Origin of the sequence: Streptomyces sp. NPDC085900 (genome assembly GCF_044540925.1) — a bacterium.
GTDB lineage: Bacteria > Actinomycetota > Actinomycetes > Streptomycetales > Streptomycetaceae > Streptomyces > Streptomyces gilvifuscus.
The window spans coordinates 56,932-113,336 of sequence record NZ_JBITSP010000003.1 but is presented as its reverse complement, the minus strand read 5'-3'; the positions used below and the strand labels follow the sequence as shown (position 1 = coordinate 113,336).

Annotated in this window: 57 protein-coding genes, 1 tRNA gene and 2 pseudogenes (2 of these 60 only partly in view); 48 read left to right on the top strand and 12 right to left on the bottom strand. The window is 70.3% G+C overall.

What is annotated here, in order from left to right; genetic code table 11:
• From ACIGDI_RS09890 to ACIGDI_RS09840, 11 genes are all read left to right on the top strand, one after another.
• Positions 1-453, top strand: the 3' portion of a protein-coding gene (locus ACIGDI_RS09890; RefSeq protein WP_399893259.1) for a sigma factor-like helix-turn-helix DNA-binding protein. Its footprint begins 399 nt before the window's first position; 453 of the gene's 852 nt are visible here — the last part of the coding sequence; its start codon lies beyond the left edge, outside the window; it ends in the stop codon at positions 451-453.
• Entirely contained in the window at positions 450-1,271 is an 822-nt protein-coding gene (locus tag ACIGDI_RS09885; RefSeq protein WP_399893256.1) for an integrase, read from the top strand. Before ACIGDI_RS09890 ends, ACIGDI_RS09885 begins: the two co-directional genes overlap by 4 nt.
• A 179-nt stretch (positions 1,272-1,450) precedes the next feature.
• Entirely contained in the window at positions 1,451-1,798 is a 348-nt protein-coding gene (locus ACIGDI_RS09880) for a hypothetical protein (RefSeq protein WP_351803626.1), read from the top strand.
• A 5-nt stretch (positions 1,799-1,803) separates the two neighbouring features.
• On the top strand, positions 1,804-3,168 hold the full coding sequence (locus ACIGDI_RS09875; protein ID WP_399893252.1) for an FtsK/SpoIIIE domain-containing protein: 1,365 nt from the start codon (positions 1,804-1,806) through the stop codon (positions 3,166-3,168).
• A gap of 87 nt (positions 3,169-3,255) precedes the next feature.
• Positions 3,256-3,957 (top strand): DUF2637 domain-containing protein, encoded by a 702-nt coding sequence (locus ACIGDI_RS09870; RefSeq protein WP_399893249.1) that lies wholly within the window; start codon positions 3,256-3,258, stop codon positions 3,955-3,957.
• A gap of 13 nt (positions 3,958-3,970) precedes the next feature.
• A complete protein-coding gene (locus tag ACIGDI_RS09865) occupies positions 3,971-4,150 on the top strand; it encodes a mobile element transfer protein (protein ID WP_086866375.1) in 180 nt (59 codons plus the stop codon).
• Between the two features lie 16 nt (positions 4,151-4,166).
• The gene (locus ACIGDI_RS09860; protein ID WP_399893245.1) at positions 4,167-4,322 is read left to right on the top strand and encodes a hypothetical protein; all 156 of its coding nucleotides are present in this window, start codon (positions 4,167-4,169) and stop codon (positions 4,320-4,322) included.
• Positions 4,323-4,342: 20 nt separating this feature from the next.
• Positions 4,343-4,639: a SpdD-like protein gene (locus ACIGDI_RS09855; RefSeq protein ID WP_399893242.1), complete on the top strand. Its 297-nt coding sequence runs from the start codon at positions 4,343-4,345 to the stop codon at positions 4,637-4,639.
• Positions 4,640-4,740: 101 nt separating this feature from the next.
• Complete coding sequence (locus tag ACIGDI_RS09850; RefSeq protein WP_399893239.1) at positions 4,741-6,120, top strand: replication initiator; 1,380 nt, start codon at positions 4,741-4,743, stop codon at positions 6,118-6,120.
• Positions 6,117-6,287, top strand: coding sequence for an AlpA family transcriptional regulator (locus ACIGDI_RS09845; RefSeq protein WP_145827468.1), 171 nt, complete (start codon positions 6,117-6,119; stop codon positions 6,285-6,287). Before ACIGDI_RS09850 ends, ACIGDI_RS09845 begins: the two co-directional genes overlap by 4 nt.
• Complete coding sequence (locus ACIGDI_RS09840) at positions 6,284-7,657, top strand: tyrosine-type recombinase/integrase (protein WP_399893236.1); 1,374 nt, start codon at positions 6,284-6,286, stop codon at positions 7,655-7,657. Before ACIGDI_RS09845 ends, ACIGDI_RS09840 begins: the two co-directional genes overlap by 4 nt.
• A gap of 62 nt (positions 7,658-7,719) precedes the next feature.
• On the opposite strand, the gene ACIGDI_RS09835 is transcribed toward ACIGDI_RS09840, so the two are convergent.
• On the bottom strand, positions 7,720-8,352 hold the full coding sequence (locus ACIGDI_RS09835; RefSeq protein WP_399893233.1) for a hypothetical protein: 633 nt from the start codon (positions 8,350-8,352) through the stop codon (positions 7,720-7,722).
• Positions 8,353-8,629: 277 nt separating this feature from the next.
• A tRNA-Arg gene (locus ACIGDI_RS09830) sits at positions 8,630-8,701 on the bottom strand.
• Positions 8,702-8,982: 281 nt separating this feature from the next.
• On the opposite strand from ACIGDI_RS09830, the gene ACIGDI_RS09825 reads away from it, so the two are divergent.
• The 26 genes from ACIGDI_RS09825 to ACIGDI_RS09700 all read left to right on the top strand — a co-directional run bounded on the left by ACIGDI_RS09825 (position 8,983) and on the right by ACIGDI_RS09700 (position 37,287).
• Positions 8,983-9,513: a response regulator gene (locus ACIGDI_RS09825; protein ID WP_399895197.1), complete on the top strand. Its 531-nt coding sequence runs from the start codon at positions 8,983-8,985 to the stop codon at positions 9,511-9,513.
• Between the two features lie 240 nt (positions 9,514-9,753).
• Positions 9,754-10,773, top strand: a complete 1,020-nt coding sequence (gene nrtL, locus ACIGDI_RS09820; protein WP_399893230.1) for an ArgS-related anticodon-binding protein NrtL — start codon at positions 9,754-9,756, stop codon at positions 10,771-10,773.
• A gap of 203 nt (positions 10,774-10,976) precedes the next feature.
• Positions 10,977-12,368, top strand: a complete 1,392-nt coding sequence (gene lysA, locus ACIGDI_RS09815) for a diaminopimelate decarboxylase (RefSeq protein WP_399893227.1) — start codon at positions 10,977-10,979, stop codon at positions 12,366-12,368.
• A 152-nt stretch (positions 12,369-12,520) separates the two neighbouring features.
• Positions 12,521-13,813: a homoserine dehydrogenase gene (locus ACIGDI_RS09810; protein ID WP_399893224.1), complete on the top strand. Its 1,293-nt coding sequence runs from the start codon at positions 12,521-12,523 to the stop codon at positions 13,811-13,813.
• A 6-nt stretch (positions 13,814-13,819) separates the two neighbouring features.
• Positions 13,820-14,878, top strand: coding sequence for a threonine synthase (gene thrC / locus ACIGDI_RS09805; RefSeq protein WP_142142505.1), 1,059 nt, complete (start codon positions 13,820-13,822; stop codon positions 14,876-14,878).
• A 269-nt stretch (positions 14,879-15,147) separates the two neighbouring features.
• Entirely contained in the window at positions 15,148-16,065 is a 918-nt protein-coding gene (gene thrB / locus ACIGDI_RS09800) for a homoserine kinase (protein ID WP_272179256.1), read from the top strand.
• A 413-nt stretch (positions 16,066-16,478) separates the two neighbouring features.
• Positions 16,479-18,521: a transcription termination factor Rho gene (rho, locus tag ACIGDI_RS09795; protein ID WP_399893219.1), complete on the top strand. Its 2,043-nt coding sequence runs from the start codon at positions 16,479-16,481 to the stop codon at positions 18,519-18,521.
• 163 nt (positions 18,522-18,684) lie between these two features.
• Positions 18,685-20,484: a trypsin-like serine protease gene (locus ACIGDI_RS09790; protein ID WP_399893216.1), complete on the top strand. Its 1,800-nt coding sequence runs from the start codon at positions 18,685-18,687 to the stop codon at positions 20,482-20,484.
• Positions 20,485-20,690: 206 nt separating this feature from the next.
• The gene (locus ACIGDI_RS09785; RefSeq protein ID WP_399893213.1) at positions 20,691-21,824 is read left to right on the top strand and encodes an LCP family protein; all 1,134 of its coding nucleotides are present in this window, start codon (positions 20,691-20,693) and stop codon (positions 21,822-21,824) included.
• A gap of 122 nt (positions 21,825-21,946) precedes the next feature.
• Complete coding sequence (gene rpmE, locus ACIGDI_RS09780) at positions 21,947-22,171, top strand: 50S ribosomal protein L31 (protein WP_019753312.1); 225 nt, start codon at positions 21,947-21,949, stop codon at positions 22,169-22,171.
• Positions 22,172-22,276: 105 nt separating this feature from the next.
• The gene (prfA, locus tag ACIGDI_RS09775) at positions 22,277-23,353 is read left to right on the top strand and encodes a peptide chain release factor 1 (RefSeq protein ID WP_399893210.1); all 1,077 of its coding nucleotides are present in this window, start codon (positions 22,277-22,279) and stop codon (positions 23,351-23,353) included.
• Positions 23,354-23,393: 40 nt separating this feature from the next.
• Entirely contained in the window at positions 23,394-24,239 is an 846-nt protein-coding gene (prmC, locus tag ACIGDI_RS09770; RefSeq protein WP_200699334.1) for a peptide chain release factor N(5)-glutamine methyltransferase, read from the top strand.
• Positions 24,240-24,291: 52 nt separating this feature from the next.
• Entirely contained in the window at positions 24,292-24,939 is a 648-nt protein-coding gene (locus ACIGDI_RS09765; RefSeq protein WP_351561392.1) for an L-threonylcarbamoyladenylate synthase, read from the top strand.
• A 188-nt stretch (positions 24,940-25,127) separates the two neighbouring features.
• Positions 25,128-25,781: a protein-tyrosine-phosphatase gene (locus ACIGDI_RS09760; RefSeq protein ID WP_399893205.1), complete on the top strand. Its 654-nt coding sequence runs from the start codon at positions 25,128-25,130 to the stop codon at positions 25,779-25,781.
• A gap of 123 nt (positions 25,782-25,904) precedes the next feature.
• Positions 25,905-27,146, top strand: a complete 1,242-nt coding sequence (gene glyA, locus ACIGDI_RS09755) for a serine hydroxymethyltransferase (protein WP_399893202.1) — start codon at positions 25,905-25,907, stop codon at positions 27,144-27,146.
• Between the two features lie 149 nt (positions 27,147-27,295).
• On the top strand, positions 27,296-28,630 hold the full coding sequence (locus tag ACIGDI_RS09750; RefSeq protein ID WP_399893198.1) for an MraY family glycosyltransferase: 1,335 nt from the start codon (positions 27,296-27,298) through the stop codon (positions 28,628-28,630).
• 300 nt (positions 28,631-28,930) lie between these two features.
• The gene (locus tag ACIGDI_RS09745) at positions 28,931-29,368 is read left to right on the top strand and encodes a hypothetical protein (RefSeq protein WP_399893195.1); all 438 of its coding nucleotides are present in this window, start codon (positions 28,931-28,933) and stop codon (positions 29,366-29,368) included.
• Positions 29,369-29,641: 273 nt separating this feature from the next.
• On the top strand, positions 29,642-30,412 hold the full coding sequence (atpB, locus tag ACIGDI_RS09740; protein ID WP_234490468.1) for a F0F1 ATP synthase subunit A: 771 nt from the start codon (positions 29,642-29,644) through the stop codon (positions 30,410-30,412).
• Positions 30,413-30,488: 76 nt separating this feature from the next.
• Entirely contained in the window at positions 30,489-30,728 is a 240-nt protein-coding gene (gene atpE, locus ACIGDI_RS09735) for an ATP synthase F0 subunit C (RefSeq protein WP_046591560.1), read from the top strand.
• 38 nt (positions 30,729-30,766) lie between these two features.
• A complete protein-coding gene (locus ACIGDI_RS09730) occupies positions 30,767-31,315 on the top strand; it encodes a F0F1 ATP synthase subunit B (RefSeq protein WP_058923150.1) in 549 nt (182 codons plus the stop codon).
• Positions 31,312-32,127, top strand: coding sequence for a F0F1 ATP synthase subunit delta (locus ACIGDI_RS09725; protein WP_399893190.1), 816 nt, complete (start codon positions 31,312-31,314; stop codon positions 32,125-32,127). Before ACIGDI_RS09730 ends, ACIGDI_RS09725 begins: the two co-directional genes overlap by 4 nt.
• 120 nt (positions 32,128-32,247) lie before the next feature.
• Entirely contained in the window at positions 32,248-33,837 is a 1,590-nt protein-coding gene (gene atpA / locus ACIGDI_RS09720) for a F0F1 ATP synthase subunit alpha (protein WP_390626663.1), read from the top strand.
• 21 nt (positions 33,838-33,858) lie between these two features.
• Entirely contained in the window at positions 33,859-34,776 is a 918-nt protein-coding gene (locus ACIGDI_RS09715) for a F0F1 ATP synthase subunit gamma (protein WP_399893185.1), read from the top strand.
• Complete coding sequence (gene atpD, locus ACIGDI_RS09710) at positions 34,776-36,212, top strand: F0F1 ATP synthase subunit beta (protein WP_390626665.1); 1,437 nt, start codon at positions 34,776-34,778, stop codon at positions 36,210-36,212. The genes ACIGDI_RS09715 and atpD overlap by 1 nt, the downstream gene beginning before the upstream one ends.
• Before the next feature lie 111 nt (positions 36,213-36,323).
• Entirely contained in the window at positions 36,324-36,698 is a 375-nt protein-coding gene (locus tag ACIGDI_RS09705) for a F0F1 ATP synthase subunit epsilon (RefSeq protein ID WP_079659511.1), read from the top strand.
• Between the two features lie 142 nt (positions 36,699-36,840).
• On the top strand, positions 36,841-37,287 hold the full coding sequence (locus tag ACIGDI_RS09700; RefSeq protein ID WP_200699345.1) for a DUF2550 domain-containing protein: 447 nt from the start codon (positions 36,841-36,843) through the stop codon (positions 37,285-37,287).
• 367 nt (positions 37,288-37,654) lie between these two features.
• Here ACIGDI_RS09700 and ACIGDI_RS09695 read toward each other — a convergent pair whose 3' ends face one another.
• The 3 genes from ACIGDI_RS09695 to ACIGDI_RS09685 form a co-directional block, all read right to left on the bottom strand.
• Positions 37,655-39,481, bottom strand: coding sequence for a glycosyl hydrolase family 18 protein (locus tag ACIGDI_RS09695; protein ID WP_399893180.1), 1,827 nt, complete (start codon positions 39,479-39,481; stop codon positions 37,655-37,657).
• A 125-nt stretch (positions 39,482-39,606) separates the two neighbouring features.
• Entirely contained in the window at positions 39,607-40,245 is a 639-nt protein-coding gene (locus ACIGDI_RS09690; protein ID WP_399893177.1) for a response regulator, read from the bottom strand.
• Positions 40,242-41,510, bottom strand: coding sequence for a sensor histidine kinase (locus ACIGDI_RS09685; RefSeq protein ID WP_399893174.1), 1,269 nt, complete (start codon positions 41,508-41,510; stop codon positions 40,242-40,244). The genes ACIGDI_RS09690 and ACIGDI_RS09685 overlap by 4 nt, the downstream gene beginning before the upstream one ends.
• Positions 41,511-41,662: 152 nt before the next feature.
• Here ACIGDI_RS09685 and ACIGDI_RS09680 point away from each other — a divergent pair, with 152 nt between their 5' ends.
• From ACIGDI_RS09680 to ACIGDI_RS09660, 5 genes are read left to right on the top strand one after another with little or no spacing between them, the layout of a single operon-like run.
• Complete coding sequence (locus ACIGDI_RS09680) at positions 41,663-42,241, top strand: hypothetical protein (RefSeq protein WP_399893171.1); 579 nt, start codon at positions 41,663-41,665, stop codon at positions 42,239-42,241.
• A gap of 14 nt (positions 42,242-42,255) precedes the next feature.
• A complete protein-coding gene (locus ACIGDI_RS09675; RefSeq protein WP_399893168.1) occupies positions 42,256-42,948 on the top strand; it encodes a response regulator transcription factor in 693 nt (230 codons plus the stop codon).
• Positions 42,945-44,408 carry a sensor histidine kinase gene (locus tag ACIGDI_RS09670; protein WP_399893165.1) on the top strand — a complete coding sequence of 488 codons (1,464 nt, stop codon included), beginning with the start codon at positions 42,945-42,947 and terminating at the stop codon, positions 44,406-44,408. Before ACIGDI_RS09675 ends, ACIGDI_RS09670 begins: the two co-directional genes overlap by 4 nt.
• Before the next feature lie 56 nt (positions 44,409-44,464).
• On the top strand, positions 44,465-44,866 hold the full coding sequence (locus tag ACIGDI_RS09665) for a hypothetical protein (RefSeq protein WP_399893162.1): 402 nt from the start codon (positions 44,465-44,467) through the stop codon (positions 44,864-44,866).
• The gene (locus tag ACIGDI_RS09660) at positions 44,866-45,072 is read left to right on the top strand and encodes a hypothetical protein (RefSeq protein WP_399893159.1); all 207 of its coding nucleotides are present in this window, start codon (positions 44,866-44,868) and stop codon (positions 45,070-45,072) included. Before ACIGDI_RS09665 ends, ACIGDI_RS09660 begins: the two co-directional genes overlap by 1 nt.
• Before the next feature lie 28 nt (positions 45,073-45,100).
• On the opposite strand, the gene ACIGDI_RS09655 is transcribed toward ACIGDI_RS09660, so the two are convergent.
• Both ACIGDI_RS09655 and ACIGDI_RS09650 read right to left on the bottom strand, forming a co-directional pair.
• The gene (locus ACIGDI_RS09655; RefSeq protein ID WP_399893156.1) at positions 45,101-45,673 is read right to left on the bottom strand and encodes a cob(I)yrinic acid a,c-diamide adenosyltransferase; all 573 of its coding nucleotides are present in this window, start codon (positions 45,671-45,673) and stop codon (positions 45,101-45,103) included.
• Between the two features lie 13 nt (positions 45,674-45,686).
• A pseudogene (locus ACIGDI_RS09650) lies at positions 45,687-45,923 on the bottom strand (ABC transporter permease); the annotation flags it as partial.
• On the opposite strand from ACIGDI_RS09650, the pseudogene ACIGDI_RS09645 reads away from it, so the two are divergent.
• The 4 genes and pseudogenes from ACIGDI_RS09645 to ACIGDI_RS09630 all read left to right on the top strand — a co-directional run.
• Positions 45,921-46,194 (top strand): annotated as a pseudogene (locus tag ACIGDI_RS09645) (TetR/AcrR family transcriptional regulator); the annotation flags it as partial. The pseudogenes ACIGDI_RS09650 and ACIGDI_RS09645 overlap by 3 nt on opposite strands.
• 138 nt (positions 46,195-46,332) lie before the next feature.
• A complete protein-coding gene (locus tag ACIGDI_RS09640; protein ID WP_399893153.1) occupies positions 46,333-47,181 on the top strand; it encodes a 3-hydroxyacyl-CoA dehydrogenase family protein in 849 nt (282 codons plus the stop codon).
• A 169-nt stretch (positions 47,182-47,350) separates the two neighbouring features.
• On the top strand, positions 47,351-47,674 hold the full coding sequence (locus ACIGDI_RS09635) for an STAS domain-containing protein (protein ID WP_351479815.1): 324 nt from the start codon (positions 47,351-47,353) through the stop codon (positions 47,672-47,674).
• Between the two features lie 257 nt (positions 47,675-47,931).
• Positions 47,932-50,481 (top strand): ATP-binding protein, encoded by a 2,550-nt coding sequence (locus ACIGDI_RS09630; RefSeq protein ID WP_399893150.1) that lies wholly within the window; start codon positions 47,932-47,934, stop codon positions 50,479-50,481.
• A 64-nt stretch (positions 50,482-50,545) separates the two neighbouring features.
• Here ACIGDI_RS09630 and nucS read toward each other — a convergent pair whose 3' ends face one another.
• A complete protein-coding gene (nucS, locus tag ACIGDI_RS09625; RefSeq protein ID WP_200699359.1) occupies positions 50,546-51,217 on the bottom strand; it encodes an endonuclease NucS in 672 nt (223 codons plus the stop codon).
• A gap of 255 nt (positions 51,218-51,472) precedes the next feature.
• On the opposite strand from nucS, the gene ACIGDI_RS09620 reads away from it, so the two are divergent.
• Positions 51,473-51,865 carry an SCO5389 family protein gene (locus ACIGDI_RS09620; RefSeq protein ID WP_200699360.1) on the top strand — a complete coding sequence of 131 codons (393 nt, stop codon included), beginning with the start codon at positions 51,473-51,475 and terminating at the stop codon, positions 51,863-51,865.
• Between the two features lie 82 nt (positions 51,866-51,947).
• On the opposite strand, the gene ACIGDI_RS09615 is transcribed toward ACIGDI_RS09620, so the two are convergent.
• Positions 51,948-52,976: an LLM class flavin-dependent oxidoreductase gene (locus ACIGDI_RS09615; protein ID WP_399893145.1), complete on the bottom strand. Its 1,029-nt coding sequence runs from the start codon at positions 52,974-52,976 to the stop codon at positions 51,948-51,950.
• A gap of 222 nt (positions 52,977-53,198) precedes the next feature.
• On the opposite strand from ACIGDI_RS09615, the gene ACIGDI_RS09610 reads away from it, so the two are divergent.
• Positions 53,199-53,540 carry an ATP/GTP-binding protein gene (locus ACIGDI_RS09610; protein WP_399893142.1) on the top strand — a complete coding sequence of 114 codons (342 nt, stop codon included), beginning with the start codon at positions 53,199-53,201 and terminating at the stop codon, positions 53,538-53,540.
• Between the two features lie 16 nt (positions 53,541-53,556).
• Here the strand turns inward: ACIGDI_RS09610 and ACIGDI_RS09605 are convergent, their stop codons facing one another.
• The 3 genes from ACIGDI_RS09605 to ACIGDI_RS09595 form a co-directional block, all read right to left on the bottom strand.
• Positions 53,557-54,435, bottom strand: coding sequence for an ABC transporter permease (locus ACIGDI_RS09605; protein WP_399893139.1), 879 nt, complete (start codon positions 54,433-54,435; stop codon positions 53,557-53,559).
• Complete coding sequence (locus tag ACIGDI_RS09600) at positions 54,432-55,910, bottom strand: ATP-binding cassette domain-containing protein (RefSeq protein WP_399893135.1); 1,479 nt, start codon at positions 55,908-55,910, stop codon at positions 54,432-54,434. The genes ACIGDI_RS09605 and ACIGDI_RS09600 overlap by 4 nt, the downstream gene beginning before the upstream one ends.
• Positions 55,911-56,024: 114 nt before the next feature.
• Positions 56,025-56,405, bottom strand: partial view of an ABC transporter permease gene (locus tag ACIGDI_RS09595; protein ID WP_399893132.1) — the final stretch only. Its footprint extends 390 nt past the window's final position; only the last 381 of its 771 coding nucleotides appear in the window; its start codon lies off the right edge, out of view; its stop codon occupies positions 56,025-56,027.

The following is a 56,405-nucleotide window of genomic DNA, read 5'->3' as shown; positions in this document are numbered from 1 at the left end:
AGCGGTGAGATCGACCTGAACCGTGACGGTCTGATCGTCGTCTGCGGACCGGGTATGTCCGAGGCCATGAAGGATCTGTACGCCCAGGACCCGGTACTCGGCTGGGAACATCCGGAAGGCGAACCTTGGGCGCTGATGGACCGACGTACCGGCGCGAAGCACAATGCCGGCGCGGACATTGAGCCCCGCCGCCCGCACGACGTCGGATACCTCGGCAGGCTGCCCCGACCGGACGGCAACGGCTCGGTACTCGCCATCGCCGGAATCCACACGGCAGGCTCCCTCGGCGTGGTCCATCTGCTCACGTCCGACCTCAACTCGCTCTGGGGGCAGGTGGGCGAACGTCACTTCTCCACGCTGGTGAGCGTCGACTACGACCCCGAGACCGACGAGCCGCAATCCGTCGAACTTCTCTGCCCCCTCTACCTGCACGACGAGGAGGCGACGGCGTGAACGTCGCCCTCGGCTCGCAGCCGGCCGACGCAGGACGGGAGAACGAGGACTTCGCCGCAGCCGGCCTCGGGGCAGCCGTCCTGCTCGACGGTGCCGGCGTCGCCGGGGCCGAAACCGGATGCGTACACGGCATCGCCTGGTTCTCCTCGACGTTGGGCGGGCTGCTGCTGGCCGATATCGCGGCGCGCCCTGCCCGGTCGCTCGCCGACTGTCTCGCCGACTCGATCCGGACGGTCCGCTCCCTGCACGAGGACACCTGCGACCTTGCCTATCGGGCCAGCCCGACCAGTACGGTGGTAGCCGTCCGGGTCCAGGCAGGAGCTCTGGAGTACCTCGTCCTCGGTGACTCGACCCTCCTCCTCGCCGAGGAGGACGGGAGCACGGCTGCCGTCACCGACCAGCGCCTGGACGCCGTCGGGGATCGGCTGCGCGGGCCGCTCGACGCACTGCCCACCGGTTCGCCCGAACACGCCGCCGCCCTCGCTGAATACAGGGACGCCTTGACGGGCCTCCGCAACCGACCGGGTGGCTTCTGGATCGCCGGCCCAGACCCGCGGGCGGCCGAGCATGCGCTGACGGGAACCGTCCCTCTGGATTCTCTGACCTCTGTGACGCTGCTCAGTGATGGGGCAACTCGACTCGTCGACAGCTTCCAACTCGCGGACTGGAAAGAAGTGTTGGGCCTCCTCAATTCGTCGGGCCCGGATGAGCTGATCCGCCGCGTACGCGCAGCCGAAGCGGGCGACCCTGACGGTCGGCGCTGGCCGCGAGGGAAGACCCGCGACGATGCCACCGCGCTGCATTGGGTCATGCCGTAGCGGACTCCGCGGTCTTCAAGCCATCTCGTATACCCCCCTAGACAGTTGACGGTGCGTCCGGTTACGGTAGGCGTCAACCCCCCTAGACAGTTAAGGCGGCCACCCTCTTGCTGTCTAGGGGGGTATCCAGCCCGATCCGGCGTCCGCGATGGGCGCCCCATTCAAGTGAGGTTCACAGAATGCGATTCATCCCCGTGGACACCTCGTCCGCCACCCTGCTGGTCACGAAGCTGCCCGAGGTCAAGGTGAGGGACCGGCAGACCGGTGAGGTGGCCGTCGATCCGGTGACCAACGACCGGCTCATGGTCCTGGAGCTGGTGTTCATTGCCGAGGGCGGCTCCGACATGATCAAGGTCACCGTCCCTGAGAAGGGTGTCGGTGAGGGCCTGGTCATGGGGGCTCCGGTCTTCCTGTCCGGGCTGGTTGCCCGGCCCTGGGAGAGCGAGTTCGGCGGCCGCGCCCGGCACGGCATCGCATACAGGGCCGACGCTGTGATGGTCGGTACCCCGGCGGCGGCACAGGGCTGAGCGCGATGACCGATGCCCTGTGGATTCTGTTGCTGGGCTTGCTGGCGGTGGCCGCGCTGGTCGCGGTGCGCCGTCGGCTGCCGGTCCTGTTCTGGTGGCTGGTCGGGTATCCGACCGTCACGCTTCGGGTGCTCACCACGTACCGGGCCACCATGGATGCCTGCGGCCTCACAGTGCCCGCGTCGGCCATGCGCCGGGCCACCGCCCGCATGATGGGGCGGCAGGCTGCCCCCGTACCGCCTCGCCGGTCACTGGCGCTGCCGACGGGGTCCGGACTCGTGATGCGCCTGCGCATGGCAGCAGGACAGGCACCCGAGGATTTCAACGCTGCGGCCGATCGACTGCGGCATGCCTGGGGCGCACACGCTGTGCACGTACGGCCTACCAAACCAGGACGGTTGGAGCTGCGGTTGGTGGGCTGGGATGTCCTCGCTGACGTCCGGCCCCCTAGGCGAAGGCTGCGCACCGAACCGCTGTCCCTGCCGCTGGCGCTGCGTGAAGACGGGCACTGGCACATCCGGGACTTCCACACCGTGCCGCACGAACTGATCCTCGGCGCCACCCAGTCGGGCAAGTCCGTGTACCTGCGCAATCTGCTGTGCGGGCTGGCCCCGCAACCGGTCGCGCTCGCCGGTATCGACTGCAAGTGGGGTGTCGAACTGGCGCCCTTCGCGCCCCGGTTGTCAGCTCTGGCGGATACGCCGGACCGTGCGAACGAACTACTGGACGCTTTGGTGGAGGAGATGGAGGCCCGGTTCCGCCTCATCGGCCTGAGGAGCGGGGCCGCTCCGGACACGGGGCTGACTTCGGACGTCTGGGGTTTGCCGGAGAAGCTGCGGCCGGTGCCGGTCGTGGTCGTCGTCGATGAGGTCGCCGAACTCTTCCTGGCCGCCGGCAAGGATGACGAGAAGCGGCGCGACGCCATGGTCACCAAGCTCATCCGCCTTGCCCAACTTGGCCGCGCGGCCGGCATCTACCTTGAGGTCTGCGGGCAGCGCTTCGGCGCCGAACTCGGCAAGGGAGCCACCATGCTCCGTGCGCAGCTCACCGGCCGTGTGTGCCACCGCGTCAACGACGAGACGTCCGCGAACATGGCGCTCGGCGACATCGCGCAGGAAGCGGCACTGGCCGCAACGTCCATCCCGGCCGAACGTCCCGGCGTCGCGGTCGTCGGCGACTCCTCGGGTGGCTGGTCCCGCGTCCGCTCCCCTCACCTCACCCTGGACGACGCGGCAGAGGTCTGCCGCGAAACCTCGGGCCTGGTCCCCGAACTGCCTCGACTCGACGCCTTCCGGCCCATCGCCGTGCAGCCCGCCGGGCCTTCCTCCACCACTTCTGCCGTGCCCACGGCCCGCCCGGTGACCGAGTAACCGCACTTCCTCTCCCTCGGCCGGCGTGACCGCCTCGCGCCATGTCCCTACCCCTCCCATGCCCAAGACCGGAAGGAGACCGAGCCGATGCGTGCCCATTCGGCCCGCGTAGACGCCGTGGTCGTCCAGGCCGTCATCGCCGGTGCCCTGTCCTTCTCCCACCTGCACGACCTCGCTGCGGCTGCCGGACAGGACGGCTGGAAGGCGTGGGCCTATCCCGTGAGCGTCGACCTGCTCCTGGTCGCGGCTTGGCGCCGGATGCGTCAGCAGCAGCTAGGGGGAGTGGCGGCCGGTGGCCCGCGGCTGTGGTTCCTGGTGGCCCTCGCCGCATCACTCGGCGCCAACGTCGCCACGGCCGGGCTCCTCGACCTGGACGACGTACCGGCTTGGCTCCGCGTGACGGTCGCGGGCTGGCCAGCCGTCGCCTTCTTCGGGGGCACCTTGCTGGCTCACGCCCCGGAAACGCCGAGGGTCTCTGCCTCCCCAGCGACGGACGCCGACCCAACTCGACGACAGGCTGCGGCTGTCATCGACCGGCCCGACCGTGACGCGCAGCCGGCGCCCTCCAACAACCCCGAACCGGACCCAAAACCCACCACCGAACCGGCCGCAACTCCGGCCCCGCTGACCGCTTCCACGGTCAACCTGCCGCCCGCCCTCGTCGATCGGGCCCGGGCGCTGGCAGAGGAGCACCGCACCGCCACTGGCCGCCCCGCCGACCCCGACGCCGTTCGAGTCCGGCTCGGCCTGCCTCCGTCCATGACCCCATCCGTCGCCGCACACCTCTGAGAGGAGCAACGCCATGAACCGGCGCTTCCGCGACGTCCGCCGCATCGGCCCCGTCAATGTCGCCTCGTTCGTCGACCGCGGCCGTAACCGACACCTCGCCGCCTGCACCGCGCCCCGCTGCGACTTCTCCACCGAGTACGACAGCCGCGCCGCTGCCGAACTCGCCGCCCGCACCCACCGTTGCCCGGCCTGAACAGGAGACCACCGAAGTGGAAGTACCGCTCTGGCTCGCCCTGCTCGTCGTCGGAGTCCTCGGCGTCAAGCTCGTCCGCCCGCCCCTGTGGCTCATCGCCGTTCTGCTCGTGGGCGGCTACCTGCTCGCCGACAGCCTGCTTGCTCCCGTCATCGACAGCTTCCTCAAGTGACCCACGAAAGGGGATCGTTCGTGTTCCGACCGAAAGTCCCGACCATGCCGCAGCCCACCGGCCCGGCCACCGTCGTCGAACCGACCGCCATCACGCCGGGCGTTCCAGCTCGGTCATCGGCCCCCGTCGCTCCGATTCCGCCTCGCACGGCCGGCCGTTTCACACCGGGAAGCGTGCTCGCCCTCGCTGGCGGCGGCACCGCTGTGGTCCTGGTCGTCGGCGCCGTCCTGGTCTCCATGCTCCTCGCTGTCGCCATCACCGCCGCGTCCGTGGCCGTCTGCGCCGTCGTCATTCGCTCGATCCTGACCCGCCGCTGATCCCGCTTCTCTGCTCGCCCAGCCTGCTCACACTGTCTAGCCCCCTCGACAGGCCGGGCGCTCACACCCCACGTCCATCTCTTCCGAGGAGGAACCCGCACATGCGCCCTGCGGCTCCGACCGCAGCCATCCGCCAGCTGGCCGCACTCGCCCGGCACGGCGACGTCAGCGCCTACGCACACCAGATCCAGCGTCTTGGCGGCTGTGAGCGGCCCGTACGAATGGAGGGCCACCGGCTCGACGTCCACGCCGCCACCGGGGAGATCGTCCGCGAGATCGCCGATCGAGACCTTCCGGCCGGGCAGCTTCTGATCCGCTGCAACAACCGGCGCGCCACCCGGTGCGCCGCCTGCGCCGAGATCTACCGCAAAGACACCTTCCACCTGGTCACCGCGGGGCTGAGCGGCGGCAAGGGCGTCGGCCCGTCGGTTGCCCAACACCCGCGCGTCTTCGCCACGTTCACCGCCCCATCCTTTGGCCCCGTCCACAACCGCCCCGGCAGCGCTCGGTGCCGCTGCGGACACCTGCACCCCGACGACGACCCCGCACTCGGCACACCCCTCGACCCCGACCGCTACGACTACCGAGCGGCCGTCCTGTGGAACGCCCACGCCGGGGCCCTGTGGGGCCGCTTCACCACCTACCTGCGCCAGCACCTCGCCTCCCGCGCGGGCCTCACCCGCTCGGCGCTGCGCCACTGCCTCAAGGTCTCCTACGCCAAGGTCGCCGAGTACCAGCGGCGCGGCGCCGTCCACTTCCATGCCGTCATCCGCCTCGACGGCCCGGACGGCGCCGAGGACACCCCGCCGGCCTGGGCCACGACCGAACTTCTCATTGACGCGATCCGCTCGGCGGCTCGGATGGCCGAGGCCCCCGGTCCTGTCCTCGACGGCCACGTGTACGCCTTCCGCTTCGGCGAACAGCTCGACATCCGTCCCATCCGCTCCGCCGACTTCGCGGGCACCTCGGAACTGTCCAGCCGCGCCGTGGCGGCCTACATCGCCAAGTACGCAACCAAGGGCGCCGAAACCGCCGGCACCTTGGACCGACCCATCCGCAACCCGATCACCGACCTGATCGGCTCCGGCGTCACCGACCACGCCCGGCGCATGATCCTCACCTGCTGGAAGCTCGGAGCGCTGCCCGAACTCGAAGACCTGCGCCTGCGCAAGTGGGCCCACATGCTCGGCTTCCGCGGCCACTTCTCCACCAAGTCCCGCGCCTACTCCGTCACCCTCGGCGCCCTCCGCCAGGAACGCGCCGACCACAACGAAGCCCTGGCCCGCGAACGTGCGGCTGAAGCGGGCCACCCGCTGCCCGACCCGGACTCGGTTCTCGTCCTCTCTCATTGGGTCTTTGCCGGCACTGGGCTGACGGCCGCGGAACGCCTGCTTACTCACGGCACCCCGTCACCTGCGAACTCGACGAACGACGATACGGAAGGAGCTCCGGCGTGGACCGCCGACGCGATGAACTCATGACCGTTCCGCAGATCCTCGCTGAGCTGGGTGGTGTGTCCCGACGCACTTTCTACCGGTGGCGCGAACTGGGCCAGGGACCTGCTGCCTTCAAGCTGCCCAACGGCGAACTTCGGGTGTGGCGAAGTGACTTCGCCACGTGGCTGCGACAGTTGGAGGCGGCGGCGTGAAGTCTCTCGACGTCAGAGTCTGGGGCGTGCGCAAGCGGGACACCAAGACGCCCTCCTATGGCGTTCGCTGGTCCGTCGCCGGCAACGTCTTCTCGGACTCATTCCGAACCAAGGCGCTCGCGGATCACTACCGAGCGAAGCTCATGGGCGCAATGCGCGGTGGCGAGGAGTTTGACACCGAGACTGGTCTCCCGGCCTCGATGGAGGAGAAGAAGTCACCATTGAGCTGGTACGGCTTCGCGCTCAAGTACCTCGCCATGAAGTGGCCCCACGCTGCACCCAACACGCGAGACGGCATCAACGAGTCCTTGACCAGCGTGACCATGGAACTCCTGGAAGAGCGAGCAGGACGCCCGTCTGACGAGGAGATCCGCAAGGCATTGCGTAGCTGGGCTTTCGTGCTGCCAGGGCCGAACAACCGCGAAGTCCCGGACAACATCCAAAACGTTCTGCACTGGGTGTCGAAAGCGTCCCGACCGCTTGCGGATCTCGCGGAACCGGCGACGGCCCGAGCAGTGCTCGACGGCCTGAAGCTCAAGCTTGACGGGACCGCGGCAGCTGCTGAGACCGTGCGACGTAAGCGGCGAACCCTGGTGAACGCTGCGAATTATGCGGTCGACCTGGGGGAGCTGCGTGAGAACCCGATCACGGCGGTTCGCTGGCAGAAACCCAAGGTTTCGAACCAGGTGGACCCGCGCGTTGTCGCCAACCCCGAGCAGGCCCGCAACCTTCTGGCGGCGGTGTCCTACGTCGGCGGCTACCGGCGTGCTCGCGGCCGGCGCCTCGTCGGGCTGTTCGCGGCGATGTACTTCGGCGGTCTGCGTCCTGCTGAAGCGGTCGGCCTGGTCGAGACTGATCTGCTCCTCCCCGAGCAGGGCTGGGGCTCGGCGCTGCTCCACCGGACTCGCCCGTCGGTCGGTAAGCGGTGGACCGACTCGGGGGAGACCCACGACGACCGCGGGCTCAAGAATCGGCCGACCGAGGACGTGAGGCGGGTGCCGATTCCCCCTCACCTCGTTGCAGTGCTCCGTGAGCACCTGGCCACTTTCGGCACGGCGGACGATGGGCGGCTCTTCTTCAGCGAGAAGGGTTCGGTCGTCCCGTCTTCGACGTACTACCGCGTATGGCAGGAGGCACGGCTTTTCGCGCTCCCGCCGGCCGTCGCGGCCTCGCCACTCGCAAGTCGGCCCTACGACCTGAGGCACTCGGCGCTCTCCACGTGGCTCAACGCGGGGGTCGACCCCACTGAGGTTGCTGAGCGTGCTGGCAACAGCGTTGAGGTCCTGCTGAGTCGCTATGCGAAGTGCCTCGACGGCCGTCAGGACGTCGCCAACCGGCGTATTGAGGATCTGCTCCGCGAGTACGAATGACGGCATGCGGCATGTCGGAGGCCCCTGGCGTGATGCCAGGGGCTTCTCGTGTGCCTGGCCGGTCAGATGGGCCGAGTGGCCTGCGCTTGCTCAGACGACAGTAGGCGCTCAAGGGCCCTCCGCTCACTGTCGAGCGCAGCAAGCATTCGCGAGCGAGCTTGCTCGAAGCCGGGCTCAACCTCGACGCCGAGGTCATGGCGCAGGGCCACCCGCAGGAGGTACACGCCGTCGGACATTGGACCGCTGAACCAAGCTCCGGCGCGGGCGTAGGCCCCGGCTGGATCGGGACTGATCGACAGCTGCTTCACGATGGTGTACCCGACTCCGAGTGCTCGGTTGAGGGTCGAGGCGATCTCATGGACGTCTCTCGGTAGAGCCATCTGTGCCACGGAGTAGTTCTCCGCCCAAGCGTCCTTGGCGGCGTCGAGGACTGCCGGCTCGACGGTCTCACCGCGCTCCGCGGCCCGGACCGCGTCCCGGGCCGCGACGCGATAGGCACGGGCCGTGGTGTTCAGGCGGGCGTAGAGATCTCGCCTGGCTTCCTGCGCCCGGTCCTGGCGGTCCTCGGCCCGTTCACGATCGGCCCGCTGGTTCTGCTCGCGGGTGACGCGCTGGCTGAGCACCGCCCCGCCGAGAGTCCCGCTCAACGTCCCTCCCACACCGATAAGCGCGACGGCTAGCGTGGTCACGTCCACGAGATCCCCCAACTCGTCCGTACGAAGCCTGCGGACGGCGCAAGGCACGGCTCCCCACCTGAGCGCCGTCCAACATCGGCAAGACGATAACGGGGGACTGCGGCTGTTGGGCCACGATGGGGCAGTTCACCTGCGGGAATGGTCCAAGATCCCGTCCACGCCTCGTCCACAGACCCCGGCATACGGCCGCTTCGGCCCGCATACGCCTGCGCATACGCGAAGACCCCGGCCTCAGCGTTTCCGCTGGTGACGGGGTCTTTGGGCACCGTATGAAGGGTGCCCCCGGCAGGATTCGAACCTGCGCACACGGCTCCGGAGGCCGTTGCTCTATCCCCTGAGCTACGGGGGCGTGTCGGGCGCCTTGTGGGGCGGCGACGGGTAGAACCCTACCAGCTCCCTCGGGGTGTTCATGAACAGGTTTGTTGAGGTCCGGCCGGGCGTCGCCCCTGTCCGTGTTCACGGTGTGCGCCGGCGGTCCCAGGAGGCCTGTGTCGGTGCCCGGGAGGGCTTCCCTCGCAGTGGTTCGGCGATCCGCCGCCCCGTCCCCCGCGCGGGGCGGAAGTATGGAAAACCCGGACGCGGTGGCCTGTCTCGACCTACTCTCGAGTTGTGCCAGGCACTTCGGGCCGGGTGCTTGTTGTGGACGACAACAAGGTCATCCGGCAGTTGATCAGGGTCAATCTCGAGCTGGAGGGGCTCGAGGTCGTGACCGCGGCCGATGGTGCCGAGTGTCTGGATGTCGTTCATCAGGTGCGGCCGGATGTCGTGACCCTCGATGTGGTCATGCCTCGGCTGGACGGGCTGCGCACCGCCGCCCGGCTGCGTTCCGACCCCCGTACCCGTGATCTGCCCCTCGCCATCGTCAGCGCCTGCACCTCCTACGAGGTCGAGACCGGGCTCGACGTCGGTGTCGACGCCTTTCTCGCCAAGCCCTTCGAGCCCGCCGAACTCGTGCGTCTCGTACAGCAGTTGATCGAGCAGAGGCGAAGCGGGGGTGGCGCGGGAGGGGACGACTCCTCCCTCGGGCCCCGAGCGACCCTGGGGGAGTTCGGAACCGTCCTCGGCCTCGGCGAGGCCGAGCGTCTCGAGCGTGTCGAGTGTGCGGACCGTGCCGAGTGTGCGGAGCACGCCGAGCGTGCCGGGCGGGTCTCAGGCGCCTGAAGAGGACCCGCTGGTGCCATGCGCCTCAAGATGGCCCGCCGGTGCCATGCGCCTGAACCTGAAGAAGGCCCGCCGGTGCCATGCGCATGAAGAGGGTCCATCGGAGCCTGAGGGCCTCCGCCGACGCCCGTCCGCGTCCGCCTCGTCGCCCAAACCGACAAACCTCCGCTCCGTCCCACATCCCGGGACCCCTCGAAACCGGCTCGCCTACCCACCCCCCTCCTCCCCTACGCTTGTCCCGTGACCCCCGTCGAGCTCTCCCGCACCGTGCTGCGCGCGGTGCGTCGTGCTGTCGACGAGGGCGAGCTCAGCGTTCCCGTGCCGGCGTGGGCCGTCGTCACGCCCCCCGGCCCCGGCGGCTGCGGTGACTACGCCACCAACATCGCCCTCCAGCTCGCCCGCCCCGCCGGCCAACCGCCCCTCCGCGTGGCCGAGATCCTGCGGCAGTACCTGGCCGGGACCGCCGGCGTCGCCGACGTCACCGTCACCCGGCCCGGCTTTCTCAACATCAGCCTGAGCGACACCGCGCCGGCCACCTTCGCCCTCGCCCGCCAGATCCTCGCGGAGGGCATGGAGTACGGCCATGGCGACGCCCTCGCCGGCCGGATCGTCGAGCTGCGCATCCCGTACGACGTCCGTGCCGAGGTCGTCGCCGACGCGCTCACCCGTCTCGTCGCCGCCCAGGGCGGCCGCGCCGAGGTCGACCACCGCGAGCCCGTCAACCTCCGGCCCGTCCCGGCGCCCGAGGACCCCGCCCCGCTCGGCCCCGACGCCGCACGCTGGGCACTGCTGTACCCCGCCGCCCACGACCGGCCGCGCATCACCGCCGATCATCTGGTCCAACGCGAGAGCAACCCTCTCTTCCGCGTCCGTTACGCCCACGCCCGCACCCGGGCCCTCGGCCGTAACGCCGCCGCCCTCGGCTTCGCCGCCGAGCCCGGAGATCCTGCCTTCGAGGGCAACCTCCACACCCACCCCCGCAACGCCCCCGCACAAAACCTCGCCCCCCTCCTCACCGCCCTCGCCGACCACCCCCGTGTTCTCGCCCGGGCGGCGGCTCACCGTGCCCCCGACCGTCTCGCCCGGCACCTCGTCACCGTCGCCGATGCCGTGCTCCCCTTTCTTCCCGCCGTGCTCCCGCTCGGCGAGGAGAAACCCTCGGCCGCCCACCGCGCCCGGCTGGCCCTTGCCGAAGCCGCCGGGACGGTGCTGGCCGGCGGCCTGTCCCTGCTCGGCATCGACGCACCCGACCACCTCTAGAGGCAGCCGGAGGAGTCGCCTGGAGCTGCAACCGCCACACCGTCGGAGACTTGGTCCGATGGACAGTCGTCGGACCTGACGGACAGACCTGCACCGTCCACGATCACGATCCACAGTCCACGGTCCACGGCTCACGGGTTCACGGTCCGCAGCTCCCCCCGACCCCCCCACCGCCCCCAGAGAAAGCCAAGAAAGCCACTGAGATGAGCCGTTCCGCACACCCCGCCGGGCCCCGTCACGCCGATGTCCTTCCCGAGGGGCACTACTCCGCGCCGCCCACCGACCTCAACGCCCTCGACCCGAAGGTGTGGGCCCAGACGGTCGGTCGGGGCGAGGACGGTGTCGTCACCGTCGGTGGTATCGACGTGAAGCGGATCGCCGAGGAGTTCGGCACTCCCGCCTACGTCCTCGACGAGACCGACTTCCGGGCGCGGGCGCGCGCCTGGCGTACCGCCTTCGGGCAGGACGCCGACGTCTTCTACGCGGGCAAGGCGTTCCTGTCCCGGGCAGTGGTGCGCTGGCTGCACGAGGAGGGGCTCAACCTCGACGTCTGTTCCGGCGGCGAGCTCGCCACCGCGCTCTCGGCCGGTATGCCCGCGGACCGCATCGCCTTCCACGGCAACAACAAGTCGGCCGAGGAGATCCGCAGGGCGGTCACCGCCGGTGTCGGGCGGATCGTTCTCGACTCCTTCCAGGAGATCGTGCGGGTCGCGCACATCGCGCAGGAGCTCGGCAAGCGGCAGCGGGTGCAGATCCGTATCACCGTGGGCGTGGAAGCGCATACGCACGAGTTCATCGCCACCGCCCACGAGGACCAGAAGTTCGGCATTCCGCTGGCCGGCGGGCAGGCCGCGGAGGCCGTGCGGCGGGCGTTGCAGCTCGACGGGCTGGAGCTCATCGGGATCCACAGCCACATCGGGTCGCAGATCTTCGACATGTCCGGGTTCGAGGTCGCCGCCCACCGAGTGGTCGGGCTGCTCAAGGACATCCGGGACGAGCACGGGATCGAGTTGCCGGAGATCGACCTCGGCGGCGGGCTCGGGATCGCGTACACCAGTGACGACGACCCCCGTGAGCCGCACGAGATCGCCAAGGCCCTCACCGAGATCGTGACGCGCGAGTGCGAGGGCGCCCGGCTGCGCACGCCCCGCATCTCCGTCGAGCCCGGACGCGCCATCGTCGGGCCGACCGCCTTCACGCTGTACGAGGTCGGCACGATCAAGCCGCTCGACGGGCTGCGCACCTACGTCTCCGTCGACGGCGGCATGTCCGACAACATCCGCACCGCGCTCTACGACGCCGAGTACAGCGTCTCCCTGGTCTCCCGCACCTCCGACGCGGCGCCCATGCTCGCCCGCGTCGTCGGCAAGCACTGCGAGAGCGGGGACATCGTGGTCAAGGACGCGTTCCTGCCGGGCGACCTGGCGCCGGGCGACCTGATCGCCGTACCGGCGACGGGCGCGTACTGCAGGTCCATGGCCAGCAACTACAACCACGTTCTGCGTCCGCCCGTCGTCGCCGTGAGCGACGGTGAGGCGCGGGTCATCGTGCGGCGCGAGACGGAGGAGGACCTCCTGCGGCTCGACGTCGGGTGAGCCCCGTACGCCGTGCGGCGGGGTGGAAGATCTGCGGTTCTCCACCCCCCGACAAATGAAATAGATGTCTCACGATCCGGACAATCGACAGAAAGTCCCGTCCGGTGAGTGAGACTGGATCCACCGTAGACGGTATGAGGAAACGAGGTCGGATGATGCGTACGCGTCCGCTGAAGGTGGCGCTGCTGGGCTGTGGGGTTGTCGGCTCAGAGGTGGCGCGCATCATGACGACGCACGCCGACGACCTCGCCGCGAGGATCGGCGCCCCCGTCGAGCTCGCGGGCGTCGCCGTACGGCGTCCGAGCAAGGTGCGTGAGGGCATCGACCCGAGCCTTGTCACCACCGACGCGACCGCCCTGGTCAAACGCGGCGACATCGACGTCGTGGTCGAGGTGATCGGCGGGATCGAGCCCGCCCGCTCGCTCATCACCACCGCCTTCGAGCACGGCGCGTCCGTCGTCTCCGCGAACAAGGCCCTGCTCGCCCAGGACGGCGCCGCGCTGCACGCGGCCGCCGAGGAGCGCGGCCGGGACCTCTACTACGAGGCCGCCGTGGCCGGTGCCATCCCCCTGATCCGGCCGCTTCGCGAGTCCCTCGCCGGCGACAAGGTCAACCGGGTCCTCGGGATCGTCAACGGGACGACCAACTTCATCCTCGACAAGATGGACTCCACGGGCGCCGGCTATCAGGAGGCCCTCGACGAGGCCACCGCCCTGGGGTACGCGGAGGCCGACCCCACCGCCGACGTCGAGGGCTTCGACGCGGCCGCCAAGGCCGCCATCCTCGCCGGCATCGCCTTCCACTCCCGCGTGCGCCTCGACGACGTCTACCGCGAGGGCATGACCGAGGTCACCGCCTCCGACTTCCGTTCGGCGAAGGAGATGGGCTGCACCATCAAGCTGCTCGCCATCTGCGAGCGGGCCGAGGACGGCGGCTCGATCACCGCGCGTGTGCACCCCGCGATGATCCCGCTGACCCATCCGCTCGCCTCCGTGCGCGGCGCCTACAACGCCGTGTTCGTCGAGTCCGACGCGAGCGGACAGCTGATGTTCTACGGCCCCGGAGCGGGCGGTTCGCCGACCGCCTCCGCCGTTCTCGGCGACCTCGTCGCCGTCTGCCGCAACCGGCTCAGCGGGGCGACGGGGCCCGGCGAGTCGGCGTACGCCGCGCTGCCGGTGTCGGGGATGGGTGAGGTCGTCACCCGCTATCACATCAGCCTCGACGTCGCGGACAAACCGGGTGTTCTCGCCCAGGTGGCCACCGTGTTCGCCGAGCACGGCGTGTCCATCGATACCGTTCGGCAGCAGGGCAAGGACGGCGAGGCCTCTCTCGTCGTCGTCACCCACCGCGCGTCCGACGCCTCCCTGTCCGGGACCGTCGAGTCGCTGCGCAAGCTCGACACCGTGCGGGGTGTCGCCAGCATCATGCGGGTTGAAGGAGAGTAACCAGCAATGACCCACCAGTGGCGCGGAATCATCGAGGAGTACCGGGACCGGCTGCCCGTCTCCGACAGCACGCCGGTCGTGACGCTCCGCGAGGGCGGCACGCCCCTCGTGCCCGCGCAGGTGCTCTCCGAGCGCACGGGCTGCGAGGTCCACCTGAAGGTGGAGGGCGCGAACCCCACCGGGTCCTTCAAGGACCGCGGCATGACCATGGCCATCAGCAGGGCCAAGGAGGAGGGCGCGAAGGCCGTCATCTGCGCCTCCACCGGCAACACCTCCGCCTCCGCCGCCGCGTACGCCGTCCGCGCGGGCATGGTTTCGGCCGTTCTCGTGCCGCAGGGCAAGATCGCGCTCGGCAAGATGGGGCAGGCGCTGGTGCACGGCGCCAAGATCCTCCAGGTCGACGGCAACTTCGACGACTGCCTCACCCTGGCCCGCGCGCTGAGCGACAACTACCCCGTCGCGCTGGTCAATTCGGTCAATCCGGTGCGTATCGAGGGGCAGAAGACCGCCTCCTTCGAGATCGTGGACATGCTGGGCGACGCCCCCGACATCCATGTGCTGCCGGTGGGCAACGCGGGCAACATCACGGCCTACTGGAAGGGTTACAAGGAGTACGCCGCCGACGGCGTCTCCTCCAGGACTCCCCGCATGTGGGGTTTCCAGGCCTCCGGTTCCGCCCCCATCGTGCGCGGCGAGATCGTCAAGGACCCGTCGACCATCGCCACCGCCATCCGTATCGGCAACCCGGCCTCCTGGCAGTACGCGCTGGCGGCACGGGACGAATCCGGCGGCCTCATCGACGAGGTGACGGACCGTGAGATCCTGCGCGCCTACCGGCTGTTGGCCTCCCAGGAGGGCGTCTTCGTGGAGCCCGCCTCGGCCGCTTCCGTCGCCGGTCTGCTGAAGGCCGCCGAGCAGGGCAAGGTCGACCCGGGCCAGACCATCGTCTGCACGGTCACCGGAAACGGTCTGAAGGACCCGGACTGGGCCGTCGCCGGCGCCCCGCAGCCCGTCACCGTCCCGGTCGACGCGGCGACGGCGGCCGAGCGCCTCGGGCTGGCGTAACACCGCACGCCGAGGGACATCCCCGACGGGGGTGCACAGGGGGCTTACGACACGCATCGTGCGCCTCCTGTGCGCCCTATGTCGCCACAGAACCTTCCTTCGATAGGCTGTACCGAACCCGCCCGCTGCATATGCCTCCGCATACAGCCGGGTGCCGCGCCGTCTCCGCGGCCCGGAAGCGGTTCCAGGACCTCCAGGGTCCTCACGCACGTAGCGAAAGTCATCGAAGGTTTTCGACAATCACGCAGCTCAAGGAGAGTCGTCGAGCGATGGCCGGTCCAGCCTTCCGCGCCGCCGCCGTAAGGGTGCGCGTTCCCGCCACCAGCGCCAACCTCGGCCCGGGCTTCGACGCCCTCGGCCTGTCGCTGGGGCTCTACGACGACGTGGTCGTCCGGGTCGCCGACTCCGGGCTGCACATCGACATCGCCGGCGAGGGCAGCGAGACGCTCCCGCGCGACGAGAGCCACCTTCTCGTACGGTCCCTGCGCACCGCCTTCGACCTGCTCGGCGGGCAGCCGCGGGGCCTGGAGATCGTGTGCGCCAACCGCATCCCGCACGGCCGCGGCCTGGGCTCCTCCTCCGCCGCCATCTGCGCCGGCATCGTCGCCGCGCGCGCCGTGACCATAGGCGGCGAGGCGCGGCTGGACGACACGGCGCTGCTCGAGCTCGCGACCGAGATCGAGGGCCACCCCGACAACGTCGCCCCGTGTCTGCTCGGCGGTTTCACCATCGCCTGGATGGAGGCCGGCGCGGCCCGGGCGATCAGGCTGGATCCCGCCGATTCCATCGTTCCGGTGGTTTTCGTGCCCGGTAAGCCGGTCCTGACCGAGACCGCGCGCGGACTGCTCCCGCGCTCCGTGCCGCACGTCGACGCCGCCGCCAACGCGGGCCGGGCGGCCCTGCTCGTCGAGGCCCTGACCAGGCGCCCCGAGCTGCTGCTGCCCGCCACCGAGGACCGTCTGCACCAGGAGTACCGCGCACCGGCCATGCCGGAGAGCGCCGCGCTGGTGGAGCGGCTGCGGGCCGACGGAGTCCCGGCGGTCATTTCAGGAGCGGGACCCACCGTGCTGGCGCTGGTCGACGCCGACAGCGCCGACAAGGTGTCCCATCTGGCAGGCGAGGGCTGGGCCGCGAACCGGCTCGACCTCGACGCGCAGGGAGCGAGCGTGTTGCCGCTTGCGCCCTGACACGCGGTTGCCGGATTTCGAGAGGGGGAATGTTTGTTGGATCCGGTAGTGTTAATCTCAAGTCTGCACCCGACCCCACCATGGCGAGGTGCTTCACGTCCCCGTCCGGGACAGACATTCTTCCGGGAGCCTCCCAAGCCGCACTGTGTTCCGTACGACGTACGCGGGCAGTACCTCGTACGCGAGCACTGAACGACTTGCCGGGCACGCTCCGGAATCGGTGCTACCGAGTCACGTGACACTGACACCCGGTGCCACGGCCCAGGCTCCGGTCAGCGCCATCCCAGATATTCCCTCCGCCTGCATTGGCGGACCACCGCCCCGGCACGGTCCACACAGCAAGGACCACTGCCGGACAGCACAACCGGTCGCCGAGCCAGAAGGCCGACGTCCGCTCCAGGGAAGGACCCTTCGTGAGCGACACCACCGATCTGATGGGCGCACGTGTCGAGGAGACCGCTGCCGCGCCCGCCACGGACGCCTCCGCGCCTGCCACCGGTGCCGGCTCCCGGCGGCGCCGCGGTACCGGCCTCGACGGCATGGTGCTGGCCGAGCTGCAGCAGGTCGCCTCGGGCCTCGGCATCAGGGGCACCGCGCGGATGCGCAAGAGCCAGCTGATCGAGGTCATCAAGGAGGCGCAGGCCGGAGGCGGTGCCGCGGCCGCCAAGGCCGAGGACGCCACCGAGACCAAGCCGAAGCGCAGGGCCACCTCCAAGGCCCGTACCGGCGATGACGGTGCTCCCGCCGCCGAGAAGAAGGCGACCGAGGCCCCCGCCGAGAAGGCCGTGGCCCAGCAGCAGATCGAGATCCCCGGCCAGCCCGCCGCCGGTGACGACGCCCCCACCGAGCGCCGTCGTCGCCGTGCCACCGCCGAGGCCGGCGCCCCGACGGGTTCGGGTGCCGAGACCGTCGTCGCCGAGGCCAAGAGCGAGGCCAGGGCCGACAACTCCGCCCAGCAGGCGCAGAACGACGCCAAGGGCGACGCCGGTGACGGCGAGGGCCGCGGCCGCCGCGACCGCCGGGACCGCGGCCGTGACCGCGGTGACCGTCAGGACCGCGGCGAGCGCCAGGACCGCGGGGACCGCCAGGACCGTCAGGACCGCGGGGACCGCCGCAAGGGCGACGACCAGCAGGGCCAGGGCGGCCAGCGTGGTCAGCAGCAGAACCAGCAGGGCGGCGGCCGTCAGGACAACCGCCAGCAGCAGGACGACGACGACTTCGAGGGCGGCCGCCGTGGCCGTCGCGGGCGCTACCGCGACCGCCGTGGCCGGCGTGGCCGCGACGACATCGCCACCGAGCCGCAGATCGCCGAGGACGACGTCCTGATCCCGGTCGCGGGCATCCTCGACATCCTCGACAACTACGCGTTCATCCGTACCTCGGGCTACCTCCCCGGGCCGAACGACGTGTACGTCTCCCTCGCCCAGGTCCGCAAGAACGGCCTGCGCAAGGGCGACCACGTCACCGGCGCGGTCCGTCAGCCCAAGGAAGGCGAGCGCCGCGAGAAGTTCAACGCGCTCGTGCGCCTGGACTCCGTCAACGGCATGGCGCCCGAACACGGCCGCGGCCGCCCGGAGTTCAACAAGCTCACCCCGCTCTACCCGCAGGACCGCCTCCGCCTGGAGACGGACCCGGGCGTCCTCACCACGCGCATCATCGACCTGGTGTCGCCGATCGGTAAGGGCCAGCGCGGTCTGATCGTGGCCCCGCCGAAGACCGGCAAGACCATGATCATGCAGGCGATCGCCAACGCGATCACGCACAACAACCCCGAGTGCCACCTGATGGTCGTCCTGGTCGACGAGCGTCCGGAAGAGGTCACCGACATGCAGCGGTCGGTCAAGGGCGAGGTCATCTCCTCGACCTTCGACCGCCCCGCCGAGGACCACACCACGGTCGCCGAGCTCGCCATCGAGCGCGCCAAGCGTCTGGTGGAGCTGGGCCACGACGTGGTCGTGCTGCTCGACTCGATCACCCGTCTGGGCCGTGCGTACAACCTCGCCGCGCCCGCCTCCGGCCGCATCCTGTCCGGTGGTGTCGACTCGACCGCCCTGTACCCGCCGAAGCGCTTCTTCGGTGCGGCCCGCAACATCGAGGACGGCGGCTCGCTGACCATCCTCGCCACCGCCCTGGTGGACACCGGGTCCCGCATGGACGAGGTGATCTTCGAGGAGTTCAAGGGCACCGGCAACATGGAGCTCAAGCTCGACCGGAAGCTCGCCGACAAGCGCATCTTCCCCGCGGTGGACGTGGACGCGTCCGGTACCCGTAAGGAAGAGATCCTGCTCGGCGCCGAGGAGCTGTCCGTCGTCTGGAAGCTGCGCCGGGTGCTGCACGCGCTCGACCAGCAGCAGGCGATCGAGCTGCTGCTCGACAAGATGAAGCAGACGAAGTCGAACGTCGAGTTCCTGATGCAGATCCAGAAGACGACGCCGACCCCCGGCAACGGCGACTGACCGCAGCAGCCTCGAAAGGCGCCCCCCGTCACGTGTGTGACGGGGGGCGCCTTTTTGGCGCTGATAGGAACGGGCGTGCTATGCCGCCCCTCCCATCACCTGTGCCCCGGGGGGAACACCCTTGTCCACATCCCTGTCCGGCAGCGGTCGTCACAGACGCCGGATGCGTCTCGTGCTGCCCATCGCCGCCGCCGGTGTCGCCGCGGCCGTCGGCGCCGCCGTGCTGACGTCCTCGGCCAGCGCCACGACCTCCGTGCCGACGCCGACCGCCAAGCCCGCCACCAGCTCGGTGCCGACCGCCGAGCTGACCGCGCGGATCGCGGGCGCGCTCGCGACCGACGGCACCGCCGGGGAGGCCGCTCCGCAGAAGTCGTCGTACAGCGCGAGCACCACCACCTCCGGCTCCACGGTCAGCCCCTATGTCATCGGCGGCACCGACACCGCCATCACCTCGGCGCCCTGGATGGCGCAGCTGTGGTACTACGACGACAACGGCACGTCCTCCGACACCAGCGACGACATCGGGTTCTTCTGCGGCGGCACGGTCGTGTCGCCGACGAAGATCCTCACCGCCGCGCACTGCGTCAAGGACGAGAACGGCAAGAGCTACGACTGGAAGGCCTACGGCGCCGTCCTGACCGGCACCAGCCAGCTGCCGACCACCGACAGCTCCGGCAACACCGACCTGCACGGCGGCACCGTCTCGCTGCCCCTGCGGCAGTGGAACCACCCGTCGTACAGCCCGGCGACCATCAACAACGACATCGCCGTCCTCACCCTGGCCTCCCCGGTCAAGGCGACGCCGATCCGCATGACGACGTCCGGTGACACCGCCTCGTACGCCGGCGGCACCAGCGCCACGGTCTACGGCTGGGGGCGCACCAGCTCCACCAGCCAGGACATCTCCGACACGCTGAAGTCGGCGGCGCTGACCATCCACGCGGACTCGACCTGCTCGAACGTCTACGGCTCCGACTACGTCGCCGGGCACATGGTCTGCGCCGGCTCGCAGAGCGGCAGCGACACCGGGACGAAGGCCGCCTGCAACGGCGACTCGGGCGGACCGCTCGTGGTGAACAACCGGATCGTGGGCGTCGTCTCGTGGGGCGTCACGGACTGCGTCGCGAAGGGCTACTACAGCGTCTTCTCGAAGGTCAGCACCTACATCGGTGCCGCCTACGCGAACGTCGACGACACCAACCTCAGCTACACGGACGGCAAGGCCGACCTGTTCGTGCGCAACTCCTCGACGAAGGAGGCGTTCGAGAAGGACTCCACCGGCTCGGCGTTCGCCGCCCGGCAGTCGCTGGGGTCGTACAGCGGAGTGAACCTGGTCGTGCAGACCGACCTGAACCGGGACGGCTACCAGGACCTCGTGCTGCGTCAGAGCTCCAGCGGCGACGTCTACTGGCTGCACTACGTGCCGTCCAGCGACTCCTGGTCCAACACGAAGATCTTCAGCGGCTGGACCACCCGGACCCGGATCATCGCCCCCGGTGACGTGACCGGCGACTACCTGCCCGACCTGCTGTCGGTGGACTCGGGCGGCACCCTGTGGATCTACCCGGGCAAGGGCAACGGCACCTTCGCCGCCCGCGTGCAGGTCGGCACCGGCTGGAACCAGTACAACATGGTGCGCGGCAAGGGCGACTTCACCGGCGACGGCAAGGCCGACCTGCTCGCCCGCAACAAGTCCACCGGCGACCTGTACCTGTACAAGGGCACCGGCAAGTCCGGCACGGGCGCCTTCTCGACCCGGATCAAGGTGCGCAGCGCCTGGACGGGCTACAACGCCTTCGACGCGATCGGCGACGTGAACGGCGACGGCAAGGCGGACTTCCTGGCCCGTACGTCCGGCGGCACCCTTTACCTGTACAAGGGCACCGGTAAGGCGACGAGCGAGATCTTTGCCACAAGAGTGTCGGTCGGTACCGGTTTCCAGCAGTACGACATCTTCGGCTGACATCGCAGGTGAACCGGGACTCCCCGGTGTACATGTTCACGCTCTGTGCCCAATCCTCCACGGGTTGGGCACAGAGCGTTGTGCAACCCTTTCTCGAGTTTCCCCGTCTGACCCGACAGAGCGACGATGGAGCGGTACCAGCCGCGCCTTTTCAGGCCTGTCCCCGGAAGCAGGGGGTATCCGACCGGACGAGATTCGAGGAGCACATGTCTGCCGAGAGCACGCCGGAACCCGGTATACCGGGCGAGACCGGCAACGAGGGCCGGCGCGACCGCGCCAAGGGCCGCCGCCGCAAGCCGCGCAGCGAACATCGCAAGGCCTTGATCCTGATGGCCTGGACCGCCGCGGGCATCGTCGTGCTGGGCGGCACGGGCGCCGGTTATCTGTACTTCAAGCTCAACGGCAACATCAAGAGCGTCGACATCAACGGCGCCCTGGGCACCGACCGGCCCGCGAAGGCCGACAACGGCTCCGAGAACATCCTGGTCCTCGGCTCGGACAGCCGCTCCGGCAGCAACAAGAAGCTCGGCGGCGGCGCGGACGACGGCAGCGCCCGTTCGGACACGGCGATGATCGTGCACGTCTACAAGGGCCACAAGAGAGCGAGCGTGGTCTCCATGCCCCGCGACACCCTCATCGACCGGCCCGAGTGCACCGACTCCAAGGGCGACAAGCACGACGCCGCCTCCGGCGTGATGTTCAACAGCGCCTACTCGACCGGTGGCGCGACCTGCGCCGTGAAGACGGTCGAGTCCCTCACCGGCCTGCGCATGGACCACTACCTCGAGGTCGACTTCAGCGGCTTCCAGAAGCTCATCGACGAACTCGGCGGTGTCCCGGTCACCACGACCAAGAACATCGACGACAAGCAGAGCCACCTCGACCTCAAGGCCGGCACCCACACCCTCGACGGCAAGCAGGCCCTCGGCCTGGTCCGCACCCGGCACGGCGTCGGCGACGGCTCCGACCTCGGCCGCATCCAGCTCCAGCAGGCGTTCATCAAGGCGCTGGTCGACCAGGTCAAGCACGTCGGCATCTTCACCAGCCCCAAGAAGCTCTACGACCTCGCCGACACCGCCACCAGAACCGTGACCACCGACTCCGACCTCGGGTCCGTGAACTCGCTCATGTCCTTCGCCAACGGCCTGAAGGGCATCGGCTCCGGCGACATGCACATGGTGACCATGCCGGTCCGCTACGACCCGGCGGACCCCAACCGCGTCATCGTCGAGAAGGCCAGGGCCCGCGAGGTCTGGGACGCCCTCAAGAACGACCGGCCGATCCCCGCGAGCGCCACCAAGGACACCGCCTCGGGCAACGCCAAGGGCGTCGTGGAATAGATCGCCCACGCCCCCGGTTTTGGGGGATGGCCCCAGTCCTGGCAGACTGGTACGTCGGCTCCGGTTCACGCCTCCGCATCCCGCGGCTGCGACCCGGCGCCCTCCCGAAACTAGGAGACACCTTGAAGCGCGACATCCACCCCGAGTACGTCGAGACGCAGGTCAGCTGCACCTGTGGCGCGTCGTTCACCACCCGCAGCACGATCTCCAGCGGCACCATCCGCGCCGAGGTCTGCTCCGAGTGCCACCCGTTCTACACGGGCAAGCAGAAGATCCTCGACACCGGTGGCCGTGTGGCCCGCTTCGAGGCCCGCTTCGGCAAGGCTGCGGCCGGCTCCAAGAAGTAGCGAGCTCCAATCCGCCGGTCCACGGCCGCGCCCTCCACAGGCGCGCCGGGACCGGCGTTTTTGGTCGCCCGCCTTCCCTTCCGCACCGCAGTACAGGAGCCCAAGATGTTCGAGGCCGTCGAGGAACTCGTCGGTGAGCACGCCGACCTGGAGAAGAAGCTCGCGGACCCGTCGGTCCACTCCGACCAGGCCAACGCGCGCAAGCTCAACAAGCGTTACGCCGAGCTGACTCCCATCGTCACCACGTACCGCTCCTGGAAGCAGACCGGCGACGACATCGAGACGGCGAAGGAATTCGTCGCCGACGACCCGGACTTCGCGGCCGAGGTCAAGGAGCTGGAGAAGCAGCGCGAGGAACTCACCGAGAAGCTGCGCCTGTTGCTCGTCCCGCGCGACCCCAGCGACGACAAGGACGTCATCCTGGAGATCAAGGCGGGCGCGGGCGGCGACGAGTCGGCCCTCTTCGCCGGGGACCTGCTGCGCATGTACCTCCGCTACGCCGAGCGCGTCGGCTGGAAGACCGAGATCATCGACGCCACCGAGTCCGAGCTGGGCGGCTACAAGGACGTCCAGGTCGCGGTGAAGACCAAGGGCGGCCAGGGTGCCACCGAACCGGGTCAGGGCGTCTGGGCGCGGCTGAAGTACGAGGGCGGTGTGCACCGCGTGCAGCGCGTGCCGGCGACCGAGTCCCAGGGCCGTATCCACACCTCCGCGGCCGGTGTCCTCGTCACCCCCGAGGCCGAGGAGGTCGACGTCGAGATCAACCCCAACGACCTGCGCATCGACGTCTACCGCTCCTCCGGGCCGGGCGGCCAGTCGGTCAACACGACCGACTCCGCGGTGCGCATCACGCACCTGCCCACCGGAGTCGTGGCCTCCTGCCAGAACGAGAAGAGCCAGCTGCAGAACAAGGAGCAGGCGATGCGTATCCTGCGCTCCAGGCTGCTCGCCGCGGCGCAGGAGGAGGCGGAGAAGGAGGCCGCCGACGCCCGCCGCAGCCAGGTCCGCACCGTCGACCGCTCCGAGAAGATCCGCACGTACAACTTCCCGGAGAACCGCATCTCGGACCACCGCGTCGGCTTCAAGGCCTACAACCTGGACCAGGTCCTGGACGGCGACCTGGACGCGGTGATCCAGGCCTGCGTCGACGCCGACTCGGCGGCGAAGCTGGCGGCCGCGTAAGAGGTACGTACGCACGACCCAGTACGACACGGAGGAATGCGTGAACCTGCTGCTCGCAGAGGTGGCACAGGCCACCCAGCGGCTGGCCGACGCCGGCGTGCCCTCGCCGCGCAACGACGCGGAGGAGCTCGCCGCGTTCGTGCACGGCGTGAAGCGGGGCGAGCTGCACTCCGTGAAGGACTCGGACTTCGACGCCCGCTACTGGGAGGTCATCGCCCGGCGTGAGCAGCGCGAGCCGCTGCAGCACATCACCGGGCGCGCCTACTTCCGGTACCTCGAACTCCAAGTCGGGCCGGGCGTGTTCGTGCCGCGGCCGGAGACCGAGTCCGTGGTCGGGTGGGCCATAGACGCCGTGCGCGCCATGGACGTCGTGGAGCCGACCATCGTCGACCTGTGCACCGGCTCCGGCGCCATCGCGCTCGCCCTCGCCCAGGAGGTCCCGCGCTCCAAGGTGCACGCCGTGGAGCTGTCGGAGGACGCCCTGGCGTGGACCCGCAAGAACGTCGAGGGCTCACGGGTCGACCTGCGGCAGGGCAACGCCCTGGACGCCTTCCGCGACCTCGACGGCCATGTCGACCTGGTGATCTCCAACCCGCCCTACATCCCGCTGACCGAGTGGGAGTACGTCGCCCCCGAGGCGCGGGACTACGATCCCGAACTCGCCCTGTTCTCCGGGGAGGACGGCCTCGACCTCATCCGCGGCCTGGAGCGGACCGCGCACCGGCTGCTGCGCCCGGGCGGCGTCGTCGTCATCGAGCACGCCGACACCCAGGGCGGCCAGGTCCCGTGGATCTTCACCGAGGAGCGCGGCTGGGCCGACGCGGCCGACCACCCCGACCTGAACAACCGCCCCCGGTTCGCCACGGCCCGCAAGGCGCTGCCGTGAGCACCGCCCCAGTCCTTTGCCCGCAGCACGTGTACGAGGAGGCCCGCTAGATATGGCACGGCGATACGACACCAACGACGCGACCGACCGCATCACCGGTCTGCGCGAGGCCGCGTCCGCCGTCCGCCGTGGCGAGCTGGTGGTCCTCCCGACCGACACGGTGTACGGCATCGGCGCGGACGCGTTCTCCTCGGAGGCCGTCGCCGACCTGCTCCAGGCCAAGGGCCGGGGCCGCAACATGCCCACCCCCGTCCTCATCGGCTCCCCGAACACCCTGCACGGCCTGGTCACGGACTTCTCCGAGATGGCCTGGGAACTGGTCGACGCCTTCTGGCCGGGCGCGCTGACGCTGGTCGCCAAGCACCAGCCGTCCCTGCAGTGGGACCTGGGGGACACCCGGGGCACGGTGGCCGTCCGCATGCCGCTGCACCCCGTCGCCATCGAGCTGCTGACCGAGGTCGGCCCCATGGCGGTCTCCTCCGCCAACATCAGCGGCCACCCGGCGCCGGAGGACTGCGACGCCGCCCAGGAGATGCTCGGCGACTCTGTCTCCGTCTACCTCGACGGCGGCCCCACCCCCGGCAACGTGCCGTCCTCCATCGTCGACGTCAGCGGACCGGTACCGGTGCTGCTGCGGGAGGGCGCACTCTCACCGGAGGAGCTGCGCAAGGTCGTACCTGACCTCGAGGTGGCCAATTGACGGCCCCTGACGCGGGGCGTGGCATAGGCAACGGGGTGAGAGCCTCTGTCACATCCCCGGCCGGGCGCGCGACGCCTGGCACGCACGCTCGCGGCGTTGCCGAACCGCCCACGTGGCTCCGCCACGAGGGCGCTCCGGCGCCTTGCGACCGCACGCACCAGACGCCGCGCGCCGATCCGGCCGGGGATGTGACAGAGGCTCTGAGCGCCGCGGAGATCACGACGACGTTCGTGGGGCTTCCGCGCGACTGCTTCCGCATCCTCCACGTCAGCACCGGCAACGTCTGCCGCTCGCCCATCACCGAGCGGCTGACCCGGCATTACGTGAAACAGCGGCTCGGCGTCCTGGGCGCCGCGCTGATCGTGGAGAGCGCGGGCACCTGGGGTCACGAGGGCGCGCCCATGGAGGCCAACGCGGAGACCGTGCTGGCCGACTTCGGCGCCGACGCCTCCGGGTTCACCGGCCGGGAGCTGCTCGACGAGCACGTCATCATGGCCGACCTCGTCCTGACGGCCACCCGGGACCACCGCGCCCAGGTCATCTCCATGGGCCACTCGGCGGGCCTGCGCACCTTCACGCTGAAGGAGTTCACCCGTCTGGTCCGCGCGATCGACCCGGCGACCCTGCCCCCGCTGGAGGAGGGCATAGTCGTCCGCGCGCGGGCCCTGGTGCGCGCGGCGGCGGCTCTACGCGGGTGGCTGCTGGCGCCCACCGCGGAGGCGGACGAGGTGTACGACCCGTACGGGGCACCGCTGACCTTCTTCCGGTCCATCGGCGACGAGATACACCAGGCGCTGGATCCGGTGGTGACGGCGCTGACCGGAGTGCCCGCGCGCATGTGACCCGGGCGACGGACGGATCGTCAAGGGGCTCACCGGTTCCCCGGAAGAGACCACACGACCGGGCGCCCCACCAGTACCGGGCCTACATTGGTCGTACGTCACCGTCGACGTACGGAGCCCACCATGCCGGTCACCCATGCCCCCGCGACCGCCGACGTCCTGCGGCTGCAGGACCCCGAGCTGGCCGAGATCCTGCTCGGGGAGCTCGACCGGCAGTCGACGACGCTGCAGCTGATCGCCGCCGAGAACTTCACCTCGCCGGCCGTGCTGGCCGCGCTCGGATCGGTGCTGGCCAACAAGTACGCGGAAGGCTATCCGGGCGCCCGGCACCACGGCGGCTGCGAGATCGTCGACGTCGCCGAGCGGCTGGCCGTCGACCGCGCCAAGGCCCTGTTCGGCGCCGAGCACGCCAACGTCCAGTCGCACTCGGGGTCGTCCGCCGTCCTCGCCGCGTACGCGGCACTGCTGCGGCCCGGCGACACCGTGCTCGCCCTCGGTCTGCCCTACGGCGGCCACCTCACCCACGGCTCGCCCGCCAACTTCTCCGGCCGCTGGTTCGACTTCGTCGGCTACGGGGTGGACGCGGAGACCGGGCTCATCGACTACGACCAGGTCAGGATGCTGGCCCGCAGCCACCGGCCGAAGGCGATCGTGTGCGGCTCCATCGCCTACCCCCGGCACATCGACTACGCCCTCTTCCGGGAGGTCGCCGACGAGGTGGGCGCCTATCTGATCGCCGACGCCGCCCATCCCATCGGGCTCGTCGCCGGGGGAGCGGCGCCCAGCCCGGTGCCGTACGCCGACATCGTCTGCGCGACCACGCACAAGGTGCTGCGCGGGCCGCGCGGCGGGATGCTGCTGTGCGGGAGCGACCTGGCCGAACGGGTCGACCGGGCGGTTTTCCCGTTCACCCAGGGCGGGGCGCAGATGCACACCATCGCCGCCAAGGCCGTCGCGTTCGGGGAGGCGGCAACACCGGCGTTCGCCGCGTACGCCCATCAGGTGGTCGCCAACGCGAAAGTCCTCGCGGCCCGGCTCGCCGCGGAGGGGCTGGTCGTGACGACGGGCGGCACGGACACGCACCTCATCACCGCCGACCCCGCGCCCCTCGGCGTCGACGGGCGCACCGCGCGCGGGCGGCTCGCGGCGGCCGGGATGGTGCTGGACTGCTGCGCCCTGCCGCACGGGGACGCGCGGGGGCTCAGGCTCGGCACGGCCGCGGTGACGACGCAGGGAATGGGGGAGGAGGAGATGTCTCACATCGCCGCATTGTTCGCACAAGTACTGCGCGGTGACGTGGAGAGTCACAAGGCGCGTGATCAAGTGCGTGAGCTGGCCGGTAGATTTCAGCCGTATCCCGGCTGAGCGGGGGTAGGCGCACCCGCGTCCACGTGCGTGCGACCGCACGCACAGCCACGCGTGCAACCATCGTCGCTACCCGGAAGTCCCCACTCATATGCGTCCATCGCTAGGGTGTGGGGCTGTGATGGCCAGCGAGACCTGTGGGGAAGCCCGTGCGTGAATACCTGCTGACGCTCTGCATCACGGCCGCGGTGACGTATCTGCTGACAGGGCCGGTACGGAAGTTCGCGATCGTGGCCGGAGCCATGCCGGAGATCAGGGCCCGTGACGTGCACCGGGAACCGACTCCGCGCCTCGGCGGTATCGCGATGTTCTTCGGGCTGTGCGCCGGCCTGCTGGTCGCGGACCATCTGACCAACCTCAACGAGGTCTTCACCAAGTCCAACGAGCCGCGGGCGCTGCTGTCCGGGGCCGCGCTGATCTGGCTGATCGGCGTGCTGGACGACAAGTTCGAGATCGACGCCCTGATCAAGCTGGGCGGCCAGATGATCGCCGCCGGCGTGATGGTCATGCAGGGTCTGACGATCCTGTGGCTGCCCATCCCCAAGGTCGGCACGGTGGCTCTGACCCAGTGGCAGGGCACGCTGCTGACGGTGGCACTCGTCGTGATCACCATCAACGCGGTGAACTTCGTGGACGGCCTCGACGGCCTGGCCTCCGGCATGGTGTGCATCGCGGCCGCCGCGTTCTTCATGTACTCGTACCGCATCTGGTACTCGTACGGCATCGAGGCGGCCGCCCCGGCGACCCTGTTCGCTGCCGTGCTGATGGGCATGTGCCTGGGCTTCCTGCCCCACAACATGCACCCGGCGCGGATCTTCATGGGCGACTCGGGCTCGATGCTGATCGGGCTGGTGCTGGCCGCGGGCGCGATCTCCATCACCGGGCAGGTCGACCCGGACAGCCTGTTCGGCGGGTCCGAGCGGCAGGCCGTGCACCAGATGGTGCCGGTCTACATCCCGCTGCTGCTGCCGCTGACGATCATCGCGATCCCGGCCGCCGACCTGGTGCTGGCGATCGTGCGCCGCACCTGGCGCGGCCAGTCGCCGTTCGCCGCGGACCGCGGGCACCTGCACCACCGCCTTCTGGAGATCGGCCACTCGCACAGCCGGGCCGTGCTGATCATGTACTTCTGGTCGGCGCTGATCGCGTTCGGCGCGCTCGCCTACTCGGTCAACTCCGCGTCCATGTGGATCGTGCTCGGCATCGTGATCCTCAGCGCGATCGGCCTCGTACTGCTTCTGCTGCCGCGCTTCACGCCGCGCGCCCCGCGTTGGGCCGAGGCCTTCGTGCCGCCGCGCTACCGGCGCCGTCGCGCCGCCTCAGCGGCCTTGGCGGAGGCGGCAGTTGAGGCCTCGGAGGAGGAGCCGTGCGACTCGGAGGAGCGCACCCCGGTTGTGGCGGGTGTGGCGGGAGTCAACGGAGCGACCGCTCTCGGCGCCCGTTCGCGCTTCCTGGACAGGCGAAAGGCCGGAACGTCCCGCTGACGTTGACAAGGTAAGAATCTGACTAGAGCATTGCCAAGTCGTGGGGTTGCAAAGCGACCCAATACCAGACAACTTAGCCCTGTTTTTGCACAGACGGGCACTGTCACTCTCATGTGTGACAGCGAGCACACCTTCTTGGTAAAGACCGCATCAAATAGTTTGTGATACGGTTCACGAGAACCCCGGACAGAGCCGAAGGACCGCAGTGCGACGGTCCATTGGCCGTGAGTTCCCTCCTCGCCCCGGGACTACGCTCGTCCATGACGACACCTGCCCCCCTTTGAAAGCGGAGTTGCCGCCATGCCGTCCAACGACGTCCGGAACCTACTGCCGATCGCTGTGCCCGCAGCGGCTGCCGGCGTGGTCGCCGTCGCCGTCAGCGCTGCGGTCGCCGGCGGCAAGGGTGCGATCGGGGCGGCCGTCGGTGTTGTGCTGTCGATGCTCTTCATGGGCCTCGGTCTCTACGTCCTGCAATGGACGGCAAAAACGCTCCCGCAGCTGTTCCAGGCCATGGGGCTGATGCTCTATGTCGCCCAACTCCTGCTGCTCATGATCTTCGTGGCCGTCTTCAAGGGCACCTCTCTCTTCAACGGCAAGGCGTTCGCGCTCTCCTTGGTGATCGCGACCGTCGTGTGGATGGCCGCACAGGCCCGTGCACACATGAAGTCCAAGATCTTCTACGTCGATCCGGACTCCGAGAAGAGCGGCAGGCCCGAGAAGACAGGGTCGTCGTCGTGAGAGGTAGGGGCGGGATAAGGGCTTGCGAGATCTCCTGCTATCGTCCGGTGCCAACTGCGGCATCGCGGGCGCGGGCATCTGAGCTGACGCCTGTTCGATCGCGAGGCTCGAAGCCCCTCAGCCGCCCCCACATCCGTAACACCAGTCCGGTGCCGACCCGCGGCCGCGTGCCGCGCCGACACAACGAGGTTGCCGTACCCATGCGTCATGCCGAAGGAGCCCGCGGTGAGTGCTGACCCGACCCAGCTCGCCTTTGAGTGGGATTGCCGCATTCTGTCCGACAACGGCTGTGGCTTCCCGGCTCCCGGGCTGAACTCCTTCCTCTTCAAGCCGCTCTTCACCGTCGGCGGGTTCGAGTTCAACAAGGTGATGCTGCTCGCCCTCATCACCACCCTGATCGTCACCGTCTTCTTCTCGGCGGCCTTCGGCAAGGCCAAGGTCGTCCCGGGCAAGCTGCAGATGGTCGGCGAGGCGGGCTACGACTTCGTCCGCCGGGGCATCGTCTACGAGACGCTGGGCAAGCGCGAGGGCGAGAAGTACGTCCCGCTCATGGTCTCGCTGTTCTTCTTCATCTGGATCATGAACGTCTGGTCCGTGATCCCGCTGGCCCAGTTCCCGGTGTCGTCGATCATCGCCTTCCCGGCGGTGCTCGCCGCGATCGTCTACATCACCTGGCTGTCGCTGACCTTCAGGAAGCACGGCTTCGTCGGCGGGTTCAAGAACCTCACCGGTTACGACAAGTCGCTCGGCGCGGTGCTCCCGCTCGTCGTGGTCATCGAGTTCTTCTCGAACGTCCTCGTCCGCCCGTTCACGCACGCGGTCCGACTCTTCGCCAACATGTTCGCCGGCCACCTGCTGCTCGCGATGTTCACCGTCGCCAGCTGGTACCTGCTGAACAGCTACATGATCCCCGCGGCGGGCGTCTCGTTCGTCATGACGGTGATCATGATCCTCTTCGAGCTCTTCGTCCAGGCCGTTCAGGCGTACGTCTTCGTCCTCCTGGCCTGCTCCTACGTTCAGGGCGCTCTCGCCGAGCACCACTGAGCACCGTCCGCCCCACCCCCACCAGTCGTCCGGTGGCCAACCCCCACCGGTCCGTAAAAGAGAAGGAAGAAACGGCATGTCCGCTGCCATCGACCTCGCCGCCGGCGTCTCGGGTTCCCTCGGTTCCATCGGTTACGGCCTCGCGGCCATCGGCCCCGGCATCGGTATCGGCATCATCTTCGGTAACGGCACCCAGGCCCTGGCCCGTCAGCCCGAGGCGGCCGGTCTGATCCGCGCCAACCAGATCCTGGGCTTCGCGTTCTGTGAGGCGCTCGCCCTCATCGGCATCGTTATGCCGTTCGTGTTCGGTCAGTAAGACCTACTTACCGACACGTATCGACGAAAGGCACTGATGTGATCGCCAACCTGGTTCAGCTGGCGGCCGAGGAGAAGCAGAACCCCCTCGTCCCGCCGGGCCCCGAACTGCTCGTCGGCACCATCGCCTTCGCCATCGTGTTCTTCTTCTTCTGGAAGAAGCTGCTCCCGAACATCAACAAGGTTCTGGAGGAGCGCCGCGAGGCGATCGAGGGTGGCATCGAGAAGGCCGAGGCCGCTCAGGTCGAGGCCCAGAGCGTTCTCGAGCAGTACAAGGCCCAGCTCGCCGAGGCCCGGCACGAGGCCGCGCGTCTGCGCCAGGAGGCGCAGGAGCAGGGTGCCGCGCTCATCGCCGAGATGCGCGCCGAGGGCCAGCGGCAGCGCGAGGAGATCGTCGCCGCGGGTCACGCGCAGATCGAGGCCGACCGCAAGGCGGCCGCGTCCGCGCTGCGGCAGGACGTCGGTCACCTCGCGACCGAGCTGGCCGGCAAGCTCGTCGGTGAGTCCCTCGAGGACCACGCCCGGCAGAGCCGCGTCATCGACCGCTTCCTCGACGAGCTCGAGGAGAAGGCCGAGGCCACCCGATGAACGGAGCGAGCCGCGAGGCACTGGCCGCCGCACGCGAGCGTCTCGACGCGCTGACGGACTCCACGTCCGCCGACGCGGCGAAGCTCGCCGACGAGCTGGCCGCCGTCACCGCGCTGCTCGACCGCGAGGTCAGCTTGCGTCGGGTCCTGACCGACCCGGCGCAGGCCGGTGAGGCCAAGGCCGGGCTCGCCCAGCGTCTGCTGGACGGCCAGGTCGGCGGCCAGGCCATCGACGTGGTGTCCGGCATGGTGCGTTCCCGCTGGTCGCAGTCGCGCGACCTGGTGGACGCGCTGGAGGAACTGGCGAACACCGCCGACCTCACCGCCGCGCAGAAGAGGGGCGCGCTCGACGACGTCGAGGACGAGCTGTTCCGGTTCGGCCGGATCGTCTCCTCCAACACCGAGCTGCGCGCCGCGCTGACCGACCGCGCCGCCGCCACCTCGGCGAAGGTCGAGCTGCTGCACCGGCTGCTGGGCGGTCGCGCCGACGCGACGACCGAGCGTCTGGTGACGCGCCTTGTGACCGCGCCGCGGGGACGTAGCCTGGAGTCGGGACTGGAGTCCCTGTCCAAGCTCGCCGCCGAGCGCCGGGAGCGCCTGGTCGCCGTCGTCACCTCGGCGGTGCCGCTGAGCGACGCGCAGAAGCAGCGCCTGGGCGCCGCCCTCGCCAAGCTCTACGGCCGCCAGATGCACCTCAACATCGACGTGGACCCCGAGGTCCTCGGCGGGATCCGGGTGCAGGTCGGCGACGAGGTCATCAACGGCTCGATCGCGGACCGCATCGAGGACGCCGGCCGCCGCCTGGCGAGCTAGCAGCAACTCAATACGACGTAGTAAGACGGCCCGAGTTGGGCCGTGCAGAGGATTCCTGGGGGTCGCCCCCAGACCCCCAAGTTGAAACTTCGGGCCCAACAAGGAGAGCAGGGAACCCAGATGGCGGAGCTCACGATCCGGCCGGAGGAGATCCGGGACGCGCTGGAGAACTTCGTCCAGTCGTACAAGCCGGACGCGGCCTCGCGCGAGGAGGTCGGTACGGTCACCCTTGCCGGCGACGGCATCGCGAAGGTCGAGGGCCTGCCCTCGGCCATGGCCAACGAACTGCTGAAGTTCGAGGACGGCACCCTCGGCCTCGCGCTCAACCTGGAAGAGCGCGAGATCGGCGCCATCGTCCTCGGTGAGTTCAGCGGCATCGAGGAGGGTCAGCCGGTCTCCCGTACCGGTGAGGTGCTCTCCGTGGCCGTCGGCGAGGGCTACCTCGGCCGCGTAGTCGACCCGCTCGGCAACCCGATCGACGGCCTCGGCGAGATCGAGACGTCCGGCCGCCGCGCCCTCGAGCTGCAGGCCCCCACGGTCATGCAGCGCAAGTCGGTGCACGAGCCGATGGAGACGGGCTACAAGGCCGTCGACGCGATGACCCCGATCGGCCGTGGCCAGCGTCAGCTGATCATCGGTGACCGTCAGACCGGCAAGACCGCCCTGGCCGTCGACACGATCATCAACCAGCGCGACAACTGGCGCACCGGCGACCCGAACAAGCAGGTCCGCTGCATCTACGTCGCCATCGGCCAGAAGGGCTCCACCATCGCGTCGGTCCGCCGCGCGCTGGAGGAGAACGGCGCGCTGGAGTACACGACCATCGTCGCCGCCCCGGCGTCCGACCCGGCCGGCTTCAAGTACCTGGCGCCGTACACCGGTTCGGCCATCGGTCAGCAGTGGATGTACGAGGGCAAGCACGTCCTCATCATCTTCGACGACCTGTCGAAGCAGGCCGACGCCTACCGCGCCGTGTCCCTGCTGCTGCGCCGCCCGCCGGGCCGTGAGGCCTACCCCGGTGACGTCTTCTACCTGCACTCCCGTCTGCTGGAGCGCTGCGCGAAGCTCTCCGACGACATGGGCAAGGGCTCGATGACCGGTCTGCCGATCGTCGAGACCAAGGCCAATGACGTCTCGGCGTTCATCCCGACCAACGTCATCTCCATCACCGACGGCCAGTGCTTCCTGGAGTCGGACCTGTTCAACGCCGGTCAGCGCCCCGCGCTGAACGTCGGTATCTCCGTCTCCCGAGTCGGTGGTTCCGCGCAGCACAAGGCGATGAAGCAGGTCTCCGGCCGTCTGCGCGTCGACCTCGCCCAGTTCCGTGAGCTGGAGGCGTTCGCCGCCTTCGGTTCCGACCTGGACGCCGCGTCGAAGGCGCAGCTGGAGCGCGGTCAGCGCATGGTCGAGCTGCTGAAGCAGGCCCAGTACCAGCCGATGTCGACCGAGGACCAGGTCGTCTCGGTGTGGGCCGGCACCACCGGCAAGATGGACGACGTCCCGGTCAACGACATCCGCCGCTTCGAGCGCGAGCTCCTCGAGTACCTGCACCGCAAGGAGCAGGGCCTCATGACCTCCATCAGGGAGGGCGGCAAGATGTCGGACGACACCCTCACCGCTGTTGCCGACGCGATCGCCGAGTTCAAGAAGCAGTTCGAGACCTCGGACGGCAAGCTTCTCGGCGAGGACGCCCCGGCCGCCGCCAAGTGACGTAAGGAAGGGACCTGACTCATGGGAGCCCAGCTCCGGGTCTACAAGCGTCGCATCCGATCCGTCACCGCGACCAAGAAGATCACCAAGGCGATGGAGATGATCGCCGCCTCGCGCGTCGTCAAGGCGCAGCGCAAGGTGGCGGCCTCCACGCCGTACGCGCGGGAACTGACGCGCGCGGTCACGGCGGTCGGTACCGGCTCGAACACCAAGCACCCGCTGACCACGCAGGCCGAGACGGTCACGCGGTCCGCGGTCCTGCTCCTGACGAGCGACCGAGGGCTTGCCGGTGCCTTCAACTCCAACGCCATCAAGAAGGCGGAGCAGCTCACCGAGCGGCTGGAGCGCGAGGGCCAGGAGGTCGTCACCTACATCGTCGGCCGCCGTGGTGTCGCCCACTACAACTTCCGTGAGCGCAAGGTCGCGGAGTCGTGGACCGGCTTCACCGACGAGCCCACGTACGCGGACGCCAAGAAGGTCGCGGCTCCGCTGATCGAGGCCATCGAGAAGGAAACGGCCGAGGGCGGCGTGGACGAGCTCCACATCGTCTTCACCGAGTTCGTCTCGATGATGACGCAGACGGCGCTCGACGACCGTCTGCTGCCGCTCAGCCTCGAAGAGGTCGCCAAGGAGGCCGCGCCGCAGGGCGAGATCCTCCCGCTGTACGACTTCGAGCCCTCGGCGGAGGACGTCCTCGACGCCCTGCTGCCGCGCTATGTGGAGAGCCGTATCTACAACGCGCTCCTCCAGTCGGCCGCTTCCAAGCACGCCGCCACGCGGCGCGCGATGAAGTCGGCGACCGACAACGCGGGCGAGCTCATCGAGACGCTCTCCCGGCTTGCCAACGCGGCCCGCCAGGCCGAAATCACCCAGGAAATCAGCGAGATCGTCGGTGGCGCCAGCGCCCTGGCCGACGCGACCGCGGGGAGTGACCGCTAATGACCACCACTGTTGAGACCGCGACGGCCACGGGCCGCGTCGCCCGGGTCATCGGCCCGGTCGTCGACGTGGAGTTCCCCGTCGACGCGATGCCGGAGATCTACAACGCCCTTCACGTCGAGGTGGCCGACCCGGCCAACGCCGGCGAGAAGAAGCTCCTGACCCTGGAGGTCGCCCAGCACCTGGGTGACGGCCTGGTCCGCACCATCTCCATGCAGCCGACCGACGGTCTGGTCCGCCAGGCCGCGGTGACCGACACGGGCACGGGCATCACCGTCCCCGTCGGCGACTTCACCAAGGGCAAGGTGTTCAACACCCTCGGTGAGGTGCTGAACGTCGACGAGACCTACGACGGCGAGCGCTGGTCCATCCACCGCAAGGCCCCGAACTTCGACGAGCTCGAGTCGAAGACCGAGATGTTCGAGACCGGCGTCAAGGTCATCGACCTTCTCACCCCGTACGTCAAGGGTGGAAAGATCGGTCTGTTCGGTGGTGCCGGCGTCGGCAAGACGGTGCTCATCCAGGAGATGATCTACCGCGTCGCCAACAACCACGACGGTGTCTCCGTGTTCGCCGGTGTCGGTGAGCGCACCCGTGAGGGCAACGACCTCATCGAGGAGATGTCGGACTCGGGCGTCATCGACAAGACCGCGCTGGTCTTCGGTCAGATGGACGAGCCCCCGGGCACCCGTCTGCGCGTCGCGCTGGCCGGCCTGACCATGGCCGAGTACTTCCGTGACGTCCAGAAGCAGGACGTGCTGTTCTTCATCGACAACATCTTCCGCTTCACGCAGGCGGGCTCCGAGGTGTCGACCCTGCTCGGCCGTATGCCCTCCGCGGTGGGTTACCAGCCGAACCTGGCCGACGAGATGGGTCTCCTCCAGGAGCGCATCACCTCGACCCGTGGTCACTCGATCACCTCGATGCAGGCGATCTACGTCCCCGCGGACGACCTGACCGACCCGGCCCCGGCCACCACCTTCGCCCACCTCGACGCGACGACGGTTCTGTCCCGTCCGATCTCCGAGAAGGGCATCTACCCGGCCGTGGACCCGCTGGACTCCACGTCCCGCATCCTGGACCCGCGCTACATCGCGCAGGACCACTACGACGCCGCCATGCGCGTCAAGACGATCCTGCAGAAGTACAAGGACCTCCAGGACATCATCGCGATCCTCGGTATCGACGAGCTCGGCGAGGAGGACAAGCTCGTCGTCCACCGTGCCCGTCGCGTGGAGCGCTTCCTGTCCCAGAACACCCACGTCGCCAAGCAGTTCACCGGCGTCGACGGGTCGGACGTCCCGCTGGACGAGTCGATCGCGGCCTTCAACGCGATCTGCGACGGCGAGTACGACCACTTCCCGGAGCAGGCGTTCTTCATGTGCGGTGGCCTCGAGGACCTCAAGGCCAACGCCAAGGAGCTCGGCGTCTCCTGAACTCCCTGAGTTCGACAGAGGGGGCGGGTGCGTCCCGCCCCCTCTTTCACGCCTACTAGACTTGTAACCAACACCCGGCCGAACCGCCGGGTGGTGACCCGAGGAGCCACCTTGGCTGCTGAGCTGCACGTCGCGCTGGTCGCGGCCGACCGAGAGGTCTGGTCCGGCGAGGCCACCCTGGTCGTCGCGCGCACCACGTCCGGCGACATCGGCGTCATGCCCGGTCACCAGCCGCTGCTCGGTGTGCTGGAGTCGGGCCCGGTGACCATCCGTACGAGTGATGGTGGAACGGTCGTCGCCGCGGTGCACGGCGGTTTCATCTCGTTCGCGGACAACAAGCTGTCGCTGCTGGCCGAGATCGCCGAGCTGTCGGACGAGATCGACGTCCAGCGCGTGGAGCGCGAGCTGGAGCGGGCGAAGGCGGAGGGCGACGCCGCCGCCGAGCGCCGCGCAGATGTACGACTGCGTGCGGCGGCCACGCGCTGAGGCCGCGCGGAGCTGCATGACGTCACTCAGCCGCGGTCGGCACCGGAGCAATCCGGCGCCGACCGCGGCTGAGGCAGATATGGATGTTTTTTCCGTTCCGTTACCTGTATTCGGTACCTAGGAGACGAGGAGGTCGGTGTCGATGGTCCTCGCTCTGACTGTGTGCGGAATCGTCGTGGCACTCGTGGTGCTGGGGCTGTTCGTCTTCGGCCTCCGCCGCAGACTCATCCAGCGCTCCGGGGGCACCTTCGACTGTTCGCTGCGCTGGGACGTCCCCGAGAAACCCGACACCAGCGGAAAAGGCTGGAGCTACGGCGTCGCCCGCTACAACGGCGACCGTATCGAGTGGTACCGCGTCTTCTCCTACGCCTACCGGCCGCGCCGCGTCCTGGAACGCGCCGCGATCGAGGTGGCCGGCCGCCGCCTCCCCGAGGGAGAGGAGGAACTGGCCCTCCTCTCCGACGCCGTCGTCCTGACCTGCCTGCACCGCGGCACGCGCCTCGAACTCGCCATGAGCGAGGACGCGTTGACCGGTTTCCTGGCGTGGCTGGAGGCGGCGCCTCCCGGTCAGCGCGTCAACGTGGCCTGACACACCGGGTTCGGTACGTCGGCCTGCGAGGCGACGACGGTACGTGGCTCGGGGCCGAACGTCACCGTTATGTTCACCGGCGACGCGGCCAGCAGAGCCGCTGCCGCTGCCCCGGCGAACCCTCCGTAGGACACCGCCCTGGAGGCGGCCGGCCGCGCGTTCTTGTGCGGCTTGTGGGACCTGCGCTTCATTCTTCCCCCATGAATGAGTTCTTCCGCTTAGTGTTTGAGATAAAGGATGTGCCCGGTCAGGGGTCCGTCGCACCTGCCGACCTTCCCGTCCAAGGGGCCGGATGACCCCCCGCCGCGCACGCCTGGGGCGCGCGGCAGGTGCCGCGCGCCCCAGGTGGTGAAGTGAATGCAGTCCGTCAGCTCATTCCGCTGCTGATGGCGCTCACCAGCTCTCCGTTGCTCGTGTCACCGCTGAACTCCCAGAAGAACGCGCCGCCGAGGCCCTGGGACTTGGCCCAGCTCATCTTTCCGGCGATGGTCGACGGGGTGTCGTAGGACCACCAGTTGCTGCCGCAGTGCGCGTACGCCGTTCCCGCGACCGTGCCGGTCGCCGGACAGGACGTCTTGAGGACCTTGTAGTCCTCGATGCCCTGCTCGTAGGTGCCGGCCGCCGGGCCCGTGGCCGTGCCGCCCGGGGCGTCCTGTGTCACGCCCGTCCAGCCGCGGCCGTAGAAGCCGATGCCGATGAGCAGCTTCTTCGCGGGGACGCCGATCGCCTTGAACTTGGCCATCGCGTCGGCCGTGGTGAAGCCGGCCTTCGGGATGCCGGAGTACGAGGTGAGCGGGGAGTGCGGGGCGGTCGGGCCCTGCGCGTCCCAGGCGCCGAAGAAGTCGTACGTCATCACGTTGTACCAGTTGACGTACTGGGCGGCGCCCGCGTAGTCGGCGGCCTCGATCTTGCCGCCGGCCGAACCGTCGGCGGTGGTGGCCGCCGTGACCAGGTTGTTGGAGCCGAACTTGGCGCGCAGCGCGGACATCACGTTCTTGAAGGCCGCGGCCCCGCTGGTGTCGCAGGAAAGCCCGCAGGCGTTCGGGTACTCCCAGTCGATGTCGATGCCGTCGAACACGTCGGCCCAGCGCGGGTCCTCGACCAGGTTGTAGCAGGAGTTCGCGAAGGCGGTCGGGTTGGCCGCCGCCTGGGCGAAGCCGCCGGACCAGGTCCAGCCGCCGAAGGACCACAGCACCTTGATGTTCGGGTACTTGGCCTTCAGCTCGCGGAGCTGGTTGAAGTTGCCGCGCAGCGGCTGGTCCCAGGTGTCCGCGACGCCGCTGACCGACTGGTCGGCGGTGAAGGCCTTGTCGTAGTCGGCGTAGGAGTCGCCGATCGCGCACTGGCCGTTGGTGACGTTGCCGAAGGCGTAGTTGATGTGCGTGATCTTCGCCGCCGAGCCGGACGTCACCAGGTTCTTGACGTTGTAGTTGCGGCCGTAGATGCCCCACTCGGTGAAGTAGCCGAGCTTGACCTTGTCGCCGGTGGTCGGCGGCGGGTCGGTGGTGCCGCCGGTGGTGTGCACCGCGACCGAGCCGCTCACCGGACCGGTCTGGTCGGCGGTGTCACGGGCCCGCACGGTGTAGGAGTAGTCGGTGCCCGCGGTGAGGCCGGTGTCGGTGTACGAGGTCGTGGTCACCGTGGAGACGACCTTGCCGTCGCGCAGGACGTCGTAGTTCTTGACGCCCTTGTCGTCGGTGGCCGCGCTCCAGGACAGCTTCACCGAGGTGTCGGTGACGGAGGAGGCGGTGGGGGTGCCCGGCGCGGACGGCGCCGCGTCGCCGGGGACCGTGGTGCCGTCACAACTGTCGCCGTTCAGCTTGCAGTTGGACGGGGAGCCGGAGCCCGCGCCGTTGAAGCCGAAGGAGACCGAGGCACCGGGGGCCAGGGTGCCGTTGTACGACTTGTTCTTGGCGGTCCAGTGGGTGCCGGAGTTCGTGACGTCCGCGTCCCACGCGGAGGTGACGGACGTGCCGGAGGGGAAGTCCCACTCGACGGTCCAGGAACTGATGCTGCTGGAGCCGGTGTTCTTGATGGTCCACTGACCGCCGAAGCCGGTTCCCCAGTCCTGGGTCTTGGTGTACGTGGCGGTGGCGTTCGTCGCGGCCTGGGCGGGGCTCGCGAGGCCGACCAGTCCGGCCAGGGGGAGCAACAGGGTCGCGAACCCTGCCGCGGCTCTGTGTCTGAAGCGCATGCTGCGCCTCCCTCTTCGTCAAGGGGGTGGGGGCGCGACTGAGCCTTCACGCCCACGGTGTCGCGAGAATAGAAAGGTCTGGACCATCGGTCAATAGGTCTGGACCACTTGACACCCGGGTTGCCTCAGATCCCCAACTCCTGCGCGAGCACCGCCGCTTGCACGCGGCTGCGCAGCTCCAGCTTCCCCAGCAGACGGCTGACGTGCGTCTTCACCGTCGCCTCGGCCATGTCGAGCCGGTCGGCGATGCCGGCGTTGGACAGGCCCTCGCCGAGACAGGACAGCACCTCGCGCTCGCGCCGCGTGAGTACGTCGAGGACCGCCGCGTCCCTCGGTTCCCGCACCGGCCCGGCGGCGAACGCGGCGATCAGCCGGCGGGTGACGGCCGGCGCGATCAGGCCCTCGCCGCGCGCCACCGTCCGGACCGCCGCCAGCAGATCCGCGGCGTCGGTGTTCTTCAGCAGGAACCCGGCCGCCCCCGCGCGCAGCGCCCCGAACACGTACTCGTCGAGATCGAAGGTGGTCAGCACCAGCACGTCCGCGAGCCGCTCCTCGACGATGCGCCCGGTCGCCGACACCCCGTCCAGAAGCGGCATCTGAACGTCCATCAGCACCACGTCCGGCCGCAGCTCCCGGGCCAGCGCCACCGCCTGCTCCCCGTCCGCCGCCTCGTCGGCCACCTCGATGTCGGGGGCGCTGCGCAGGATCAGGACGAGCCCGGCGCGCACGGCGGCCTGGTCCTCGGCGACGAGCACTCGGATCACGATCGGTCTCCTTCGGCGTCTCGGCCCACTGCGGCTTCTCGGCCCGTCGCGGCGCCGCGGCCCGCTTCGGCGTCTCGGCCCGCTCCGGCGATCCGGTCCACCTCGGCGTGCCGGTCCGCCTCGGTGAGCGGAAGCGTGGCGTGCACGGTCCACCGCGTGCCCTCGGGCCCCGCCGTGAACGTGCCGCCGAGCAGCGCGGTCCGCTCCCGCATGCCGACCAGCCCGGCCCCGGAGCCGGGGGCGCGCGGCCCGTCCCGGTGGCCGTACGGGCTGCTCACCCGCACGTCCAGTGCGCCGTCCAGCCGGGCCAGCCGCACGGTCACGCGGCCGGGGCAGGCGTGTTTGAGGGCGTTGGTCAGCGACTCCTGGACGATGCGGTAGGCGGCGAGTTCGACGGGTGCGGGGACCCGGCCGTGCTCGGTGTCCAGGGTGACGTCCAGGCCGTTGGCGCGGGCGCCGGCGACCAGGGCGGGCAGGCCGTCGAGGGTCGGGACCGCGCTGGGTCCGCCGTGCCCGTCGCGCAGGATGCCGATCAGCCGGCGCATCTCGGCGAGCCCCTCGACGCTGTTCTCCCGGATGACGGCGAGCGCGTCCCGCGAGGTCCCGGGATCGTCGATGGACAGCGCGGCCGTCGAGTGGATGGCGATGGCGGACAGGTGGTTGGCGACCATGTCGTGCAACTCCCGTGCCATCCGCGCCCGTTCCGACGCGACCGCCTGACTGCGGTCCATCTCGGCCAGCAGCGCGGTCTGTTCGGCGCGCAACCGGGCCGCCTCGGCCGCGTCCCGGTGGTCGCGCACGATCCAGCCGGTGGCGGCGGGCGCGTACGCCACGACACCCACGACCACACCGATCAGCAGCGCCTCCGGGACCCGCCACACCGCGAACGGCACCAGCGTCGCGGCCACCGTGAGCAGCCCGGTGATCCACTGGATGCGGCGGGCCGAGGCGAGCGGGCCGTACAGCACGGCCGCGTAGAGGAGGTCGGTGAACATCAGGACCGTGGCCAGGTTCCCCTGGGTGACGAGGTCCGCGCAGACCGCGGCCGTGCCGGTCAGCAGGGCCGCGCGGGGTCCCGTGCGGCGCAGCAGCTCGCAGCCGGCCATGACGACGAGCGGCGGCAGCATCGGCCAGGGCCCGTCGAAGACGGCGATCGGGTCGCCGGCGGGCCGGGTGGTGAGGCCGATGCCCACCAGGAGCAGCCCGCCGAGCAGCCCGCCGACGGCGACGAACACGTCGAAGCGGTGCGGTCGGGGAAGGGCCATGACTCCATCCAACACGGTGCCCGCGACCCGCGCCTGATGCCGTGGGACGGTCCTGGACTGCATCTTTCGATGTACCGCGGGTTCGTCACCGCCGACGACGAGAACGACCGCGCGCCCCGCGAGCCTGGAAGGGTGACCGAAAGGAGCGTGCCGTGGTCGTCACGTTGATCATCGTCTGCGAAGTGGGTTTCTGGGTGCTGCTGGCCCTGGGCCTCGCCGTCCGCTATCTGCTGGGGTGGCGCCGCACCGGCGTGGCGATCCTGCTGTGCGAGCCGCTGCTGGAGCTGGTCCTGTTCGCGGTGACGGCGATCGACCTGAGGAACGGCGCCGAACCCGGCTGGGAACACGGCCTGGCCGCCCTGTACATCGGGTACACCGTCGCCTACGGCCACTACACGATCCGCTGGCTCGACGGCCACGCCGCCCACCGCCTCTCGGGCGGCCCGCGCCCGCCGAAGCCCCCGCGGTACGGCCTGGCCCGCGCCCGCCACGAGGGCGGCCTGTGGCTGCGTACCCTGCTGGCGGCCGCGGTCGCCTGCGCCCTGCTGCAGGGCGCGATCTGGTACGTCGGCGACGGGGACACCTCGTCCCTGCGGTCCTTCCAGCTGGTGGCGCTGCGGGCGCTGGGCATCCACGGCGTCGTCGCGCTGACCTACCTGATCTGGCCCAAGAAGGCCCCGGCCACCGCTGCCGACCGCACCGGGGAGGACCGTACGCTGACCGGGCGGTGAGCGAGGAGGGGTGCATGAGCGAGGCGGAACGTTCCGGTGCCGTGCTGGTCGTGGACGACGACGCGGCCATCCGGCGCTCCCTGGAACGCGGGCTGAAGCTGAGCGGATTCCGGGTGCGCACGGCGGACGGCGGCCGCGAGGCGCTGGCCACGATCCGTCAGACGCCGCCCGACGTCCTCGTCCTCGACGTGTCGATGCCCGGCATGAGCGGCATCGAGGTGTGCGAACGGCTCCGCGAGGACGGGCTTGACCTGCCCGTCCTCATGCTCTCCGCGCTGGACGAGACCGCCGACCGCATCGCCGGTCTCCAGGCGGGCGGCGACGACTACCTGGTCAAGCCGTTCGCCCTGCAGGAACTGGTACTGCGGCTGCGGGCCCTGCTGCGCCGCCGCCCGCCCGCCGGCGAGGTGCTGCGGGTGGCGGGCCTGGTCATCGACCCGGCCGCCCGCACCGCCGAGCGGGACGGCAGGCCGCTGGATCTGACCCGGCGGGAGTTCGAGCTGCTGGAGGTGCTCGCCCGCAACGCGGGGATCGTGCTCACCCGCGACCAGTTGCTCGACCGGGTGTGGGGCTACGACTTCGACGTGCGCACCGACACCGTCGACACCTTCGTCAGCTATCTGCGGCGCAAGCTGGAGGCGGACGGCCGGCCCAGGCTCGTGCACACCGTGCGCGGCGTGGGCTTCGTCCTGAGGCGGGAGCCGTGAGGCTCTCCACCCGGATCGGGATCGCCGTCGGCGTCACCGTGCCGCTGCTCGTCCTGGCCTGCGGCTGGCTGCTGCTCCGGCTCGTCGAACACGACCTGCACGGCGCCGAGGACGACCACCTGCGCACCCGGGCCACCGCCCTCACCGCCGACGCCCGCGCCCTGCTGCGGGCCACGGCCGACGACCGCCCCAAGGCCGCCGACACCCGTGAACGTCGGCTCTTCAGCGCGGCCCTCGACGTCGGCGTCCGGGTCGTCGGCCCCGACGCCACCTTCAGCGGCGGCCCCCAGCCGGACGCCTCGGTGCCGCTGCCCGAGGGGACCAGGGGGCCGGTCACCGTCCGCGAAGGCGGCACCAGCTGGCGTGCCCTGTCGAGGACGATCACCACCGCCCGCGGCTCCGGCACCCTGTGGGTCTTCTCGCCCAACGCCGCCGACCAGGCCCAACTCCGGCTGGTCAGACGCCGGGTGGCGGTGACGACGCTGACCGCCGCGCCGCTGTCCGGTCTGCTCGCCTGGGCCGTGGCCACCGGCGCCACCGGCCCGCTGCGCCGGCTCGGGCGCCGTACCGCGGGACTGGACCCGCGCACCAGCGGCACCCGGCTGCCCGACGAGCCGAGCGGGGTCACCGAGGTCGACGAACTGGCGGCCACCCTGCGCACCGTCCTCGCCCGCTACGACGAACAGGCCGCCCGCACCGCCGAGGCCCTGGACACCGCCCGCTCCTTCTCCTCCGCCGCCGCCCACGAACTGCGCACCCCGCTGATGAGCATGGGCACCAACCTCGACATCCTCGCCGCGCACCCCGACCTCCCCGAGGCGGACCGCACGGAGGTCCTGGCCGACCTGCGCACCGAACACGCCCGGCTGCTGAACCTGCTGGTGATGCTCCGCGAACTGGGCCGCGGTGACCTGGTGGAGGCGGAGGCCCTGGGAAGCGTGGACGTGTCGGAGGCGGCGGACGCGGCGGTCGCGGAGGCCCGGCGGCGCGCTCCGGGCGCACGGATCACGCTGCGGGCCGAGCCCGGCGCGACGGTGCCCGGCTGGGAGCCCGGCCTGCGGCTGCTCCTGGACAACCTGCTGGCCAACGCCCTCACGCACGGCAGCGACGCCGACGGCCGCGCCACGGTGGCGGTGGGGGTGCGGCGCGCGGGCGAACAGGTCGTCGTCACGGTCGACGACGCCGGACCCGGGGTGCCCGCCGACGCCCGCGCACGGATCTTCGAGCGCTTCGAACGCGGGCCCGCGAGCTCCGGCTCCGGGCTCGGCCTGACCCTGGTGGCCCAGCAGGCGGCCCTGCACCGGGGGAGTGTCACCGTGGCGGACGGCCCGTCCGGGACCGGCGCCCGCTTCGAGGTGCGGCTGCCGTCGACCGGCGGCCCGCTCCCCGCACACCGCGACTGGCTGATCGACACAGCCGGGACGAAACGGTCACAGAGTTTCCCCAAAGACGGTTCCTAGCCTCCTCCCGCGAGCGGACGGACGAAGGGGGCCGTCCGCGGGAAACGGAGGCAGAGATGTACGTACGACGACACCGGCGCACCCTCCTGGTGGGGGCGGCCGTGGCCGCGGTCCTGGCGGGCACCACCGGAGCGGCCGTGGCCGAGAGCACACCGTCGCCGGCGGCGACCCCGACCGGCGACGGCGCGCAGGCGCTGTGCAAGCGGGCGCCGAAGATCGACCGCCGCATCGGGCGCGCCCTCGACCGCCTGAACGCGGGCGCCGACAAACGCGGTTCCATCGCCCGCCTGCAGCAGCGTGTGGACAACGCCAAGAGCGCCGGGCACTCCGAGATCGCCACGTATCTCCAGGACCGGCTGACCTTCCGCAAGTCGCTGGTGACGACCCTGCGCCAGCGGCAACAGGACCTGGCGGACGTCCGCACCTGGTGCAAGGACAACGACGGGGGCGCGAGCTGATGCGGCCGAGGCTCGCGGCCGCCGCGGCCGTCCTGCTCGCCGGGCTCGCGACGGCCTGCGCGCCCGGCGGCGGCTCGGCCGGCGCCCCGGACAAGCCGGCCGCCACGCCCTCCGGCTACTCGGAGATGCAGAAGAAGGTGGCCGCCGCCGAGTCCGCGCTCGCCCGGGCGGACGAGGACGCGGCCCGGGACGGCACGGAACGTTGAGAGGAGCGGGCGCGGGGCGGGGGGTGTCTCAGCGCTCCCCGCCCGGCACCCACAGCACGTCACCGACGTCCTTGTTGGCCGTCCGGGCCAGGATGAACAGCAGGTCCGAAAGGCGGTTGAGGTAGGTCGCGGTGAGCGGGTTCATCACCTCGCCGTGCACCTCCAGCGCCGCCCAGGTCGAGCGCTCGGCACGCCGTACGACCGTGCAGGCCTGGTGCAGCAGGGCCGCGCCCGGGGTGCCGCCGGGCAGGATGAAGGAGCGCAGCTTCTCCAGCCGCTCGTTGAAGCGGTCGCAGTCCGCCTCCAGCTTGTCGATGTAGAACTGCTCGACCCTCAGGGGCGGGTACTCGGGGTTCTCCACGACCGGCGTCGACAGGTCCGCGCCCACGTCGAACAGGTCGTTCTGGACGCGGGTGAGGACCTCGACGACCTCCGCGTCGAGACCGCCCAGCGCGATCGCCGTCCCGATCACCGCGTTCGCCTCGTTGGCGTCGGCGTACGCGGAGATCCTGAGATCGGTCTTGGCGACCCGGCTCATGTCGCCGAGGGCGGTGGTGCCCTGGTCGCCGGTCCTGGTGTAGATGCGCGTCAGATTGACCATGTGGCCAGCGTAATTACGCCCCGGCCGAGCGGAAGCCGCGTGTGCCCACTGTCACGGCGAGCAGGGCGAATCCGAGGGCGACGAGGACGCCGTACGCCATGTGACACGTCACATACGACCCGACGTAGGCGTCCCGCACCGCGTCCACCAGATGGCGGAACGGCACGAAGTGGGACAGCACGTCCAGCCACGCCGGCGCCAGGGGCATCGGGAGCATCAGGCCGGACAGCAGCATGGACGGCATGCCGAGGCGGTCTCGCCGCGGCTCGGGCTGATGCCGGGCCTCGCCGCCTTCATGCGAGTCGTCGAGCAGGCCCCATGCTGACGACGACCTGCTGCCGCATCTGATCGCCGGTCAGCTCGGCCGGGCGCACAGTGCCGTCATGGCGGTCATTCGCCGCGAGATGGTCAAGGGGCGCGATCCACGCGAAGTGTCACGAGAGGTGCTGGTCCTCCTCGACGACATAGAGGAGTTGTTGGGCGAGAAGGTGCTCAACTACGCCGTCCGTGGCGTCGAATGACCCCTGCCGGTGTGATGTCCGTCAGATGAGACGTGACGCGCATTACTTACCGGACACACGGCACCTCACGAGCGCTAAGGTCCGCCGAAGAGACATACGTAAACGTGGTGTAAGGCGTTTCAAAGGGGAGTCGCAAACGTGGCACGGAAGCTTGCCGTCATCGGCGCCGGCCTGATGGGTTCCGGTATCGCCCAGGTCTCGGCTCAGGCCGGCTGGGACGTCGTTCTTCGGGACGTCACGGACGAGGCCCTCGAGCGCGGCACCGACGGCATCAAGGCCTCGTACGACAAGTTCGTGAGCAAGGGCAAGATGGAGGCGCACGACGCCGACGCCGCCCTCGCCCGTATCACCGCGACCACCGATCTGGACGCGGCCGCCGACGCCGACATCGTCGTCGAGGCCGTGTTCGAGAAGCTGGAAGTCAAGCACGAGATCTTCCGCACGCTCGACAAGATCGTGCGCTCGGACGCCGTGCTGGCGTCCAACACCTCCGCGATCCCGATCACCAAGATCGCGGCGGCCACCGAGCACCCCGAGCGGGTCGTCGGCGTCCACTTCTTCTCGCCGGTGCCGATGATGCAGCTCGTCGAGCTGGTCCGCGGCTACAAGACCAGTGACGAAACCCTCGCCACCGCGCGGGAGTTCGCCGAGTCCGTCGGCAAGACCTGCATCGTCGTCAACCGCGACGTGGCCGGCTTCGTCACCACCCGGCTCATCTCCGCCCTCGTCGTCGAGGCGACCAAGCTCTACGAGTCGGGCGTCGCGACCGCCGAGGACATCGACCTCGCCTGCAAGCTGGGCTTCGGCCACGCGATGGGCCCGCTGGCCACGGCGGACCTGACCGGCGTCGACATCCTGCTGCACGCCACCAGCAACATCTACACCGAGTCGCAGGACGAGAAGTTCGCGCCGCCGGAGCTGATGCGCCGGATGGTTGACGCCGGTGACATCGGGCGCAAGAGCGGGCAGGGCTTCTACACGTACTGAGCACATCGGTACGTCCAGCCACTGAAACCGCACAAACCCCGGGAGCATCACTCCCGGGGGTGAATTCGGTATCGGTTCGCTTACAGACGGCAACCTCGTCGCCGCTGGAGCAGTCAGACGATGCACAGCCACCGTCACGGAGTACGCAACGCACTCACGGGGAGCGCTTATGTTCATCAGGGGCGACCACGCCGAGCTGGTCGTCGGGGGCCGCCTCGACGTCCGCAGCGCGGCGGACGCCCGCACGGTCCTGCACTCGGCCGTCGACGACGGAGTCGGCGACCTCGTGCTCGACCTGTCCGAACTGGACTCCTGGGACGCCACCGGACTCGGGGTGATCATGGGCGTCCACCGGCGGGCCGGCCGCTGTGGCCGGCGTCTGGTGCTGCGCGACGTACCGCCGCAGATGCAGCGCCTGCTGGTGGCCACCCGGCTGCACCGCATCCTGGCGATCGAGGGGGGCATCGGGGTGGAGTCGCTGCCCCGCGTGTGACCTCTGGCACGCACGGGGCGGGCGCGGCCGGGCAATCCGGCCGGGAAACGCAGGTCAGCGCGATCCGTACGACACTGTGACGTCTCGGGCGGCGCCGTACCCCGGGCTGTCGTAGATACTGAGCGAAGGTTTAGGGTTCGGCTGCCCGCCGCCAGCGAAACCCTCGAGCGGGCACCGGACCAGAAGCGACAGCGGAGTGTGCGACAAGGCCGGGAGGGGCTGTATCGGCACACGATCGCTTTTGGGGGGCTTGACCTATGGACCCGAACAACCGGGGACCCGAGGGCTACGGCCATGACGGCGACACCGGCGCGTCGCGCCAGCGCCCGCCCAGGGACCCCCTCACACCCGACTTCGGACAGCACACGCCCGCGCTCGCCCGCACGGTGCAGCTCGTCACGGGCGACCACCTGCTCACCGTCAATCCCGTCGACGGCAGCGAGATAGAACCCTGCCCGCCGGGGGAGCGACCCGGCCGGCCCGAGAAGCTCACCGCCGCCGAGCGCGCCGAGGCGGCCCGCGCCGCCCGGGCACCCGTCCCACCGGGACCGGCCCGGCCCGTGCTACCGCTCCTGGAACGCCAGGACGAGCGCGAGCATCTGGTCCGCCTGCTCGCCCGCGGCCGCTCCGTACGCCTCACCGGCCCCGCCGGCTCGGGCCGCACCGCCCTGCTCGACCTGGTCGCGGAGGACTGCTCGGACCTCGCCCCCGACGGCGTCGTCCGCCTGAGCGGCTTCCACCGCAGCGCCGAGGAACTCCTGCACGACCTCTTCTACGCCGTGTACGACGCGCCTCTGTACCGCCCGGAGCGGCAGGAACTCCTCGCCCTCGTCCGGGAGGTCGGCGCGGTCGTCGTCCTGGACGACATCGAGTTCGGCGGCGCCGCCCTCGACGAGCTGCTCGACGCGACGCCCGAGTGCGCCTTCGTGATCGGCGCCACGCCCGACGTGCCCGCGCCCTCCGCCGACTCCGCCGTCGAGGAAGTCCTCCTCGGCGGCCTGGAACGGGCGGGCGGTGTCGACATCATCGAGCGCGTCGTCGGCCGGGTGCTCACCGAGGAGGAGGCCAACTGGGCCGGCGACCTCTGGTTCGAGTCCGAGGGCCTGCCGCTGCGGTTCGTCCAGGCCGGCGCCCTGCTGCGCCAGCGGGACCAGCAGCGGGCCGGCGCCGGCGCGGTCGACGAGTTCGGCGTCTTCGCCGACTCCCTGCCCGTGGACGCGCCCTTCGACGCCCCGTTCGACGCCGAGGACGACGCCGTACCGCTGCCCTCGCTCGGCGAGGCCGCCGCGCCCGCCCCGCTGCTGGCCGCCCGGCTGAGCCCGTCGGCCCGCGCGACCCTGCGCTTCGCGGTCGCCCTCGGCGGCGAGGTGCCCCACCAGGCCCACCTGCCGGCGCTCGTCGGCGACACCCACGCGGACGCCGCCCTCGGCGAACTGGCCTCCTGCGGGCTGGTCTCCCCGGTCGGCTCCCGCTACCGCCTCGCCGCCGGCGTGCTCCAGCAGCTGGAGGCCGCCGGATACAACGACGACCTCAAGGCGCGCGCCCTGACCGCCGCCCAGCACTACGCCTGGTGGGCCGGGCATCCGTCGGTCACCCCCGAGCGGGTGTGCGCCGAGGCCGACGCCCTGCTCGCCGCCCTCGGCGTCCTGGTGCCGGACACCGCCCCGCCCGCGGAGGGCGAGGAGGCCGTCACCGTCCAGCTGGCCCGCACGGCCGCGCCCGCCTTCGCCGCCGGACTGGACTTCAGCGCCTGGGAACGCGCCCTGCGCGCCGGCGCCGAGGCCGCCCGGCTGGCCGGAGAGGTGTCGGAACAGGCCTACTTCCACCACGAGCTGGGCGTCCTCGCGCTCTGCGACGGGGAGTTCGACCGGGCCCGCGCCGAGCTGGAGACCTCCCTCGGTCTGCGCGGCGCGACGTCCGACAAGCGCGGCACGGTCGCCGCCCGGCGCGCCCTCGCCCTGGTCGCCGACCGCACCGGCACGGCGCCGGGTCTGGTGTCGACGGCCGGCGAGGAGGTGCCGGACGCCCGCTACGAGGAGTCCCAGTCGCCCCCGGGCGGCGTACCGGCGGTCCTCCCGGGCTTCCCGCCCGCACGGCCGCCGGGCCCCTCCACGGCCGACGGCGCGACGATCGTCGTCAACCGGTCCACGTCCTCCGGCGGACACCCGCCCAAGACCCACCGCGCGGGCATCAGGGGCCTCGCCCGCCGCAACCTGGTCGCGGCCGGCGCGGGCGCGCTGCTCGTCGCCGTGCTCGGCACGGTGGTGACACTCGGCGCGACCTCCAACAACGACGCAAACAACCCCTCCGACAAGGTCGGCGTGAACCCCTCCGCCAGCCAGGGCGTCGACGACGGCTCCCTCGGCGCGGACAAGCCGAAGACCGACAAGGGCGGCGACACCGGCACGGCCACGAGCAGGCCGACCGATCCGGGGCCCGACGGCACCTACGGCACCTCGGACGACCCGACGCCGCCGTCCGACACCGGCAGCACGCCGTCGGACCGGCCCAGCGGCACGAAGGGCTCGGGCGGTGGTTCGACGAGCTCGCCGTCCAAGTCGCCGTCGAAGCCGCCCTCGTCACCGTCGACCTCGCCGAAGCCGAGCACCTCGCCTTCGAGCCCGTCGACGTCGCCGAGCACCTCGACGTCGCCCTCGCCCTCGACGTCGTCGACGGCGCAGCCCCCGTCCACCTCTACCTCGGCCAGCGGCCCGGCTTCCGGCGCCCCGGCGTCCTCCACCGCCCCGGCCCAGACGAGCGGTTCGGCGAGCGCGCCCGCGACCGGCGGGTCGGGCGCGGTGATCTGAGGCAGGCACACCGAAGGGGCCGGGTTCCACCAGGAACCCGGCCCCTTCGCCGTACCGCCGCCGCTCAGAACAGCCGCAGCTTGTCGTCCTCGATGCCGCGCAGCGCGTCGTAGTCCAGCACCGCGCAGCCGATCCCGCGGTCCGTGGCGAGGACGCGGGCCTGCGGCTTGATCTCCTGTGCCGCGAAGATGCCGCGGACCGGGGCAAGATGCGGGTCGCGGTTCAACAGCTCCAGGTAGCGGGTGAGTTGCTCCACGCCGTCGATCTCGCCGCGCCGCTTGATCTCCACCGCGACCGTCTGTCCTTCGGCGTCGCGGCACAGGATGTCGACGGGGCCGATGGCGGTCATGTACTCGCGCCGGATGAGCGAGTAGCCCTCGCCGAGGGTCTCGATGCGGTCGGCGAGGAGTTCCTGAAGGTGTGCTTCCACGCCGTCCTTGATCAGGCCCGGGTCCACGCCGAGTTCGTGCGAGGAGTCGTGGAGGATCTCCTCCATCGTGATGATCAGTTTCTCGCCCGCTTTGTTGATGACGGTCCAGACGCCCTCGTCGCCGTCCGCGCCCTCCTTCAGGGTGCAGGGCGGTGACATCCAGTTCAGGGGCTTGTAGGCACGGTCGTCGGCGTGGATCGACACACTGCCGTCCGCCTTCACCAGGATCAGGCGGGGCGCCGAGGGGAGATGGGCGGTGAGCCGGCCCGCGTAGTCGACGGAGCATCGGGCGATGACGAGACGCATGGTCGGCAACGCTACTCGACGGGCAGGTGTCGACGCGATTCGCCCCAGAAGACGACTGACCGCCCCTGTTCGGTTGTGGCCGATTGTGGGCCTAAAGGGAACCCCCTATGTACGCAATCTCCTGGTGCCGTCACGGTCCGTTGCCTACCGTATAAACGGGAGGTCGCGAGACGTGTACACAGCGTGTGCGGTATCGCGAACTCCCTTATCTGTCCGGCAACCCCTGTGGTCCACAGGGGTGCGAGAGGAGAACCCATGTCGCTCGACGTCTCACCGGCCCTACTCGAGAAGGCCGAGCGAGGCGAGGTCGACGAAGCAGAATTCGTCGACTGCGTCCGGACCTCCCTGCCCTACGCATGGGAGATGATCAGCTCCCTGGTGGCCCAGCTGAAGGTCGACGGCGGACAGTTCGCCGACAACCAGACGCCTCCGCCGGACGAGCAGGCACGCGGTCAGCTGCTGCGTGCGCTCGCGAGTGACGCGATACGCGGCGCGCTCCAGCGGCACTTCGGTGTTCGGCTGGCTTTCCAGAACTGCCACCGGGTGGCGGTGTTCCCGTTGGACTCTTCCGTCGACGAGACGCTGGCGCGCTTCACCTCGGTCCGCAGTCAGCTGCTCAACCAGTCTCCGGAGTTCCGGGACTGCTGAGCGGCATGCCGCTCGCTTGCCGCTCCGTACGCGGGAGGTGCATCAAGTACCGGAGCGGCAAGCCCCATGCCGGACCATGCGGTCAGCCGAGGTGGGGGAGGACCTCGGCACCCAGCCGCCGTACGTTCTCCTCGGTGGCCGCGAGGTCGCCGGAGCCCTCGACCAGCAGGGCGAAGCGGGAGATGCCCGTCCGCTCGCTGGTCGCCGCGAGCCGGTCGACGCACAGCCGCGGGGTGCCCACCGGGTGCAGCCCGCAGAGCAGTTCGGTGTACGCCAGCGGGTCGCGCATCTGCCGGATCCGGCCGTCCACCGTGACATGCGCGTCCAGCCCCTGCTTGAGCCAGCCCGGCATCGCCTTCGTCAGCGCCTCCACCGCGTCCGTGCGGCGGTCCGCGATCTGGCAGACGCCCGCGGAGACATGGCCGGCGCCCATGACGCGCTCCGGCGGGTGCCCGGCCGCACGCGCCAACTCCCGCCACAGGGCCACCATTTCCGCCTTCTCCTCGTCCCCCACGTGCATGCCGAGCAGCATCGGCAGCGCCCGCTCGGCGGCCAGCCGGACGCTCTTGGGCGAGGTGCAGGCGACGACGACCTCGGGCCCGTCGGCGTCCGTCAGGGACTCCGACGGCCTTGGCACGACGGGCACTTCACGGAACCGGAACCAGTCCCCGGCCGCCCCGACGGACGGTTCGCGCAGCCAGCGCACCAGCAGATCGAGTGATTCCGGGAACCCCTCCTCGTAGGCCGCGAGACCCGACCCGAACACCTCCAGGTCGACCCACGGGCCACCGCGCCCCACGCCCAGCGAGAACCGCCCGCCGGAGGTGAGGTGCAGCAGCGCGGCCTGCTCGCCGAGGGCCACCGGGTGGGCCGTGGGCAGCACGCTGACCGCCGTGCCCACCCGCAGCCGGCGCGTGCGGCCCAGCAGGAACCCCGCCAGGGTGATCGCCGACGGACAGGTCCCGTACGGCACGAAGTGGTGTTCCGCCAGCCAGACCGAGTCCAGACCGGCCTCCTCGGCGACCTCCGCCGAGCGGACCGCACGGTGCAGCGCCTCCCCATGACCCTGTCCCGGGAACTGGGCGGACAACACGAAACTTCCAACGCGCATTGCTTTTTTCCTGCTTCCTTGGCTCCGACATGGAGCTCCCCCACCCGGCATAACCGTCCGACACGTGCTGGGGTCACGGCCTGGCGAAGAGATTTGCGGATTGTCTGCAGAACGGGCCGTCGCGGGCGGGCCCCGGGGGGTCGGTGCCCTACGCGTACCCGGGTTCCGGGACCGTAGGCTGGACACGAACCATGCTTCCTGTATAGCCCCGTGAGGTGTTCCGTGTCCCCGCGTCGCAACCGACCCAAGGGCTCCGATCCGTCGGGCTCGTCCGGCCGCAGCGCCGAGGACGACCGCCCCGGCCGCTACGGCGGCTGGCAGTCCACCGAGAGCTGGCAGGGCGAGCAGTGGAGCGTGCGGCACGTGGCGGGCGCGAGTGCGCAGGGCAAGACCTACCGCTGCCCCGGCTGCGACCAGATGATCGCCTCCGGGGTGCCGCACGTGGTGGCCTGGCCGGAGCACTCGGGCGTCGACGAGCGCCGCCACTGGCACAAGGCGTGCTGGAACGCGAAGGACCGCCGCACCACGCGGGTGCAGCGGTCCCGTAACGCGCCGAAGTTCTGACGAGGCTCCTGAGAGCTCACACGTCGCGGCTGTTCAGCAGCGCCACCGCGCCGCCGAACGCGGCGGCCGTGACGCCGAGCGCGATCCACAGCGGGTCCCAGCCGCTGGGGCCACCGGAGTCGCTGAGGGAGTTGGAGTAGAAGACGGCCAGCTGGTTGGGGATCGAGTACTCGAACAGGGCCTGGCGGACGTCCTCCAGCGCCTGCGAGAACATGAACAGCGCGATCACCAGCGGCGCCAGCACCAGGCCGATCATGATCGTGATGGCGCCCGCGGAGTGCCGGATGACCGAGCCCACGACGAGCGAGAGCAGTCCGAGCAGGGCGATGTAGAACGAGATGCCGAGGGTGCCCTTCAGCCATTCCTCGCCGGACAGGGTCCGGGCCGAGCTCAGCATGGACACATCGGCGAGCGCGACGAGCAGCACCGACACGAACGTCACGGTGAACGCGACCGCGAAGAACACGATCGCCTTGGCCGCGAGCACGCGGGCGCGGGACGGGCACGCGGTCATCGTAGTGCGGATCATCCCGGTGCCGTACTCGGAGGCGGTGGTCAGCACGCCGAGGGTGATGATGCAGATGCTGCCGAGGAGCAGTCCGAAGACACCGAAGGAGAGCGGGTTCTCGCCCGACAGGCTGCCGTCCGACTCGTTGGCGGACACCAGCGCGGCGACCAGCAGGCCGATGCCCACCACGAGCAGCAGGAACACGCCGAGCGTCCACATGGTCGACCGGACCGACCTGATCTTCGTCCACTCCGAGGCGATCGCGTGCCCGAGGTGGGTGCGCACCACGGGGATCGGCGAGGTGTAGCCGGGGTACGGCGAACCGGGCGCCGCCGCCTGCCAGTCGGGTGCGGCGGCCTGCGGCATCGGGGGCTGCGGGGTGCTCATCGGGCGTCCTCGGGCTTGGTCAGGTCGGCGGGGGCGGCGGACTGGACGGACGCGGGCGCCGCGTCCCGCGGGCCCGCGGCGGCGCTCTGCGGCACGGACGCCTGCGGCGCGCCGGCGGGCGTGGCGGAACCTTCCGGCGCCGACCGCGTGGGGCTCGGCGGCTGCGCCGGGGCGGCGGGCTGCGGCTGCGCCGCGGACCCGTGCGGGACGGGGCTCGGCGCGGTGCTCTGCGCGGGCGCACCGGCGGCCTCGCCGGCCGGGACCGCGGGCACCGGCGGCTGCCCCTGGGGCGCCTGGGGCGCCTGCGGCGCCGGCTGGGCGTACGGGTTGCCCTGGCCCGCGGGCGGCGCGGTGGGGGCGCCGTACGGGCTCGCGGGGGGCTGTCCGGTGGCGCCGTAGGGGCCGGGCTGCCCCGGCTGTCCCTGCGGCATCGCGAACGGCTGGCCGCCCTGTCCGGGCGGCGGCGGGGCGTACCAGCCCGGCTGGCCCTGGCCGGGCACCGGCATCGGGGGCTGGGCGCCGGGCGGCAGGGGCTGCATCAGGCCCGCCTTCTGGTCGATCGTGGAGCGGTAGTCGACGGCGGCCTGGGTCATCCGCATGTACGCCTCCTCCAGCGAGGCCTGATGCGGCGACAGCTCCCACAGGCGTACGTCGGCGTCGTGCGCGATGTCGCTGATGCGGGGGAGCGGCAGCCCGGTGATCCGCAGGGCGCCGTCCTGCTCCGGCAGCACGTGCCCGCCCGCCTCGGTCAGCGCGGACGTGAGCTTCTCCCGCAGCTGCGGTTCGGTGTCCGGGGTGCGCACGCGCGCGAAGCCGGCGGAGTTGGCGGCGATGAAGTCCGCCACGCTCATGTCGGCGAGCAGCTGCCCGCGTCCGATCACGATGAGGTGGTCCGCGGTCAGCGCCATCTCGCTCATCAGGTGCGAGGAGACGAAGACCGTACGACCCTCCGCCGCGAGCGCCTTCATCAGGTTGCGCACCCACAGGATGCCCTCGGGGTCGAGGCCGTTGACCGGCTCGTCGAAGAGCAGCACCTGCGGGTCGCCCAGCAGCGCGGCGGCGATGCCGAGCCGCTGCCCCATGCCGAGCGAGAAGCCCTTGGACCGGCGCCTGGCCACGTCCTGCAGGCCCACCACGCCCAGCACCTCGTCGACCCGCCGGGCCGGGATGCCGGACAGCTGGGCGAGGCTCAGCAGGTGGTTGCGAGCGGACCGGCCCCCGTGCACCGCCTTGGCGTCGAGCAGCGCGCCCACCTGACGCGGCGCGTTCGGCAGCTTCGCGTACGGGTAGCCGCCGATCGTCACCTGCCCCGCGGACGGGTTGTCCAGGCCGAGGATCATCCGCATCGTCGTCGACTTGCCGGAGCCGTTGGGCCCCAGGAAGCCGGTGACGGCACCCGGCCGCACCCGGAACGAAAGGTTGTACACAGCGGTCTTGTCGCCGTAGCGCTTGGTCAGGCCGACTGCCTCGATCATGCTCCGCACCCATCGAAAGGTTCAGGACAGCGGGGCACACGCCCCCGTAAGGGTTAGGAGGATATCGAGGCGCTGACGGTTCCGCTCAAGAGGAGGTAAAACCTGAGCCCCTGCTCACGCGTCCCGCCTCCGCAGCAACACGTACCCGCCGAGCAGCGCAGCGACCACCCACAGCACCATGATCCCGAGACCGCCCCAGGGGCCGTACGGGGTGTCGTCGTCGATCCTCGGCACCACCTGCATGATCTTGCTGCCCGCCTGGTCCGGCAGGAACCGGCCGATCTTCTTCGTCGCGGAGACGTTCCCCAGGATGTTGGAGATCAGGAAGAAGAACGGCATCAGGATGCCCAGCGACAGCATCGGCGAGCGCAGCATCGCGGCCACCCCCATCGAGAACACGGCGATGAGGGTCATGTAGAGCCCGCCGCCGATGACCGCGCGCAGCACGTGCGGGTCGCCGAGGGCTGCCTTGTGCGAGCCCAGCATCGCCTGCCC

Bases quoted from the DNA above. Each gene is read 5' to 3' on its own strand.
- ACIGDI_RS09880 (WP_351803626.1), top strand. From the start codon at position 1,451: ATGCGATTCATCCCCGTGGACACCTCGTCCGCCACCCTGCTGGTCACG.
- ACIGDI_RS09875 (WP_399893252.1), top strand. From the start codon at position 1,804: ATGACCGATGCCCTGTGGATTCTGTTGCTGGGCTTGCTGGCGGTGGCC.
- ACIGDI_RS09870 (WP_399893249.1), top strand. From the start codon at position 3,256: ATGCGTGCCCATTCGGCCCGCGTAGACGCCGTGGTCGTCCAGGCCGTC.
- ACIGDI_RS09865 (WP_086866375.1), top strand. From the start codon at position 3,971: ATGAACCGGCGCTTCCGCGACGTCCGCCGCATCGGCCCCGTCAATGTC.
- ACIGDI_RS09850 (WP_399893239.1), top strand. From the start codon at position 4,741: ATGCGCCCTGCGGCTCCGACCGCAGCCATCCGCCAGCTGGCCGCACTC.
- ACIGDI_RS09845 (WP_145827468.1), top strand. From the start codon at position 6,117: ATGACCGTTCCGCAGATCCTCGCTGAGCTGGGTGGTGTGTCCCGACGC.
- lysA (WP_399893227.1), top strand. From the start codon at position 10,977: ATGAGCCGTTCCGCACACCCCGCCGGGCCCCGTCACGCCGATGTCCTT.
- ACIGDI_RS09810 (WP_399893224.1), top strand. From the start codon at position 12,521: ATGATGCGTACGCGTCCGCTGAAGGTGGCGCTGCTGGGCTGTGGGGTT.
- thrC (WP_142142505.1), top strand. From the start codon at position 13,820: ATGACCCACCAGTGGCGCGGAATCATCGAGGAGTACCGGGACCGGCTG.
- thrB (WP_272179256.1), top strand. From the start codon at position 15,148: ATGGCCGGTCCAGCCTTCCGCGCCGCCGCCGTAAGGGTGCGCGTTCCC.
- ACIGDI_RS09790 (WP_399893216.1), top strand. From the start codon at position 18,685: ATGCGTCTCGTGCTGCCCATCGCCGCCGCCGGTGTCGCCGCGGCCGTC.
- ACIGDI_RS09785 (WP_399893213.1), top strand. From the start codon at position 20,691: ATGTCTGCCGAGAGCACGCCGGAACCCGGTATACCGGGCGAGACCGGC.
- prfA (WP_399893210.1), top strand. From the start codon at position 22,277: ATGTTCGAGGCCGTCGAGGAACTCGTCGGTGAGCACGCCGACCTGGAG.
- ACIGDI_RS09765 (WP_351561392.1), top strand. From the start codon at position 24,292: ATGGCACGGCGATACGACACCAACGACGCGACCGACCGCATCACCGGT.
- glyA (WP_399893202.1), top strand. From the start codon at position 25,905: ATGCCGGTCACCCATGCCCCCGCGACCGCCGACGTCCTGCGGCTGCAG.
- ACIGDI_RS09745 (WP_399893195.1), top strand. From the start codon at position 28,931: ATGCCGTCCAACGACGTCCGGAACCTACTGCCGATCGCTGTGCCCGCA.
- atpE (WP_046591560.1), top strand. From the start codon at position 30,489: ATGTCCGCTGCCATCGACCTCGCCGCCGGCGTCTCGGGTTCCCTCGGT.
- ACIGDI_RS09725 (WP_399893190.1), top strand. From the start codon at position 31,312: ATGAACGGAGCGAGCCGCGAGGCACTGGCCGCCGCACGCGAGCGTCTC.
- atpA (WP_390626663.1), top strand. From the start codon at position 32,248: ATGGCGGAGCTCACGATCCGGCCGGAGGAGATCCGGGACGCGCTGGAG.
- ACIGDI_RS09715 (WP_399893185.1), top strand. From the start codon at position 33,859: ATGGGAGCCCAGCTCCGGGTCTACAAGCGTCGCATCCGATCCGTCACC.
- atpD (WP_390626665.1), top strand. From the start codon at position 34,776: ATGACCACCACTGTTGAGACCGCGACGGCCACGGGCCGCGTCGCCCGG.
- ACIGDI_RS09700 (WP_200699345.1), top strand. From the start codon at position 36,841: ATGGTCCTCGCTCTGACTGTGTGCGGAATCGTCGTGGCACTCGTGGTG.
- ACIGDI_RS09695 (WP_399893180.1), bottom strand. From the start codon at position 39,481: ATGCGCTTCAGACACAGAGCCGCGGCAGGGTTCGCGACCCTGTTGCTC.
- ACIGDI_RS09685 (WP_399893174.1), bottom strand. From the start codon at position 41,510: ATGGCCCTTCCCCGACCGCACCGCTTCGACGTGTTCGTCGCCGTCGGC.
- ACIGDI_RS09675 (WP_399893168.1), top strand. From the start codon at position 42,256: ATGAGCGAGGCGGAACGTTCCGGTGCCGTGCTGGTCGTGGACGACGAC.
- ACIGDI_RS09665 (WP_399893162.1), top strand. From the start codon at position 44,465: ATGTACGTACGACGACACCGGCGCACCCTCCTGGTGGGGGCGGCCGTG.
- ACIGDI_RS09660 (WP_399893159.1), top strand. From the start codon at position 44,866: ATGCGGCCGAGGCTCGCGGCCGCCGCGGCCGTCCTGCTCGCCGGGCTC.
- ACIGDI_RS09655 (WP_399893156.1), bottom strand. From the start codon at position 45,673: ATGGTCAATCTGACGCGCATCTACACCAGGACCGGCGACCAGGGCACC.
- ACIGDI_RS09635 (WP_351479815.1), top strand. From the start codon at position 47,351: ATGTTCATCAGGGGCGACCACGCCGAGCTGGTCGTCGGGGGCCGCCTC.
- ACIGDI_RS09630 (WP_399893150.1), top strand. From the start codon at position 47,932: ATGGACCCGAACAACCGGGGACCCGAGGGCTACGGCCATGACGGCGAC.
- nucS (WP_200699359.1), bottom strand. From the start codon at position 51,217: ATGCGTCTCGTCATCGCCCGATGCTCCGTCGACTACGCGGGCCGGCTC.
- ACIGDI_RS09620 (WP_200699360.1), top strand. From the start codon at position 51,473: ATGTCGCTCGACGTCTCACCGGCCCTACTCGAGAAGGCCGAGCGAGGC.
- ACIGDI_RS09615 (WP_399893145.1), bottom strand. From the start codon at position 52,976: ATGCGCGTTGGAAGTTTCGTGTTGTCCGCCCAGTTCCCGGGACAGGGT.
- ACIGDI_RS09605 (WP_399893139.1), bottom strand. From the start codon at position 54,435: ATGAGCACCCCGCAGCCCCCGATGCCGCAGGCCGCCGCACCCGACTGG.
- ACIGDI_RS09600 (WP_399893135.1), bottom strand. From the start codon at position 55,910: ATGATCGAGGCAGTCGGCCTGACCAAGCGCTACGGCGACAAGACCGCT.